This window comes from Rhodanobacter sp. MP7CTX1 (assembly GCF_014205795.1).
Classification (GTDB): domain Bacteria; phylum Pseudomonadota; class Gammaproteobacteria; order Xanthomonadales; family Rhodanobacteraceae; genus Rhodanobacter.
On record NZ_JACHCN010000020.1, the window covers coordinates 1 to 57026 of the forward strand.

Here is a 57026-nt window from a genome sequence, read left to right on the forward strand (position 1 = left end):
GCCCGTATCGCCTTCGCACTGCTCAAGACCGATTCGCAGTATCAACCCAAATTACCCCAAACCACTTGCATGCAAACATAGAATCTCCCACAGGTGGTTTCGCTGCGATAATCGCGCCATGTCCGAGACGCCCGAAGCTGTATCGAAGTCCGCGAACCCGCGCCTGCGGGCGTTGCTCGGCCATGAGTTTTTCGCGCCGCAGCAATGGAAGCGCCGCCTTGTGCTGTGGTCCGGAGCGGTCCTGGTAGCGTTGGCCGCGATTCTCTTTGCGAAGGCCAGCACATGGGCCTATGACCTGTTTCTGGGCATCCTCAGCCATGGCGTGTGGATCCCGCTGATCCTGACTCCCGTCGTGTTCGGACTGCTCGCCTGGGTCACCGAGGGACGCTTGCGCGCTACCCGCGGCAGCGGCATTCCGCAGGTGATCAGCACGCTGCATATCGAGGACGAGGATTTTCGCGCACGCATGCTGGCGCTGCCGATTGCCGCCGGCAAGATGGCGCTGACCCTGATCGCGCTGGCCGTGGGCGCCTCGATAGGTCGCGAGGGCCCCACCGTGCATGTCGGCGCCAGTCTGTTCTACTCGCTGGGTCGACGCTTCGGCTTCACGGATGCAAAGGCTGCTTCGCGCTTCATCCTTGCCGGTGGTGCCGCCGGCATCGCCGCAGCGTTCAACACGCCACTGGCCGGTGTGATATTTGCGATCGAGGAACTCGCCGGCACGTTCGAACATCGCTTTAGTGGCCTGCTGCTGACGGCGGTGTTCATCGGCGGCCTGGTGTCGCTCGGCATCATGGGCAACTACTCCTATTTCGGCAACGTGCAGGCCACGCTGCCACTGGGCCATGCATGGCTGGCGGTGCTGCTGACGGGGATCATCTGCGGCCTGCTGGGCGGCCTGTTCGCGCGTCTGATCCTACTCAACCGGCGCGGGCCCCTCGCTTACGTCGGCCGACTGCGAGCCCATGCGCCCGTGCTGTTTGCCACCGGCTGCGGACTCGCACTGGCAGTGATCGGACTGCTTTCGCACAACACGGTGTATGGCACTGGTTACGACCAGGCGCGCGCCTTTGTGCAGGATGCTGCCACCACGCCGGGCCAGGGTTTTGGCGTCGCCAAGTTGCTGGCGAACGTGGTGTCGTACTGGGCGGGAATTCCTGGCGGCATTTTCTCGCCGGCGCTTGCTGTTGGTGCCGGCCTCGGCCACAACATCGCCTCCTTTCTGCCGAATGTGCCTGCAGCTTCAGTGGTGCTGCTGGGCATGTGCGCTTACCTGTCCGGCGTCACCGGCGCACCGTTGACCTCGACCGTCATCGCGATGGAACTGACCGACGATCACGCGATGGCCATCCCGATTATGGCAGCCTGCCTGCTTGCTCGTGCGGCGGCGTCGCTATTCTGTCCCATACCGGTCTACAAGGATTTCGCCGAACGCATGGTGCAGGACTTCGAGCAACAACAGGCTGCCCGTGCGGAGAGCGTCGAGAGGGCCCGACTGGAAGCCGAGGCGTTGCAAAACGCGGGCCCCACCAGCGCCTTCGGTGAGCCTAATGCTCCCACCGCCGACATTGACGATGATTCACCCGGCAAGCCATGAATACCGTCACGCTCAACTTCATCATGGAGTTACCGCAAGCATGAGCGAATCACGCTGGGATCGACTGCTGCTGAATGCCACGCTGGCGACGTTCGTCGGCGAATCGCCCTGTGGGCTGGTCGAGCGTGGCGCCATCGCGATACACCACGGGCGCATCGTCTGGATCGGCCAGATGGATGCACTGCCGGCGGCACCGCACACACTGGCGGTCGCGGTCGAATCACTCGACGGCGCTCTGGTCACGCCGGGGCTGATCGATTGCCACACCCACCTGGTGTTCGGCGGCGATCGCGCACATGAATTCGACCTGCGCCTGAACGGCGCCAGTTACGAGGAGATCGCCCGTGCCGGCGGCGGCATCGTGTCCACGGTGAGCGCCACCCGGGCCGCCAGCGAAGAGCTGCTATTCACGCAATCGCTGGTGCGTGCGCAGGCGCTGCTCGCCGATGGCGTGACGACGCTGGAGATCAAATCGGGCTATGGCCTGGAGCTGGAAAGCGAACGCCGCATGTTGCGCGTCGCAAGACGTCTCGGCCGGGAGCTTGGCATCACCGTGCGCACGAGTTTTCTGGGTCTGCATGCGCTGCCGCCGGAATACCAGGATCGTCGTGCAGAGTACGTGGCGCTTGTCTGCGACGAGATGCTGCCCGCACTCACCGGCGAAGGCCTGGTCGACGCGGTGGATGCCTTTTGCGAAGGCATCGGCTTCACACCCGAGGAAACCCGCCGGCTGTTCGAGCGGGCAAAGCAGCTCGGCCTGCCGGTGAAACTGCACGCCGAACAGCTGTCCGATCTCGACGGTGCCGCACTGGTCGCGGAGTACGGCGGACTCTCAGCCGATCACCTGGAACACCTCAGCACATCGAGCATCGTGGCGATGGCTGCTGCTGGCACCGTCGCCGTCCTGCTACCCGGTGCGTTCTACGCGCTGCGCGAAACGAAACTGCCGCCGATCGCGCTGCTGCGCGAACACCGCGTGCCGATGGCGATCGCTACCGACTGCAACCCAGGCACCTCGCCCCTGCTGTCGCTGCGACTGGCCGCGGGGATGGCCTGCACCTTGTTCCGGCTAACGCCCGAGGAAGCGCTGCGCGGCGTCACCGTCAACGCAGCACGTGCACTGGGGCTAGATGATCGCGGCACGCTGGCGATTGCCCAGCGCGCCGACCTGGTTGTCTGGAACGCACGCCTGCCAGCCGAACTCTGCTACTGGATCGGTGGCAACATGGTGCGTGAGTTGTGGCTTGGCGGTGAGCAAGTATCGACGGCTGCCTGAACCTCGCGGCTCGGCCGAGATCGTACTTAGTCGGTTATGCCGGAGCTCGGGAAACCGCGGCGATGCGCGCAGCCAGCGCATCATGAAACGACGTCGGCAAGTCGGCCTGCACGGGCACCCGCCACCAATGCGGCCGGGCAAAGCGCTGGCATTTGACCGCGTCCTTGTCGGTCATCAGCACCGGCAAGTCATCGTTGAAATTCAGATCGGCGGGTGCAAAAGCGTGGTGGTCCGCAAACGCATGCTCGATCAGCTCGATACCCGCCGCACGCAGGCTGGCGAAGAAGCGTTGTGGATTGCCAATGGCAGCCACGGCATGCGCGCGCTGTCCCCTGAAACTGGCCAGCGATTGTTGCTGCCCGTCGCACAGCGCGACTACTTCACCGCCGCGCAATTGCATCGGATATTCACCATCGGCCGCGACACCACCATTGCAGACCCGCAAGTCCACCCGCTGCAGTCGACTCAACGGCTCGCGCAGTGGTCCCGCTGGCAATAGCCGTCCATTGCCAAAGCGGCGCACACCATCGATCACGCAGATTTCCACATCACGCGCCAGCGCGTAATGCTGCAGGCCGTCATCGGCGATCAATACATTGCAGCCGGCGTCGAGCAGCAGCTGTGCGGCAGCCGGGCGATTGCGCCCCACGGCCACTGGTACGCCACTACTGCGGATCAGACAGGGTTCGTCGCCGACGCATGCGGGGTCCGGCGTATCACCCAACAACAGCGGATCACGTTGGCTGCCTCCGTAACCGCGACTTACCACGCCCGGCGAGTAACCGCGGCTGCGCAAGGCTTCGACCACTGCGAGAGTCAGCGGCGTCTTGCCGGTGCCGCCCACGCTCAGGTTGCCGATCACGAGAACGGGAACGGGCAGACGCACACTGGTTAGCCAACCGGCACGGTAGAGTCCGCTACGCAGGCGTATCGCGGCGCCATAAAGCGTCGCCAGCGGCCATGCCCACCACGGCACCGGGCCGTTGCCGTACCAGGCTGATTCGAGCGTGTCGATCAGCGCCATGGATGATCCTCAGTTGCCGACTTGATCGTTGACTTGATCGTGGAACTGCATCCGGTGCAGCGCGGCGTATTGCCCATTGAGTGTGATCAGCTCGGCATGCGTTCCGCGTTCGATGATGCGCCCTTGATCCATCACTGCGATCTGGTCAGCCCCCTCGATGGTGGACAGTCGATGCGCGATCACCAGCGTGGTGCGGTCGCGCATCAATCGCTGCAGTGCCTGCTGGATCAGCCGCTCGGATTCCGTATCAAGCGCGCTGGTCGCCTCGTCCAGCACCAGGATGGGTGCGTTCTTCAGGATCGCGCGGGCGATCGCGATACGCTGGCGTTGGCCACCGGACAACATGTTGCCGCTCTGACCGATCTGGGTGTGCAGGCCTTGCGGCATGCGCGCGATGAACTCCATTGCATTCGCTGCCTCGGCAGCGGCGATGATGTCCGCTTCGCTGGAACCGGCCAGTTCACCGTAGGCGATATTGTTGGCGACCGTATCGTCGAACAACATTACGCTCTGCCCCACCCAAGCGATCTGCCGACGCAACGAGTCGAGCGTATAGCTTTCGTAATCCTGGCCATCCAGCACGATGTGGCCGGTGGTCGGCGCATAAAAGCGCGGCAGCAGGCTGACCAGACTGCTCTTGCCGCTGCCGGAGCGCCCGACCAGCGCGGTGACCGTTCCGGGCGCGCAATGCAGATCCACGCCGCGCAAGGCCTCAAAATCATTCCGCGGATACACCAGCCTGACGCTATCGAAGCGCAAATCACCCTGAGTACGTGTCAGATCGCGACTGCCCTGATCGATCTCGGGCGGCAGGTCGATGACTTCGAACAGGTCTTCAGCAGCAGACAGGCCTCGCTGGATATTTGCCTGGACGCCGGTGAGGCGTCTGAGCGACGGCATCATGGCGCCCATCGCCGTCAGCACGGCGAAGAAAACGCCCGGCGACATTTCATTCAGCACCTGCGGCCGCGTGCCCAAAAATACCAGTACCGCCAGCGCGGTTGCCGCCACCAGCTGGATCGTGGAACTGGACGCTGCATTGGTCGCCGCAATCTTCAGATTGAGCCGGCGGGTGTTTTGCGTGATCTGGTCGAAACGAGCGGCCTCATATCCCTGCCCGCCGTAGATACGCACCTCGCGGTGTGCGCCGACCGACTCTTCCACCGTGCCCGTGACCGAGCCCATGCCGCCCTGGATGCGTCGGCTGATCTGACGGTAACGCCTGCTGACCACGGTGGCGACCAGCGCAATCGCCGGCACCATCACTAGCAGCGACAGGGTGAGATATGCGCTGTTGTGCAACATCACGAACAGCATGGCGATAACCGTGAAACCATCGGTCACTGCGACTTTCAAGGCATCGGTGGACGCCGAAGCAACCTGCTCGCTGGTGTAGGTAATGCGGGAAACCTGCTGCCCCGATGGCTCGCTGCCAAAAAACGCGGCCGGAAGCTTCAGATAGGTCACAAAGACATCGTGCTGCATCGTCTGCACCACATGCCGACCGATGTAGGAGATGCCGTAATCACTGACAAAAGTGCCGCAGGAGCGCACAAAAAAGATGCCCATGATCCAGATCGGCATCCAGAAGATCAGATACGCATCTTTTTTTGCAAAAAGATCATCGATCATCGGCCGGAGTTCATTGGTAAAGAGCGCCAATCCGCCGCCATCCAGCAGCATGCCGACCAGCGCAACCAGGCCGATCGGCCAGTAGCGTGCGCTATACCCCAGCAGGCGCTTGTAGATGCGCCAGCTTTCGGCATCCCACACGCCGACTTTCTGGCTACTCACTGGCCCGAGCCCGGCTTACTCGGTGTGGTGGCGATCGACAAACGGGTGAACCCCAGCTGGCCCAGCGCGTCCATCGCGGTCACCACGTCCTGGTTCGGCGTCATCGCATCGGCGCGGATGATGACCTGACGGTCGCGGTCGGTCCCCGCGTTGCGGGCGATGGTTTGCTTGAGTGGTTCGACGCCTTCACCCTGTACTTCATCGCTGCCTACATAGAAGCGACCGTCACGGTCGATCATGATCGTCAGCGCCGGGCTGGTCATGTCGCGATCCTGCGCACTGGCCTTGGGCAGTGTGACCTGCAGGCGCGAGTGCTGCACGAACGTGCTGGTCAGCACGAAAAACATCAACAGGGTCAGCAGCACGTCGATCAACGGAATCACGTTGATCTCGAAATCGTCCTGGCGGCGGTCGTTACCGATACGCATCGGTGCGCTCTCAGACCGCGCCCGGCGCGGATGGTGTCGACACCCGTCGCGGCCGGACCGGTGTCGTTGCGGTAGCGGGCGTCAGCGTCAGATCGTCGAGCAAGGCCGTCGCCTGCTTTTCCATCTCCACGCAATAGCCGGCCACCCTTGAACGGAAATAGCGGTGCAGTACATAGGCCGGGATCGCCACGGTCAGACCCGACGCCGTGCAGATCAACGCCTCGCCGATGCCACCGGCCATCTTGGCCGGGTCGCCGATGCCGCCAGCCATCACTTCCATGAACATGCGGATCAGGCCGATCACGGTGCCAAACAGGCCCAGCAACGGGCCGATCAACGCGATCGTGCCCAGGCTGTTGAGGTAACGCTCCATCCGGTGGATCACGTGCCGACCGGTGTCCTCGATGCGCTCCTTGATGAGTTCACGCGAGCGGTTGCGCACGGCCAGCGCCGAGGCCAGCAATTCGCCCAGCGGCGAACCAGCCGCCAGCGATTCCAGATGGCGGGGGTCCAACTGGCCCGTACGCGCCCACTCGCGCACCTCGTCGCCCAGGCCCGGCGGCAATACCGACTTGCGGCGCAGGGTCCAGCAACGCTCAAGCACGATCGCCAGGGCGATCGCCGAACAGATCAGGATGGGCACCATCGCCCAGCCACCAGCCATCAGAATTTCCAGCACGTTTCGACCCCACCGCAAGACCCATCGACGAGCGCGCATGATAGCAGTGTCGCCCCCGCGTACTGCGGCACGCGTGGCATTCCCAGCTTCATCCAGGACGTGACTCATTCACGCCAGTAGCGGGGTTGCCGCTGCCGCCAGCCCCGCTCCCGCCGCGCGCCGGCATCCATCGGAAAATCCAGCGGAACCGCGCCCTGTTCCGCCGTATTGAACACCGGCACCTGCGCCTCGGCATAGCGCGCCAGCACTTCCGGCTTGGGGTGACCAAAGTGGTTGCGCCAGCCCGCCGAGACCACCGCAAACGGGGCCCGCACGGCAGCAATGAAGGCCCCACTGGACGAGGTTTTGCTGCCGTGATGCGGCACCAGCAAGACGGGCGGCATGCCGGGCCCGAGGGCTGCGGCGACCTGCGGCTCCATTTTCGAGCTGATATCGCCGGTCAGCAGCATCCGCCCAGCACGGCCCTCGACCAGCAACACGCAGGAGCGATCGTTACCCTTGCCGCTGAGTGCGTCGGCCGCAGGGCTCAGAACGCGAAAACGCACGCCGTCCCATTGCCAGGACTGTCCGGCGACACACTGTTGCATCGGGAACGTCATCCGCGCAGGTTCACCGGCATACTTCTGCGCTTGCGGAAACGCCGTGGCGACCGCCTTGGCGCCGCCGGCATGATCATTGTCGGCGTGGCTGATCATCAGCATGTCCAGCCGCGTGATGCCCAGCGCATGGATCGACGGCAGCACCACCGACTCACCCAGATCGAAACCCGACGGATAACGCGCACCGGCGTCGTACACCAACACATGGTCGCGCGTGCGCAGCAGCACCGACAAACCCTGCCCGACATCCAGCACCCACACCTGAAATGCGCCATCCAGCGGTAGCTGCCGTGGGGGCGACAGCAGCGGCAGAAACAGCAGCAGGCCGAGCCAGCGCAATGGCACGCCACGCGGCAGAAAGATCCACCATGCGCCCAGCGTTGCCAGCAGCAAGGCCCATGGCTGTACGGTCGGCAGATACCAGTGCGCACCGGGCCAGGTCGCCATTTGCTCCAGCAACCACCATTGCGCGTGCGCCAGTTGCGCCGCCAGCCACAGCACGGGTGTCGCCAACGGTGGGCACAGCGCCAGCAGCAACATGCCAACCAGCGCGAACGGCACGATCACGAAACTGACGAATGGCACCGCGATCAGATTGGACAACGCGCCTACCAGCGATGCCTCGCCAAAAAACCATTGGGTCAGCGGCAGCAGCGACACCGTCATCACCAGTTGTCCCGCCGACAGTTCATGGACGAACGCACGCAGGCCCCGACCGCGCGCTTGCAGGCACAACATCAGGAACGAAACGCCGACGAACGACAGCCAGAAGCCTGCCGCCAGGATGGCCAGTGGATCGACCAGCAGGATCGCGATCATCGCCAGCGCCAGGGATTGCGGGCCACTACTGCCACGCCGGCTGCAACGCGCGAGTGCCACGACAGCGATCATCAACAGCGTGCGCACGGTGGGCAGGCCGAATCCGGCCAGCGCGCTATAGACGCCGGCCGTTAACAATGCAGCCGCGGCCTGTGCCTGTGGCCGCGGCAACCAAAGTCCAAGCTGCGGCCACAGCCAGTAAGCGAATATCGCCAGCCAAACGCCGAACACAGCCGACACGCCCACATGGAAGCCAGAGATCGCGATCAGATGCGGAACGCCATTTGCGCGCGCCACTTCCCAGTCGTGCTGATCAAGCCCGCGCGTGTCGCCTACCGAAAACGCTCGCAGCAATGCGGCATCGTGTGGATCATGCACACGCGCGACGATGCCGCGTGCAATCGCATCGCGCACCCCATCCACGCACCAGGGCACGCCGCCCAGTTGCACGTTGGCGGGATCTTCGCGCACATAGCCGGTGGCGCTGATGCCTCGCTCCAGTGCGGAACGCTCGCTATCCGCGCCACCGGGATTGCGCAGGCCGCGTGGCCGCTTCAGGCGCAGCAATAACCGCCAGCGGGCGCATGGCTGCACCGGAGGCGCATCGTTGTACCAGGACACACTGATGCGGCCGCGCAAGGCGACGGGCTTTCCATCCAGGGTCGCCTGCTCCACCCGCAAGGTGAAGCTGCTCGCATCCGTGCGTACCTGCGGCAGATCACTGATTGCGCCGAGCACCACGAAGTCGCTGCCCTCCAGCGCGCGCGGCAACCGTGCATCCATCGACAACCCACCGCGCCATGCCGCCCAGACAATGCCCAGCAACACATATGCTAGCCAGCGCCAACGCGGAAAACGCCAGGCGAGCAGCACGGCGCAAAGCAGCAACAAACCGAGACACCAGTGCGGCGGCAACTTCGGCAGCCATTGCACCAACAGCACTCCGGCCAGTAGCGCCATGGCTGCCAAGATTGCTGCCGGCATTGCCGTCACTCGTGCCCATCCCATGCACCGCGCTCCATCCTGGATCCCATCGAGCCTAACTCGACGACCGCCGCATCAAGGATGAAAAACATGTAGGCGCGAGGCCTGACTGCAGACGCGAGCCCGTCTCTATAGATACGAGGCTGGACGAAAGCCCCAGATCGGTCCCCTCCCCTGCTTGCAGGGGAGGGTCAGGGTGGGATCGCTCTTGATCCTTAGCAGGTCCGGAGCACCCCCTCCGAGCAGGAGGAGGAGCAACGCAGCGCGGCGTAGGTTGGGATGAGCGTCAGCGAATCCTAACGCCGTGGTGCGGGGGTGTTGGGCATCGCTGGCGCTCACCCCAACCTACGTGGGCTCGCCCCCTGCTCGCAGGGGACCGAGCCATCAGACCCTTGCGGGTTCTTGCAGCACGCCATTGTGCAGTACCAGCGTGCGATCCATTCGCGCGGCCAGTCGGGTGTCGTGGGTGACCAGGATGAAGCTGGTGCCAATCTCCCGGTTGAGCTCCAGCATCAGTGCATAAACCTGTTCGGCGTTGGCTTCATCGAGGTTGCCGGTGGGCTCGTCACCCAGCACGCAGGCTGGCCGGGTCACCAGGGCGCGCGCTACCGCACAACGCTGACGCTCACCACCGGACAGCTCCGACGGCTTGTGATGAGTGCGTGCACCCAGACCCACGCGCTCAAGCAGCGCCGCAGCCTGCCGCTGCGCTTCGGCGATCGCCGTGCCGCGAATCAGCAGCGGCATGCACACGTTCTCCAGCGCAGTGAACTCGGGCAGCAGATGATGAAACTGGTAGATGAAACCCAGCGAACGATTGCGCACGCGACCGCGCTCGGCATCGGAAAGTCTGGACAGCACACGGCCGTCCACTTCCACTTCGCCGGAGGTCAGCGTGTCGAGTCCGCCAATGAGATGCAGCAGCGTGCTCTTGCCCGAACCGGAGGCCCCGACAATCGCCATCGTCTCGCCACGCCGCAGCGTAAAGCTGACGTCGCTCAGCACCTCGGTGCGCAAGTCGCCTTCGGCGTAGGTCTTGGCAACATGGCTGGCGCGCAGCACGTTTTCGCCGGCTGGATGGTTGGAGCCGGTGTGGTTCTTGGAGGCTGAATTCATGGCGGTCTTATTCATAGCGCAGTGCCTGCGCCGGCTGCGTGCGCGAGGCACGCCATGCGGGGTACAACGTGGCCAGCAGCGAGAACGTAAACGTGAGCAACGAAACCCACAGCACATCGTGCCAAAGCAGCAAGCTCGGCACCTCGCTGATGTAGTAGACGTCCGGCGACAGGAAGGTGACGTGGAACGTGTGCTCGATCCACTTGATGATGCCGGGCAGTTTCCACGACAGCAGCGAGCCCAGCCCCACACCGAAACCAATACCGACAAACCCGACCAGCACGCCCTGCACCATGAACATGCCCATGATGCTGCGCGGCGTGGCGCCGAGCGTGCGCAGGATCGCAATATCCGCCTGCTTGTCGGTGACCAGCATCATCAGCATCGAGATCAGGTTGATCACAGCGACCAGGATGATCAGCGACAGGATCACGAACATCACCATCTTCTCCATCGACAGCGCGGAGAACAGATTCGAGTTCGTGTCCATCCAGGTCTGAACCCGGTATACCTGCCCCAGTTTGTCGGCCAGTTCGCTGGCCACCGGACGGGCGCTGAACAGGTCATCAAGACGCAGACGAATGCCAGTAGGGCCAGTCAGACTGTTGAGCTTTTGGGCATCGCCCATATTGACCAGGGCGAGACCGGAATCGAATTGCTCCATGCCCAGTTCGAACACCCCCACCACGTGGAAACTGCGCATCCGCGGTACGCCACCCATCGGGGTGGCGCGCAGCTGCTGCACTGCCATCGTCACGCGGTCACCAACGCCGACGCCCAGCGACATTGCCAGCTCCTTGCCGAGCACGATATTCCAGCTGTCCGGTGTCAGGTCGCTGAGCTTGCCTTGGACCATGTGCTGATTGATGTCGTCGACCTTCGGCTCCAACGCCGGTTCGATACCACGCACCAACGCGCCACTGGAGTGTTGCGCGCTCAAATACGCCTCGGTTTCTACATACGGCGCGGCGCCCTGCACATGCGGGTTCGCCTCGGCGATCTGCAGCGCGCGCGGCCAATCCTGCATGCTCTCGCCAATGCCCGAGATGGTCGCGTGCGATACCGCACCAAGGATGCGTGAACGCATCTGGAAGTCGAAGCCGTTCATCACCGACATGACCGTAATCAGCGCAATCACGCTGATCGCGATGCAGACGATCGACACGGTGGAAATGAACGAGATGAACTGGTTGCGTCGCTTGGCGCGCGTGTAGCGCAGGCCGATGAAGAGTTCGAGCGGTCGGAACATGGGGGTTCGCTTGTGAGGATCGCAGGGCGGACGCCCGGACGCCTATTATCAGGCATTCGGTGAGACCGCGCTGCGGTGACGAAGTTGCCGACAGATCCCGTCATCGAGATCAGGTCACGGGATCAGAGCCGCGGCACGGCCTCACCCGGCTGGATGGTCGCCAGCCGCATGCGCAGGCGTCGGCGGATGTCTGCATCGCTATTGTCCGGTGCCAGCAGCAAGACCTGCACGCCATGTTCCGTCGTCAGCAGGCGCAACAACACCAACGGACCGAGCACGCGAAATGATGCCAGTGTGGCCGCAACGTCCTCATGCGAGGCCAGGTGCAGCGTCCAGCTATTGTCGGCACTCCATCCGGCAGCCATTACCGGTGAGTTCATCGTCTTGCGGGCAGACCGCCCTATCGCCAGCAGCACGCCCGCCAGCAGCGGCCACTTCAGCCAGGGTGCAAGCGCGCTTAGTGCCAATGAAAGTACGACGAGAACTCCAAGGAAAATCAACAGTCGCCGGAACATCCGCGACGGCTGATATTCAAAGCCGATGGCGGGTGCGGATGTCATCGATGATCGCTTGCCAGTCCTGCCGCTGCGGACGCGCGTGGCCCATGACCCAGTCCCATAGCTCCGGATCCTGCGCGTCGAGCAGTTCGTCGAACGCCTGTCGCTGCGCTTCGTCGGCGCTGGCAAAACGTTCGTCCAGCCAGCCGCCGAACAAGGCATCGAGCTCACGGGTACCGCGACGGGTGCGCCAGCGCAGGCGCTTGAGACGGGCAGCGTCCATAAGATCAAATCGCGCGAAGCGCCTCCGTGGCCTCCTCTCCCCCTCGGGGAGAGGATTGAGGTGAGGGGACAATCTTGCGGGACGCCATCAACGAAGGGAAGCGTCTTTCGATCAACTCCCTCCGCGAGCACCTGCCCCACACCCTGCCCTCTCCCCAAGGGGGAGAGGAGACGAAGCAGCGACTGAATTGCCTCCTCTCCCCTTCGGGGAGAGGATTGAGGTGAGGGGGCAGTCTTGCGGGACGCCGCACCGAGGGGAAGCATCCTTCGGTCAATATCCCCGCGAGCACCCGCCCCTCAACCGCCCTTCGGGCACCTTCTCCCCGCAGGGGAGAAGGGAGAGGGTTAGCCGCGGCGCTCCACCATCAGCTTCTTGATCTCGGCAATCGCCTTGGCCGGATTCAGGCCCTTCGGGCAGGTGCGCGTGCAGTTCATGATGGTGTGGCAGCGATACAGCTTGAACGGATCTTCCAGATCGTCGAGCCGCTCGCCCGTCGCCTCGTCGCGACTGTCGACGATCCAGCGATAGGCCTGCAACAGGATCGCCGGGCCAAGATATTTTTCACCGTTCCACCAATAGCTGGGGCAGCTGGTCGAGCAGCAAGCGCACAGGATGCATTCGTACAGCCCGTCGAGCTTCTTGCGCTCTTCCGGTGACTGCAGGCGCTCGCGATCCGGCGCCGGACTCTGCGTGCGCAACCACGGCTTGATCGAAGCGAACTGGGCATAGAAATGGGTCAGATCGGGCACAAGATCCTTCACCACCTGCATGTGAGGCAGCGGATAGATCTTGACGTCACCGGAAGCGCACTCCTCGATCGCACGGGTGCAGGCCAGCGTGTTGGTGCCGTCGATATTCATCGCGCAGGAACCGCAGATGCCCTCGCGGCAGGATCGACGCAGCGTCAGCGTGGGGTCGATCTCGTTCTTGATCTTCAGCAGCGCGTCCAGAACCATCGGACCGCACGCCGCCAGATCGACCTCGTAGGTATCGATGCGGGGGTTCTGGCCGTCATCCGGCGACCAGCGATAGACGCGGAAGGTGCGCGGCTTCTTGGCATCCTTGGCGGGGAAATGCTTGCCAGGCTGGATCTTTGAATTTTTCGGTAGCGAAAACTCTGCCATGTCCTGAACCCTTCAATCTTCTATAGGAGGGGCTTGCACCCCGACCGCACAACAATAGATTTGACGCCGATGGCGACCGCAGCCGCCGCCGGAATCAGTACACGCGCTTCGCCGGCGGCACCACCTTGACCTCATCGGTCAGGGTGTACATGTGCACCGGACGGAAGTCGAAGCTGGTCTTGCCGGCCTCGTCCACCTTCACCAGTGTGTGCTTCTGCCAGTGGACGTCATCGCGATCGGGGAAGTCCTCGCGAGCATGGCCGCCGCGGCTTTCCGGACGCTGTTCGGCCGAGTGCATCGTGGCCACCGCCTGATCCAGCAGGTTGGCCAATTCGAGCGTTTCGATCAGGTCCGAGTTCCATACCATCGAGCGGTCGCTGACGTGGACGTCCTTGAACGATTCGCGCACGGCGGAGATCTTCTCGGAACCTTCCTTCAACGTAGTGCCGGTGCGGAACACCGCCGCATCGCTCTGCATGATCCGCTGCATCTCCAGCCGGAGCTGCGCGGTCGGCTTGCTGCCGTTCGCGTTGCGCAGGCCGTCGAAGCGGGCCAGTGCCTTGTCCAGGACATTGGCTGGCAGATCCTGATGCGCCGTCTCCGGCTTGATCAGTTCGGCGCAGCGATGCGCCACCGCGCGACCGAACACCACCAGATCGAGCAGCGAGTTGGAGCCGAGACGATTCGCGCCATGCACCGACACACAAGCCGCTTCGCCGATCGCGAACAGGCCCGGCACGATCGCATCGACGTCGTCGCCGCGCTTCTGCACCACTTCGCCGTGGTAGTTGGTCGGAATGCCGCCCATGTTGTAGTGAACGGTCGGGATAACCGGAATGGGTTCTTTCGTCACATCCACGCCGGCAAAGATGCGCGCCGACTCGGCGATGCCCGGCAGGCGCTCGTGAATCACATCGGCGCCCAGGTGCATCAGGTTGATGTAGATGTGGTCCTTGTGCTCGCCGACACCACGCCCCTCACGAATTTCCATCGTCATCGCGCGGCTGACCACGTCGCGTGAAGCGAGGTCCTTCGCGTTCGGCGCGTAGCGCTCCATGAAGCGCTCGCCGTTCGAGTTGGTCAGGTAACCACCCTCACCGCGCACGCCTTCGGTGATCAGGCAGCCTGCCCCGTAGATGCCGGTCGGATGGAACTGCACGAACTCCATGTCCTGCAGCGCGAGACCCGCGCGCAGCACCATGCCGCCGCCGTCACCGGTGCAGGTATGCGCCGAGGTGGCGCTGAAGTACGCGCGGCCGTAACCGCCGGTCGCCATCACCACTGCGTGACCGCGGAAGAAATGCAGGGTGCCCTCATTCATGTCGAGCGCGAGCACGCCGCGGCAAACGCCTTCGGCATCGAAGATCAAATCGATCGCGAAGTATTCAATGAAGAATGTGGCGTCATGCGCCAGTGCCTGCTGATACAGCGTGTGCAGGATCGCGTGACCGGTGCGGTCCGCCGCGGCGCAGGTGCGCTGCGCGGTGCCCTTGCCGTAATGCGTGGTCATGCCGCCGAACGGGCGCTGGTAGATCTTGCCTTCATCGGTGCGCGAGAACGGAACACCGTAATGTTCCAACTCGATGATCGAGGGAATCGCCTCGCGGCACATGTACTCGATCGCGTCCTGGTCGCCCAGCCAGTCAGAGCCCTTGACGGTGTCGTAGAAATGAAAGCGCCAGTCATCCTCGCCCATGTTGCCGAGCGCTGCAGAAATGCCGCCCTGCGCCGCGACGGTATGCGAACGGGTCGGGAACACCTTGGTGATGCAGGCTGCCTTGAGGCCCTTCTCGGCCAGGCCGAATGTCGCGCGCAAACCAGCACCGCCGGCGCCAACCACGATCACGTCATATTTGTGTTGCTGGATCTTGTAGCTTTCCATGAAACCTTATCCTCGCGTCTTATGGAGTCAGCGCAATGCGCAGCACGGCCAGCACGCTCGCCAGCGCGCCCAGCACCGCAAGGAACTTGATCGCCACCAGCAGGAGCACTTCCTTCCAGCGGGTGTGCACGTAATCTTCAACCACCACCTGCAAACCGAGCACGGCATGCCAGAACATACTCAGCACGAAGGCGATCAGCAAAAGCGCGTTCCATGGCTTGGCCACGGCAGCGCGCGCCGTGGCGTAGTCGGCGTGCAGCAGGCACAGCACGGTGACCACAAACCAGACGCCCAGCAGAACCAGCGCGGCGGCAGTCATCCGCTGTGCCCACCAGTGGCCCACACCGGACTGGGACGAGCCCAGACCACGGGCAACCTTGAGCGGATCGCGCCGGTCTTTCAGGGGGAGCTCCTTCGCGCTCATGCCGCACCTCCGGCCGTCAGCACATAGGCCCAGACCAGCAGCGTCAGCACGACGCTGGCAATCACGGACAACCAGCTGGAACGCACGAACTGAGTAATGGCGTAACCCGCGCCGGCGTCCTGGATCAAGTGCCGGATGCCATTGCACAGATGGTAGAACAGCGCCCAGGTCCAACCGATCAGCAACACCATGCCGAGCGGGCTGCCGATCATGCTTTTGAAATGATTGAAGCTGTCTTCACCTGCGGCCAGATCCAGCAGGCCGCAAATCACCAGCAGGCTGCCGACGGCCAGGGCGATGCCGGTAGCTCGATGCAGGATGGAGGTCACCATCTGCACTTGCCATCTATACACCTGCATATGCGGAGAGAGCGGTCGTCGCGTATCTGCCATGGCGGCTATCCTGAGTGGAATCGCTAATGTCCGCGCTGTTCCTGACCCTGTCCTTGCGCGCGATCGGCGACTGGTCGCCACCGCTGCGGTCGTTCAGAAGTCGATGCAGCGTCCGTTCTTTTCCCAATCGCCGTAACGGGTGGGATCAGGAGCCGGTCGCTCCACCGGCACCTTGTCCAGCACCGGCTTTGCAGGCACGGCGGTTACCTCCGTCGGAACGGATGGAGGTTTGGATTCGGTTGATGAGGAGATGTCGGACATGGTTTTGGTAACCGCCAAAGGTTAATACTTGCGGCAAAGCAGCACAACCTTGACGACGTCCGCGTCAAGAGCGCCACGGAGCGGGACACTTGCACTTGGCACCCATCGCCCCAACTCTGGTTGCCCTATGCCGACACCCTACTCCGCACAAACCCTGCTGATCGAAGGCCCCGACGCCATAGCGTTTGCCCACGCCCAGTTCAGCAGCAAAGTCAACTCACTCGCGATCGGCGAATGGCAATTCAGCGCATGGCTCAATCCGCAAGGCCGGGTGCGTGCGCTGTTTCACCTGGCCAGGCTCAGCGACGATCGACTGCTACTACTGTTACGCGGCGGTAACGCCGAGGCGATGGCAGAAGCACTCCGACGTTTTGTGTTTCGCTCGAAACTGACGTTGACAGTTGTGCCACCTCGCGCACTCGTTACCGGCCCTGCACTACCCATGCATATAGTTCGCGTCGAAGGCGAAACACTCGCGCTCGGTTGCGGCACGCACAGCATGCAGATCGAGACCGCAGGAGAAACTGACGATCGCTGGCACTTGCCGCAGATGCTTGAAGGATGGCCATGGCTGCCCGAGCAATCACTCGGCGAACTGTTGCCACCAGCGTTGTCGCTGCAGCGCCTGCAAGCGGTCGTTATCGACAAGGGATGCTATCCAGGCCAGGAAATTGTCGCGCGTCTGCATTATCGCGGCGGCCACAAGCAGCACATGCATAGCGTCGAATTGTCGCAGCCTGCGATCGCTGGCGAAGCGCTACTTCGCGACGGACGCGAAGTCGGCGTGTTGCTCGATGTGATCACGACGAATGAAGACATCAAAGCGTTGGCCGTGCTGCATGACGACGTTGTTTCAACAAAAACAAATGGACGTCTAAATGCTTTAGACGACAAACTCGTGATTCATATCGACGCATCATGGCCGGCGTAAAAACATTCGCATCGATCACAAATTTGCGTATAGCTTCTGTAAACTAATTGTGAGCGTAAGGTGAATCCAAACCCCTCGGCACTTGCCATTAGAGAAATGCGCCACTAGTCTCCGTCGATCGAATATCGCGGCGTCCGGAACACGGGGCGCCGATGTACGCGACGAACCGGAAGAGTCCGGATCGGCGCGACCCGGCAAACAGCCGGATGGAATATCCGCATCGCATCACGAATGCGGAGCAGTTGCAGGCAACACGACCGAAGCGGTCGCGCAACGCCAGCAGCACACAATCCTGATCGGCACTGACAAGCCGTTCGAACCGCCACAATCCCGTGGCAAAGCGCCCCAACCACAAGTTTCGGTTGTGGCGATTGATCCAGGTGGAACGGCCTGCCCGCCCGTCCACCGCAATGGCGCGCAAAGCAAACAATCTGCATTGCGCGTACAGCACGTTGGAGGCAGAACCATGAAACTTTCCATGCTGTTGTGGCTGACGTCATTGATGCCCCAGCCCGTCGCGGATCAGGCCTGTCTAGCCACGACCGTGTACCTGGAAGCCCGTAGCGAACCGACCATCGGCCAGCTCGCCGTCGCAGAAGTAGCACTGCGTCGTCGCGATCAAGGTCGTTATGGCAAGACTGTATGCGCCGTCGTAACCGCACCGCATCAGTTCGCAACCACCACCACACCAGGCTCATTCGACGTCGACAATCTCGACTCCTTCCACAAGGCGTGGCTGGTTGCGAGCAAATCGATTCTCAACTGGCAGTTGCCCGTTGCGCAGCGCCACATGCTGGTGCCGCGCGCCGATCATTTCGCGACAGTCGATGTCGCGCCAGTGTGGTCACGCAACCACCGCAGCGTCACCATTGGCGAACATGCATTCTATGCGGTGAATTGATACGCCGCTCACGGCCACTCATTCGCCATTCCAAATAAAAAGGCCGTCGATTGACGGCCTTTTTATTTGGACGTCCAAACATATGGACGTCTATATGAAAGCAACGTCAGCGCGCATACACCCGTCCATCGCGTAGCTCGACGTAATCGCCGTTACGGATGCCAGGACCCTTACGCTGGATCACACTGACGTACTGACCGTTATCCAGACGCACAACGACATGCCACGCAGTGCTACCGCCATCCTGCTGACCTTCAACCTGCCCACCCGGCACACCAGCAGCCTCGGCGGGACCGATTACGACACCCGACGAACCGCTACCGGGATCGACCTGCCGGACGTACTGCACCACGCCGCAACTCTGGCAATGACTGTCCCGCTGGCCATACCCTTCGTCAACAGGACGGTTTGGCCCATTGGCGCAGCCGGCCAGGGCGATACCTGCGGTTAACGCGACGGCCAACGCCGTCCTGCTTGTTGGTGCATTCATGATCACCCCCGAGTCAGTGGTCCAGCTTAACCAGCGTCGAAGTAAGGCGCCGCGCATTACTGCAACTGCACCCGATCGCCCGGATCATGATCCATCCGTACCGTTCGGGTGACGCCGTTGTACACATAGTGCACGTCGTAAGCCACGATATTGCCATTGGCGTTGCTGACCGTATCGCAGCGACGCTGCACCGAACTGACTACCTGACCCTGCTGGTGGCTGGCTTCAATGCGATTGCCCGCGTAACCACCACCGACCGCACCGGCCACTGTGGCCACCGTGTTGCCCTTGCCACCACCCACCATGTGACCGAGCAGGCCACCGGCGACCGCGCCAATGGCGGTGCCAGCAATATGGTGCTGATCCTTCGGTGGCTCGGTATGAGTGACCGTTACATCGTGACAGACCTGCCCGGGAGTGCTCTCCCGCACTGGCTCGACACTGACGACCTGGGCATATCTGACGCCGCCATTCGCGCCAGCATTGGCATCTGCGGCCACCGCAGCATTGGGCGCTTCGGGCGCGGTAGCCGCGCCCGCAGGTGCGCCTGGATCACTGGCAGCAACAGATCCCGCACTGCGGTTGCATGCCGACAGGCTTGTCGCCAGGGCCGCCGCGAGGCCCACATTAAGCACCTTGACCATCAAACTGTTCTTTACAATCTCCCCTTCTGCTGTTTGTTTCGGCCATGCCGGAATCGTCGGCTTGATCGAGCTCCCGGATCCACCGCGCCTCCGCGCAAGGATCTACGACCACCATTGAACGGCTATCCAGCTGAATCGAACCTAGCTCGCGTTCGTTACACTAACTTCACGTCGAGGCCGCAGTGGTCCCAGCGCCGCCATGGGAACAAACGGATCATGTTCACGCTTGCCGACAGTCATGTTCACCTCGACGACACTGCCTTTGCGGATGATCGCGACGCGGTGATCGAACGCGCAGGCCACGCCGGCGTCGAAACCATGATCATCCCAGCGGTCGACGCCGATAGCTGGCCGCGGATCAAGACCCTCTGCGCCAGCCATCGCCAGCTCTTTGCTGCCTACGGCCTGCACCCGATGTACCTGGAGCAGCATGCGCCCGAACATGTCGACGCATTATCGTCCTGGCTAGATGACGCCAGCGTCGTCGCCGTTGGCGAGATTGGGCTGGATTTTCACGTGGCCGGACTCGACCACGATCTGCAGCGACACTATTTCACCAGCCAGCTGGAGCTTGCGCGGGAACGGGAATTGCCGGTGATCGTGCATGCCCGCGGCGCACTGGAAGAAGTGATCCTCACACTGCGTCGGATACCCGGCCTGCGCGGCGTGGTGCACAGCTTCTCCGGCAGCGAGCAGCAGGCGCGGCAGCTATGGCGCATGGGCTTTCATATCGGCCTCGGCGGCCCGGTGACTTACGAACGCGCGCAACGCCTGCACCGCATCGTCACGCAGATGCCGATTGAATACCTGTTGTTGGAAAGCGATGCGCCGGACCAGCCCGATGCCTCCCACCGCGGACAGCGCAACGAGCCCGCCCGCATTGTCGAAGTACTGCGATCCATCGCGGAACTTCGCGGCGAGTCGGAAGCTTCGGTTGCTGCTGCCACCACCGCGAACGTGCGCCGTCTGTTCGACCTCGATCGACGCGCCAGCTAGAGCGCTTCACCCCGCCTGACAATTGTCACTTGCGTCACGATGCCGCGCCTTGGTATCGTTTATTTCATCAGTGAAATATAAATTGATGAAATGATGAAGCTGACAAATTGCATAGCGATGATGGACGAGGGTATCGAACGGGTGAGCCAGATCATCCCGCAGATGCCTCTCGTCGAAGCGCGGCTGTGTCGGTTGATGCTGATGGCTGGCAGCACTCTGGAAGGCGAACTCGAGCTCAAGCTCAAGCCGCACAAGCTCAACCACAGCGACTTCCTCACCCTGATGATCCTGTACAGCCGTCCAGAGGGCAGTTCCACGCCAGGCGAACTGTGTGAGTTCGCCACGCAGGGCGCCACCAATATGACGCGTATCACCAACGCACTGGTAAAGCGCGGGCTGATCACCCGCGGCGCCAGCGCGGAAGATCGCCGCCGCGTGCTGATACGCATCACGCCGGCGGGAAAGCGCTTCGTGCAAAAGATGTTGCCGCCGATGTTTCCCCGCCTCGGCGCGATGTTTGCCAACTTCACCGAAACGGACAAACACAACCTTAGCCGCTTGCTGCGCAAGCTCGCCATCAATCTCGATCAGATGGATCCGGATGCCGAATCGTGATGGCCGGCCATGGAAGACCAAGCGAATGAAGGCCAACAACAACAAGATGAAGCAAATCCTGATGAACCATTCATTTCAGCGCACAGCCACGGCAGCGGCGTTGATCCTGCTGCTGGCCAGCTGCTCGATCCCGACCAAGCTGAATCACCCGACTTTGCGCGACGACGTACCGCTCGCGGGCCTGCAGGCGCCTACCCGCGCGGGCTGGCCGGACAGCGAATGGTGGCGCGCCTACGGCGATCCTCAGCTGGATCAGCTGATCGCTATCGCCATGCAGCATTCGCCGGATCTTGAGCAGGCGCACAGCCGCGTAGTCAACGCGGAACAATCGGTGCGACTCGCCGCGGCCCAGGCCGGCCTCAACGTCAACGGCAACGCCCAGTGGGAGCGCCAGCGCCTCAGCGAAAACGGCATCATCAGCTTCCTGCCGAAAACCTTCGCGATCGACCCCTGGTACAACCAGACCGATCTCGGCCTGCAGGCGCAATACACGTTTGACTGGTGGGGCAAGAAGCGCTCGAGTATCGATGCAGCACTGGATCAGGCGCATGCCGCCGAAGCGCAGCGCAGTGCCGCCGCGCTGACCATCCAGAACGCCGTCGCCGATACTTATTTCGGTTGGCAGGGAGATCAGGCTCGACTGGCCCTGTCCGGTGAACTGGTCGATACGCAGGAAAAGTTTGCGCATATCGCCGAGCTGCGCGTGAAGCAGGGTGTTGACCTGGCCGACACCGCACAGCAGGCCAGGGCACAGCTTGCGGCGGCGCGCGAGATGCAGGTCACCCTGCAGGGCTCGGCTGAAATCCGCAAGGTCGCACTGGCTGCCCTGCTCGGCATTGCGCCGGCTGATCTTCCCGCTCTGCAGCCACGGCCGCTGCCCGAGGTGGACAGCCGCATCCCCGACAACGCGCGACTCGACCTGATCGCGCGTCGTCCCGACATCGCCGCGAGTCGCTGGCAGGTCGAGGCGGCGCTGAAACAGATCGACGTCGCACGCGCACAGTTCTTTCCGGACATCGGCATCAGTGCCATGGCTGGCCTGTCCAGCCTCGACATCGGCAAGCTGATGGAAGCTGGGAGCAGCACCTTTGCGTTGACCCCCGCCCTGCATCTTCCGATCTTCGAGGGTGGTCAGCTGAAGGCCAACTACGGCGTCAGCAAAGCCCAGCTCGGCGCTGCCGTGGCGCAATACAACGGCACTGTGGTCAGCGCCGCACACGACGTGGCGACCCAGGCACTCACCGCGCAACAGATCGCCGCGCGACGCCAGGAGCAATCCGCGCAGATCATCGCCAACGAACGACTGGTCGCCACCGCACAGGCACGCGCCCGTCAAGGCGTGCGTGACGCCCGCGAAGGCCTCGCGGCAGCCGCGCAGCTGCTGCAGCAACGCGACGATGCAGCCAGCCTGCAGGCGCAAGCCGTTTCCACCGACCTGGCCTTGATCAAGGCGCTCGGCGGTGGCTACCACAGCACCGGCGTGCCGACCCCGGGCGACGTCAGCAGCGCCAGCCCGACACCCTCTTCCCCTATGAATTCGTCCGGAGACGACGCCCATGAGCGCCACTGAGTCCGACAAGCCCCAGAGCAAACCTGCTGACGACAACGACAGCGGTCTGGCGGCGAAAAATCCGGCCAAACGCCGCAAGACCCTGTTGATCATGTTGGTCGTGTTCGTGCTCATCGGCGTGATCTGGATCCTGCTGTGGACGCTGGTGTTCTCCCGGCGCGAAACCACCGACAACGCCTATGTAAATGGCAACCAGGTGGCGATCTCCGCGCAGGTGCCGGGCACCGTGGTGGCAATCCTTGCCGACGACACGCAACACGTCGAAGCTGGCCAGATCCTGGTCAAGCTGGACAGCACTGATGCCGATGTACGCCTGAGCCAGACGCGCAGCGCACTGGCACAGGCCGTGCGGCAGGTACGCCAGCAAACCGATTCGGCCAGCAGCAGCGACGCGATGGTCGCCGCCCGCCAGGTCGACCTGACGAAGGCCGAGGCCGATCTCAAGCGCCGCCTACCGTTGATCGCCGAACAGGCCGAGGCACCGGAAAACATCCAGCATCTGCGCGACACCGTCGATCAGGCGCGCGCTGCGCTGACCTCGGCCCAAGCCCAGGCATCGGCCGAACATGCGTCGATCGAAGGCACCGACATCGCAAACAACCCGGCCGTGCTGCAGGCACGGGCGAATTTCCGCGCGGCCTGGGTCGCCGCTCAGCGCAATGCGATCTACGCACCGGTCTCCGGCTACGTGGCACAGCGCAGCGTGCAGTTGGGCAACAGCGTGCAAGCCGGCCAGCAGTTGATGACTGTGCTGCCGCTGCATGATCTGTGGATCGACGCCAACTTCAAGGAAAGCCAACTGCGTCACATCCGAATCGGTCAGCCGGTCAAGGTCGAGGCCGACATCTACGGCGGCAGCGTCAAATACCAGGGCAAGGTGATCGGCCTGGGCGCCGGCACCGGCAGCGTGTTCTCCCTGCTGCCCGCGCAGAACGCCACCGGCAACTGGATCAAGGTGGTGCAGCGCGTCCCGGTGCGCGTTGCGCTGGATAACCAGGAACTGGATAAGCATCCGCTGCGCGTCGGTTTGTCGAGCGATGTCACGGTCGACATCACCGACGACCGGGGTGCCGTGCTGGCGCCGCAGACTGAGCATCCGCCGGTGGCCGAGACGACGGTGTATGACCAGATGGCCAGCAAGGCGGATGCCGAAGCCGACCAGGTGATCCGCGCGAACCTGAGTTCTTCCGGCAACACCCGCAGCACTCGACCAAACTAAAGGCTGAGTCAGACCATGGCCGCCATCTCCTCCGACGCCGCGCCCGCCGATGCCGCTCCCCTGAAACCGCTACAGGGCGGCATGCTGGCCCTGATGACGATCGCCGTCGCGTTCAGCACCTTCATGGAAGTGCTGGACATGACCATCGTCAACGTGGCCGTGCCGCATATTGCCGGCAGCCTGGCGGTGAGCCCGAGCGAGGGCACCTGGGCGATCAGTTCCTACTCGATGGCCAGCGCCATCATGCAGCCTCTCACCGGCTGGATCGCCAAGCGCTTCGGCGAAGTGCGCACGTTCGTTTTTTCAGTGTTCCTGTTCGTGGTGTTTTCGATGTTGTGCGGACTGGCCACCAGCATGCCGATGCTGGTGGTGGGCCGTCTGCTGCAAGGTGCAGGTTCCGGCCCGATGGTGGCGCTGGCGCTATCGCTGCTGCTCGCCAATTATCCGAAGAGCAAACAAGGCATCGCATTGGCGCTGTGGGCAATGACCGTGGTCATTGCGCCGGTGTTGGGGCCGATCCTTGGCGGCTGGATTACCGACAATTTCACCTGGCCTTGGATCTTCTATATCAACTTGCCGGTCGGCATCATGGCCGCTGTGACGACCTGGTTCCTGCTGCACAAGCGCGAGTCGAAAATCGTGCGCGCACCGATCGACGCCGTCGGTCTGGTGCTGCTGGTGGCAGGCATCGGCTGTATGCAGTTCATGCTGGACAACGGCAACGACCACGACTGGTTTGCCTCGCCGCTGATTCTAACGCTGGGTCTGATCGCCGTGGTGAGCCTGAGTTTCCTGATCGCGTGGGAGCTCAACGCTAAACATCCGGTGATCGACCTCTCGCTGTTCAAGCAACGCAACTTCACGATCGGCGTTTCGGCAATGTCGTTCGGCATGCTGGCGTTTTTCGCGGTCAATGTGGTTTCGCCGCTGTGGCTGCAGACCACGTTGGGCTTCACCGCCACCTGGTCCGGCCTCACCGCCGCCTGGGTCGGCGTGCTGGCGTTCCTGTTTTCCCCGATCGTGGGCAGCATGCTGGGCAAGTTCGACCTGCGCGCAATGATCACCACAGCTTTCGTGATACTCGCCGGCTGCTCGTACTGGCTGTCCACCTTCGACAGCAGTGCGTCCTACGTCAGCATGATATGGCCGCGGCTGGTAATGGGCCTGGGTATCCCGCTGTTTTTCATTCCGCTGAACCAGATCTACCTTTCCGGACTTCCCACGGAACAGATTGCCAACGCCTCGGGCCTGGCCAATTTTTTCCGTACGCTCGGCTCCAGCGTCTCCACCGCCTTGACCGTGACCCTATGGCAGCACCGTACCGAGTTCCACCACGCATCGCTGACTGAAAACATCACCCCTGCGGCACCTGCGGCGACCGGGTTTCTGCAGCAATTGCAGGTTGCTGGCCTGAGTGGCCAGCGCGGGCTGACCGTGGTCGATCAGCTGCTTAGTCGGGAAGCGGCCACGCTTGCGGTAAACGATGTGTTCTGGACGTGCTCGATCATCTTCATCTTGATGATTCCGCTGCTGTGGCTGGCCCGCCCGCCATTCGGCAGCGCCGGCGGCGCGGTGGGCCACTGACCGAAATTGCTGCGCCTGGCTGGTGCAGGATGAACGCCGCACGATGACTGGTGCGGCGCAATATCTTCTGCTAGTTTGTTCCGCATGGCACAAACCAAGCGCACCATCAAGAAGTACCCGAACCGTCGTCTATATGACACGGAGATCTCCAGCTACATCACGCTGGAGGAAGTCCGTCAGCTGGTGCTGGACAACGAAGATTTCGAAGTCCGTGACGCCAAGAGCGGCGATGACCTGACCCGTTCGGTCTTGCTGCAGATCATCTCCGAGCACGAAGACAAGGGACAGCCGATGCTGTCGCCGCAGCTGCTCAGCCAGATCATCCGGTTCTACGGGGATTCTCTGCAGGGCTTCATGGGGCCTTACTTGGAGCGCAGTCTGCAGGTGTTCCTGGATCAGCAGACGCAGTTTCGCAGCCAGCTCAACAGTCTGATGGGGCAGACCCCATGGACCACGCTGAATGACCTGACCGCGCGCAACATGGATGCGTGGAAGGCCGTGCAGCGCGGGCTCATCGACACCGCCGCCCAAGTGATTCCGCAACCGGGTACGACCGGGCGCGGCGGCAAAAAGCCCGGCTGATTCCAGCCCCGCGGGCGACGCGCTTTGCCGCTTCCCCAGTCATATCCCGATTCGGTCGTTGCAGCACAGCATGTGCTGCCCTGCCGCATGAACAAGCCAGTTGGAACGCCGATGAGCGAAACTGTCGTCCATAACCGCAAGCGCGTGGCGGTGGTCACCGGTGGCATCGGTGGCCTCGGCACTGAAATCTGTCGCCAACTGGCGCACACCGGCCGTCAGGTGATCGCCGTGGATCTGGCCGCGCGCGACGAGCGCATCAGCGCCTTTCGGCAGGAACTCGCCGCCTTCGATGGCGCAATCACCTTCGAGGCAGCGGATGTCAGCGATTTCGAAAGCTGCCAGCAGCTGACCGCACGCATCGAACAGCAACACGGCAGCCTGGATATTCTGATCAACGCCGCCGGCATTACCCGCGACGCCAGCCTGCGCAAGATGTCTCCGCAGCAATGGCACGAGCTGATGCGGGTGAACCTGGATGGCGTGTTCAACATGTGCCGCAACGTGGTCGAGGGCATGACGGCACGTGGCTACGGCCGCATCGTCAACATCAGCTCGGTGAATGGCCAGACGGGTCAGTTCGGTCAGACAAACTACTGCGCCGCCAAGGCCGGTGTGCACGGTTTCAGCATGGCGCTGGCGCGCGAGACGGCGAGCAAGGGCGTTACTGTCAACACCGTTTCACCGGGGTACTGCGACACCCCGATGGTTGCCGCCGTGTCCGCCGAGATTCGCGAGCAGATCATCTCCGACATTCCCGTCGGTCGTCTGGGCACACCGGCGGATATCGCCCGCGCCGTGAGCTTTCTCGGCGCGGACGACGCCGGCTATATCACCGGCGCCAACCTGCCCGTCAACGGCGGCTACTTCATGAGTTTCTGAGAGCGTGCTCATGATCTCCCCGGGGAGATCATGAGCACGCTCTACTGCCGGGATTGCAGTAATCCGCCGCTTGCGGAACAGTGGGCGGATTCCCCTCTCGGATCGCAGCATGGCGAAGCAACCCATCACCCTCATCGGCGGCGGCCTGGTCGGCGCCCTGCTCGCCCAACAGCTGGCGCAGTGCGGCTTTGCCGTCGAGGTCTACGAAAAACGCGCCGATCCGCGGCTGGCCGGTTTCCAGGGTGGTCGCTCGATCAACCTGGCTTTGGCTGAACGCGGCTTGCAGGCACTGCGCAGCGCCGGGTTGGCTGACGGCGTACTGCAGCGCGCCGTCATGATGCGCGGCCGGATGGTGCACGACCGCGATGGCAACAGCGGCCTGCAACGCTACGGCGTGGACGATAGTGAAGTCATCTGGTCGGTCTCGCGCGGCGCATTGAACATGCTGCTGCTGGATGCGGCCGAAGCGGCGGGCGTGCAGTTTCATTTCGGCCAGTCGCTGGTCAGCGCTGACTTCGACCAGCAACGCATCCGGATGGTCGATGAGGCGGGTGTGGAACGTAGCCAGCAGGTCGGCATGCTGATTGGCGCCGATGGCGCCGGTTCTGCCGTGCGCGCGGCCATGAATGCCTATAGCCCCCTGGGCGAACGGATCGAATCGCTCGGCCACGGTTATAAGGAACTGGAGATTCCGCCGAGCAGCGAATTGCCCGCCGCCGTACTGCAACTCAGCGGCGGCCGCGACCAGTTCGCGCTGGAGCCAAACGCGCTGCACATCTGGCCGCGCGGCAGCTTTATGTGCATCGCGCTGCCAAATACCGAGGGCAGTTTCACGGTCACCTTGTTTTTGGCAAGCCAGTCGCCCGCTCACAGCACAGCACCGAGTTTCGCCAACCTGCCGAATGCGACTGCCGCGGCGGCCTTCTTCAGCGAGCAGTTCCCGGGGCTACTGTCCTTGCTCCCACGCTTCAAGGAAGACTACGACAGCCACCCGGTCGGCACCCTGTCCACGCTGTATCTGGATCGCTGGCATCTGGATGGCCGCGCCTTGCTGATTGGCGACGCCGCCCACGCGATCGTGCCGTTCCACGGCCAGGGCATGAACTGTGGTTTCGAGGACACCGTGGTGCTGGCGAATTTGCTGGCCGCCGCGCCGAACGACAGCGCCGAGGTGTTCGCCGAGTTCCAGCGCGTGCGCCAGCCCAATGCGAACGCGATCGCCACGATGGCGCTGGAAAACTACCTCGAGATGCGTGATTCAGTCGCCGACCCGCATTACCTGGCCAAGCGCGAACTGGGCGCGTTGCTGGCCACCCGTGCGCCTGAGCACTACATGGCGCGCTACCGGATGGTCACGTTCTCCCATTTGCCTTACGCCTACGCGCTCGAACGGGGACAGGCACAGGACGTGCTGCTCGAACAATTGCTGCGCGGCACGACTCGCGTAGCAGACGTCGATCTCGACGCGGCGGTGAGCCTGCTGCGCACCAGCCTGCCACCGTTACCACCGCTGCGACATGGATAAGGCGCTGGTCGATGCGTTTCGCGCCACCGACTACCTCGTCTGTCTCGACGAGGTGGAATGGGCAAGCATCCGTATCGACCAGCCGCTGCCGACATCGCTGCAGGCACTCGTCGGCACCCGCTCGTGGGGATTCATCACGGCGTGGAATCCTCGCTCGGTGCCGCGTTCGCCGGCGGACAACCTTACCGCCCAGCGCGAACTGTTGGCCGCGTTGCGCGCATCGCCGGAAGCGATGATCTATCCGGCGATCGGGGTGGGCGCCAGCGGCTGGAGTGAGCCCAGCCTGTTCGTGATCGGCCCGGACCTCCCCACGCTGGACGCATTGGGCTTGCACTATGAGCAAAACGCCTATGTGCACGGCCAAGGTATCGAAATTGCCCGCCTACGTTTGATGCGTCCTTGAGGCCATGTCCAGAGTCCCTGAACCAGCGGCAGCGCGCCGCATGGACAAGCGCGGTCGGCATTGCGGACAATCAAGGCAATGACCGCCGCAAACACCGCCGTGCCCCTGCTTGAAGCGCGGGCCTTGAGCTTCCAGCGACAGGACGAACCGGTGTTCGCGCCGCTGGATTTTCGCCTGCACGCAGGCGAGCTGGCCTTGATCGAAGGCGACAACGGCAGCGGCAAGACCACCCTGATGCGCATCCTCGCCGGATTGCTGCACGTCAGCGACGGCGAACTGCGCTGGCGCGGTGAACCGCTGCAGCGCGACCGTTGCGCCGGCGAAATCCTGTTTCTTGGCCATCAGCTCGGCCTCAAGGCCGATCTCAGCCCGCGTGAAAACCTGCACATGGCGGCCGGCCTGAACGGCAGTCGCGAGGGCATGAGCGCAGCGGCGGTGCTAACCGAGATTGGCCTGGGCGGCTACGAAGATGAACCTGTGCGCCGGCTTTCCGCCGGCCAGAAAAAGCGTGCCGCGCTGGCGCGATTGCTGCTGCTGCCAGCGACGCTATGGCTGCTCGACGAGCCCTTTGCGAACCTCGACCGCATCGGCATCGCACTGGTCAATCAATTACTCGAGATGCACACCGCGCGTGGTGGCGCGGCGATGGTCACCAGTCATGGCGCGGTGAGCTTCCATGGCGGCGAGCCCCAGCGGATTCGCATGCATGACTAACGCGCCCATGACTAATGCCCCTCAGATGGCGCTTCTGCCCCTCCCCCTGCTCGCAGGGGGAGGCTGGGAGGGGGTTCGCTCTTGCCTCCGCGGAGCCTTGCGTCTCCCCACCCCTCCCTGCGATCAAAGGGAGTCCCCTCTTCGGAGCGCGCAGAGGAGTGAGCACAGCAATGAACCATCGGGCCTGATAACTGCACTCATGACTTATGCGCAGCTGCTGGCACATTGGTTTCTCCCCCTGCTCGCCCCGAAGAAGGGCGCAGGGAGAGGCTGCGCGGAGGTTCGCCCTTGCTCAAACGCCTCACCCCTCCCTAACCCTCCACTGCTCGCAGCGGAGGGAGCACAGCGATGAACCGTCCCGGCCTGCTCACCGCCTGCGCCGCCATGCTGCGGCGCGATCTCACGCTGGCGTGGCGTCGACGCGGCGACATCGCGATGCCGGTGCTGTACGCGCTGATCGTGACGATGCTGTTTCCGTTTGCGCTGGGGCCGGAGGACACCCTGCTGCAGCGGATCGCCGGCGGCGTAGTGCTGGTTACCGTGTTGCTGGCGATGTTGCTGGCGCTGGATGCGATGTTCTCCAGCGATATCGAAGACGGTTCGCTGGAACAATTGGTACTGGCGCCGCAACCGCTGGCGCTGATGCTGGGCATGAAAATCCTCGCCCACTGGCTCACCACCGCACTGCCGCTGATCGTGATCGCACCGCTGCTGGCCGGCATGCTGCACCTGCCTGGAGCGGTCATTCCGGTGCTGCTGCTGGCGCTCTTGCTGGCCACCCCGCTGCTCAGTCTGCTCGGTGCGGTACTGGTCGCGCTGACGGCCGGCACCCGGCGCTCTGGTATGCTGCTCGCCTTGATGTTGCTGCCGCTGTGTGTGCCGGCGGTGATCTTTGCAGCCGGTGCCGTGGCGGCCGCCCAACAGGGACTGCCGTGGCTCGCGCCGATCGCCTGGCTCGGTGCCGCCTTGGTGCTTGCCGTGGTACTGGCGCCACTGGCCTGCGCGGCCGCCCTTCGTATTGCCTTGGACGCTTGACCACCCATCATGTCTAACTGGATCCCCCTCTGGTTGCACAAGCTCGGCTCGCCGCCGACGTTCTACCGCTTCGCCGGTACCTTGCGCCCGTGGGCGATGGCGCTGGCGCTGCTGCTTGGCGCGGTCGCGCTGTATGGCGGCCTGGTGCTGGCGCCGGCCGACTATCAGCAGGGCGAGGCTTACCGGATCATCTTCATCCACGTGCCCAGCGCGTGGATGAGCATGTTCATTTATGGGGTGATGGGCGTGGCGGCGTTCATCGCGCTGGTGTGGCGGATCAAGCTGGCTGAAGTGGTGGCGATGGAATCCGCGCCGATCGGCGCGGCGTTCACCTTCATCACGCTGGTCACCGGCTCCCTGTGGGGCAAGCCGATGTGGGGCACCTGGTGGACGTGGGATGCGCGACTCACCTCCGAGCTGGTGCTGCTGTTCCTCTATCTCGGCGTGATCGGCCTGTACCACGCGTTCGAGGATCGCCGTCAGGGTGCGCGCGCTGCCGCGTTCCTGGCGATCATCGGCATCATCAACGTGCCGATCGTGCATTTCTCGGTGAACTGGTGGAATACCCTGCATCAGGGCAGCACGATCAATCTGTTCGGCCAGTCGAAGATTTCCGGGGACATGCTGTGGCCGCTGCTTTGCATGATGCTGGCGACCAAGTTCTATTACGTCGCCAGCCTGTTCCGCCGCGTGCGCACCGACCTGCTCGCGCTGGAAGGCGGCAAGGATTGGGTGCGCCAAATCGCTGAAAGCGAGGCCGGCCAATGAGCAACGTGCAGACCTTTTTTGCGATGGGCGGTTATGCCGCCTATGTATGGCCGGCCTACGCGGTGTTCTTCATCGTGCTGATCGTCGACACCGTAGCCCCCAGGTTGCGTCGCCGCCGCGTGCTGCGCGAACTGCGTGCGCGCCTGGCGCGTCAGGATGCTCGACAGAGTCGCGTACGCCCCGATCGCGCAAGCAGTACCCCCATCACCACCCCACCGTCTCTCTAACAACGGGACGGCTCACGACATGCCCATGAATCCCACCCGTAAACGCAGGCTCATCATCGTCGCACTGGTCGTGGCCGCTGCCGCCGTGGCGGTCGGTCTTGGCGTGTACGCGCTGCAGCAGAACATGAACTACCTGTTGACCCCGAGCCAGGTGCAGTCGGGTCAGGCGAGCAGTTACAAAACCTTCCGTCTCGGCGGCATGGTCAAGGCCGGTTCGATCCAGCGCAGCAAGGACTCGCTCCAGGTCACCTTCACCGTGGTCGACGCCAGCGGCACGATGCCAGTGGAATACACCGGAATCCTGCCCGACCTGTTTCGCGACGACCAGTCGGTGATCGCGACCGGGCACATGGACAACGCACGCTTCATCGCCACCGAAGTATTGGCCAAGCATGACGAGACCTACATGCCGAAAGAGTTGAAGGACGCGATGGCCAAGGCGCACGCCAACAAGAAGGTCGAAGCAGGCGCTGCGCAGGGTGACATGCCATGACCCCCGAACTCGGCCAACTTGCGCTGATCCTGGCGCTGCTGCTGGCGCTGGCGCAGGGCATCCTGCCGTTGATCGGTGCCTGGCGCGGCAATCGCGCGCTGATGGCGGTTGCGCGGCCTGCCGCAGCCGGTCAGGCGGTGTTCGTGGCACTGGCGTTCGGGATCCTGGTGTGGGCGTTCGTGCACTTCGATTTCTCGGTGCGCTACGTCGCCGAGAATTCAAACCTGGCGCTGCCGTGGTACTACCGCATCGCGGCGGTGTGGGGCGCGCACGAAGGTTCGCTGCTGCTGTGGATCTTCATCCTCAACGTGTGGACGGTCGCGCTGGCCACGTTCAGCCAGAAACTGCCCGAAGTATTTGCCGCCCGCGTACTCGCGGTGATGGGCTTGATCGCGGTGGGCTTTCTGGCCTTCATCATCTTCACCTCCGATCCGTTTGGACGGCTATTGCCGATGCCCGGCGACGGCGGCGATCTGAATCCGGTGCTGCAGGATCCGGGCATGACGTTCCATCCGCCCGTGTTGTATACGGGCTATGTCGGCTTCTCGGTGGCGTTCGCCTTTTCGATCGCTGCGTTGCTCGGCGGCGAACTGGAACAGGCGTGGGTGCGCTGGGCGCGGCCGTGGACGAATGTCGCGTGGGCGTTCCTCACCTGCGGCATTGTCGCCGGTAGCTGGTGGGCTTATGCGGAACTGGGCTGGGGCGGCTGGTGGTTCTGGGATCCCGTAGAAAACGCCAGCTTCATGCCGTGGCTGGTCGGTCTGGCGCTCATCCACGCGCAAGCTGTCACCGAAAAGCGCGGAAGTCTGCGCGCATGGACCATCCTGCTGTCGATCTTCGCGTTCTCGCTGAGCCTGCTCGGTACGTTCCTGGTGCGCTCGGGCGTACTCACGTCAGTGCATGCGTTTGCCTCCGATCCGCGCCGCGGCGTGTTCATCCTGGCGTTCCTGACGATCGTGGTCGGCGGTTCGCTGCTGCTGTATGCACTACGTGCGCCCAAGGTGGCCGGCGGCAAAGCGTTCAAGCTGCTGTCGCGCGAAACTGTCTTACTGATCGGCAACCTGATGTTCGCAGTGGCCGCGGCGATGGTGCTGCTGGGCACGTTGTTCCCGCTGGTCGGCGATGCATTGAACATGGGCCGGATCTCGGTCGGGCCGCCCTATTTCGGTTTCCTGTTTCCGCTGCTGATGCTGCCGGTGGTGCTGCTTCTGCCGTTCGGGCCGTTTCTGCGCTGGGGCAAGGGCGACACGACGGTACTCAAGCAGGTACTGATGCGCGCCGGCATCGCCGCAGCTGCCTGTGCAATCGTGGCGGCATTCTTCGTGGACGGTCAGCCCAAGGCGATCGCCGGCGTGGCGTCGCTGGTATGGCTGGGTGTTGGCGTCGGGCTGTATGCGCTCAAGCGCTGGCGTGAAATGCCAGCCGGGCGACGTTATCCAGCCGAGATGGCCGGCATGTTGCTGGCACATCTTGGCGTGGGCGTGTTTGTGGCCGGCGTGTTGATCACCGAATCGCTCAGCGTGACCAGCGACGTACGCATGGCACCGGGCCAGACCCAACACATCGCGGGCTATGAATTCCGCTTCGATGGCGTACACCAGACCACCGGACCCAACTGGCGCGCTGACCAGGGCGTGGTCACCGTCACCCGTGGGAGCAACCTGGTCGCTGTGATGCATCCGCAGAAGCGCACTTACCTGCGCGGCCAGGTACAGACGGAATCGGCCGTGGATGCCGGACTCTTTCGCGACCTGTATGTGGCGCTGGGTGAGCCGATGGACACCGCGAACATCGAAGGTGCCTGGTCGCTGCGGCTTTACTACAAGCCCTTTGTCCGCTGGATCTGGGGCGGCGGCCTGCTGATGATGCTGGGCGGTTTCATCTGCGCCGCGGACAAGCGTTTCCGCATCAAGCGCATCGTCGAAAGCGAAGCCGTTGAAGGCCTGCTGGTGCAGGAAACGCGCGCATGAGCCGGCTGCTTCCGTTCTTCGCTTTCGTGTTGTTGGTGGAGCTGTTCGGCTTTGGCATCTGGTGGAACACCCAACACGATCCGCAGGCCATTCCGTCACCGTTGCTCAACAAACCGGCACCGGCCTTTGTACTGCCCAAGCTGTACGAGCCTACGGTAACCGTCAGCAAGTCGGATCTGCTGGGCAAGCCGTATCTGCTGAATGTCTTCGCCAGCTGGTGCGTGGAATGCGGCGTGGAGCATCCGGTGTTGCAGGCCGAAGCCCCGACCCTCGGCGTGCTGCTGGTGGGCTACGACTACAAGGACGCGCCGGAGGACGCCAAGCACTGGCTGGCCGAACACGGCAATCCGTATGGCGTGCTGATCGCCGACCAACCGGGCCAGACCGCGATCGACTTCGGCGTGTACGGTGCGCCGGAAAGTTTTCTGATCGATGGCAAAGGTGTGATCCGCTACAAGCACATCGGGCCGATGACCGAGGACGTGGTCACCTCGGAATTGAAGCCGGCGATTGCAGCGCTGCAAAAGGAAACGCCGTGATGCGCAGCTTTTGTAGGAGCGCACCCTGTGCGCGAAAAAGCTTCCGGCTCGGCATCGTTCGCGCACAGGGTGCGCTCCTACACGTCTTGTTGCTGGCATGTCTGGTGTTTGCCAGCGCGACCCACGCGCAGGCGATCGAGCCGATGCCGTTCGCCAACCACGCGCAGGAAGTGCGCTTCCAGCAGCTGACAGCACAGCTGCGTTGTCCGATGTGCCAGAACGAAACGCTGGCCGATTCCAATGCACCGATCGCGCGCGATCTGCGCAACCAGATCTTCCAGCTGATGCAGCACGGCCAGAGCGACGAGCAGATCAAGCAGTATCTGGTCGCCCGGTATTCCGACTACGTGCTGTACGACCCGCCGCTGAAGCTCGGCACCATGCTGCTCTGGTTCGGCCCGCTGTTGATCCTGCTCGGTGGCGCCGGCGTGGTCCTGATGGCCATCCGCAAACGCAGTCGTGCCGGCACCACCGCCGGCATGCCCTCTGACAGTACGCCGACCGACAACGGGGACGACTGGTGAAGATCGTTTTTTACATAGCCGCCGCAGTGATGATCGCTGTGGCGCTGGCCGCCTTGTTGCTGCCGCTGGTACGCCAGGGCCGGCAATCGGGTCGCCCGCGCAGCGTGTTTGCGCTGGCACTGGCGGTTGCCTTCGTGCTGCCGCTGACGGCTGCCGGCCTGTACCTGCTGGTCGGCACGCCGGTCGCGCTGAACGGGGTTGCCGCGCAACCCGATCAAACGCTGACCGTGCAGCAGGCGATCGACGAATTGCGCAACCACCTGGCCCAACAGCCGGGCGACCGGCAGGGCTGGATGCTGCTGGCGCAGACCAGCATGATGCAGCGCGACCCGGTCGCTGCACGTGATGCGTATGATCATGTATTGAAGCTCGACGCGAACAACGCCGAAGCGATGGTTGGCTGGGCAGAAGCCGATTCGATGCTGAGCAACGACCACAAGATCGAAGGTCGCGCGCTGGATCTGCTCAAACGTGCCGTACTGCTGCAGCCAGACAGTCAACGCGGTTTGTGGTTGCTCGGTATCAGCGACTTCCAGCACGGTCAGTACCACGACGCGGCAGCTACCTGGCGCCTGCTGCAACCGCAGCTTGAGCCGGGGTCGCAGGTTGCCCAGGCGGTGGCTCAGCAGATCGCAGCCGCCGATGCTCGCGCTGGTGGCGCGCCCGCTGACACATCAGGCAATGCACTCGCTGCGGTCGCGCAGGGAGCTGCTCTGCAAGTGAACATATCGCTGGCGCCTGCACTCAAAGCCAAATTGGCCCCGGGCGATACGCTGTTCGTCTATGCCCGCGCCGAGAACGGTCCGCCAATGCCACTCGCCGTAGCCAAACTGGATGTCAGCCAGCTCCCGACCAGCGTCACGCTGACCGATGCGATGGCGATGACACCGGCCATGAAACTCTCATCGGTCCCGCGCGTCTTCGTCGGCGCACGGATCACCCACAGCGGTCAGCCGATCGCCCAGCCCGGCGATCTGGAAGGCAATGCCGGTATTGTTGCGGTGGACAGCAAGACACCGATCACGATCACGATCGACAAGGTGCACTGATGAGCCACGACGCGCGCCGCTATTTCACCCTGCCCTCGCCGTTCGCGATGAAGCGTGGGGGCAAGCTGCACGGTGCGCATGTCGCCTACGAAACCTGGGGCAGTTTGAACGCCGCGCGCGACAACGCCGTGATGGTTCTCACCGGCCTTTCGCCCAGCGCGCACATGACCTCCTGCGCAGAAGATCCCACGCCAGGCTGGTGGGAAGACATGGCCGGCCCGGGCAAGGCCATCGACACCTCGCGCTGGTTCGTGATCTGCGTCAATTCATTGGGCAGCGACAAGGGCTCGACCTGCCCCGCCTCAATCGATCCGGCCACCGGCGAAGCGTACCGATTGACGTTTCCCGAGCTGGCGCTGGAAGACGTGGCGAACGCCGCACACGCTGCCGTCAGCAGCCTCGGCATCACGCAACTGGCCTGCCTGATCGGTTGCTCGATGGGTGGCATGAGCGCGCTGGCCTACATGCTGCTGCACCCCGGCAGCGTGCGTGCGCATATCAGCGTCGATACGGCGCCGCAGGCCCAACCCTTTGCGATCGCGATCCGCTCGTTGCAGCGCGAGGCGATTCGCCTCGATCCGCACTGGAACGATGGCAACTACGATATCCACGCTGCTGAAGGCGGCAACTATCCCGACATCGGCATGAGCATCGCGCGCAAGCTCGGCGTGATCACATACCGATCGGCGATGGAATGGAACGGCCGCTTCGCACGCATCCGGCTCGACCCGGAGCAGCGCGAGGACGAACCGTTCGGCCGCGAGTTCCAGGTCGAGTCGTATCTTGAAGGCCACGCCCAGCGCTTCGTGCGCAACTTCGACCCGAACAGTTACCTGTACCTGTCGCGCGCCAGCGACTGGTTCGACATCGCCGAATACGGCCAAGGCAACGTGCATGAAGGTCTTCAGCGCATTCGCATCGAACAGGCGATGGTGATCGGCGTGAGCACCGACATCCTGTTTCCGCTGCAGCAGCAGGAGCAGATCGCCCAGGGCCTGGAAGCTGCCGGCGCCAAGGTCGAATTCGTGGCACTGGATTCACCGCAGGGCCACGACGCGTTCCTGGTCGATATCGAGAACTACAGCCGTGCGATCGGCGGTTTCCTGAACCGGCTAGCGACCCGCTAACTACCTCACTGGTAACATACGCAGCTTCAAGCACCACCCGAGAACATCATGCTTACCCTGGATTTCCCCGGCAGCCGCACCCTGATCGACGCGATCGACGCCGCCGTGGCCAAACCGAACACCCACGACCTCACCGACAGCCTGCGCAACAGCCTGTGCAAGCTGATCCGTGAGAACGCGGTGAAGCTGCCCGATTGCGTGTTCGAGCCCTGTGCCGAACACTATGCCCGCCGCGAGCTGTATCGCAGCGAAGAACATGGCTACTGCGTGGTGGCGATGACCTGGGGGCCAGGCCAGGGAACCCCGATCCACGATCACGACGGCATGTGGTGCGTCGAGGGCGTGTGGAACGGCGCACTGGAAATCGTGCAATACGAACTGCTGGAGCACGACGCGCAGAACTACCGTTTCCAGCCCGTCGGCTCGATCCAGGCCGGCACCGGCTCCGCCGGCAGCCTGATCCCGCCCCACGAATACCACAGCATCCGCAACCCCAGCGACAGCGCGGTCACCGTCAGCCTGCACATCTACTCCGGCCCGATGACCCAGTGCGCAGTATTCCAGCCGCTGCCCGAAGATCGCTGGTACGCGCGCAACGTCCGCGTATTGGGGCTCGACCGCGTCCACTGAAACCGGCATAATCAGCAGCTTCTGTGCCGGTGTGGCGGAATGGTAGACGCGGCGGACTCAAAATCCGCTGGCAGCGATGTCGTGTAGGTTCGAGTCCTATCACCGGTACCAGTTATTGAAAACCCCGCCTTGTGCGGGGTTTTTCATGTCTGGCTAAAGCTCGCGAACGTCCGCCGATTAAGATCTCCATGGGTGTGCGAACTGACCCGGCTAGCTCTGCAGCTCATCTCCTCGCGATAGTTGCTCGCGTCTGATTCCGGTCAGAAGAGACTTGAGAACGCTTACGGGCTGACCAAGAGTATAAGTAGAAGTACCGACCTGCCCCCCGTTGTTCTGCCGATGCGTGCCTGATGATGCCCAGAGTAAGTTGCCTGCGTTCCCGCACCGGAAGCAGCTCATGGCATCGCGAACTCTCCTTCCTGCAGCGTTAGCGATACTGCTTTTGACCACCAGCATGGCGAACGCCGGTCCACCGACCAGGCACGGTTCGGCCTCGCCAAATGACCCCGAGGCTCTGCAACAGCGCAACGTGGAGCGCCGAGCAGTGGAGGCGCTGATCTGGGGCATGCCAGCCGTCAATTTTCAGCTGATGCTCGACGCTTTCAAAACCATAGGCGGTGGGCCGAATGAAATTGTCTACTGGTCCAAGCCGGTCAACTGGAAAGATCAGACCCTGACACCGAATCCCGATACCATCTACTTCACACCGTTCTATGACACCCGAAGCCGCCCTGTCGTCCTGGAGATTCCCGCGGCCGGAGACGGATCCATCACCGGCAGCGTGGATGATGGCTGGCAGATCGCGCTCGAAGATGTTGGCCCCGCCGGCGTGGACAAGGGCAAAGGGGGCAAGTACCTAATCCTCCCGCCGGGCTACAAGGATAAGGTGCCCGACGGCTACATACCGATGCCGTCCAGTACGTATCAAGGGTTCGCCTTGCTGCGATCAAATCTAAAGAGCGGGAGTGACGCTGACGTTGCCGATGCAGTCGCCTACGGGAAGCGCATCAAGTTCTACCCGCTTCCGCGAGGGAATGAACCCCAGGCCGAAACGCACTTCGTCGATGCCTATGACAAGCCGTACGACGCCACCATTCCCTATGACTCACGCTTTTTCGCGGCGCTGGACCGCTTTGTGCAGGTTGAGCCGTGGCTAACTCGCGATAAGGCCATGATCGACACACTGGCTTCCATCGGCATCGTGAAAGGGAATGCGAGCGCCGCCTCGGCTGGCAACAAAGCTGCATTTGACCATGCTGCGCCGGAAGGTAAAGCGCTCATCGAGCTTTGGACTGAGAGTGTTTTCATTCCTCCCTTCAACGAGGGAACGCATTGGGCGCTACCTGCGTCACCAAAGGTGGTGCAAGGGATGACCAACAACTTCTCTGACCCGAACAGCTACCCGGTTGATGGCCGGGCGATCAGCTATTCGTTGGCCTATTTCTCCGCCAAACATCTCGGTGCGGGGCAGTACTATCTGATGACCATCAAGGACAAGGATGGCCATCGCATGGGAGACGGCAAGACTTACGGGTTGCATGTCCCTGCAAACCCGCCGGTCAAGCTCTACTGGTCAGCCACAGCGTATGACGGTGACACACACGCGCTGATTCGCGACACGCGTTGGTCCAGTCGGGGCTCAAACACACCCGGACTCCAAAAGAATGAGGATGGGTCTGTGGACCTCTATTTTGGTGCGGTCGCACCTGCCGGCAAAGAGAGCAACTGGATACCGACGAATGCTCACGGGCGGTTCGAGGTTCTCTTTCGCCTCTATGGTCCAGAGAAGTCCTTCTTCGACAAGACATGGAAACTGCCGGACGTCGAGGTTTTGAAGTAGCCGCGATAAGTGCTCGCAAGAATGAGTCGTCAATGTCTGCTGTGGGTGAGTTTGGACGTGCGACGAATCAGCGTGTGACTCACAGCTTAGGTGTTTCTACTCGCTCCCGTTCGGTACTACCGCGAAGGCGCCTTCCAACGCCCCAGGCTGGGATATATGCATCCTGCATGCCGCTGAACAGCGCGCGCAGATCATTCGGAATCGGAGACATAGTCATGTCCAAGGCACTACCGCTCTTCTCCGTGGCGCTCGTATTGCTGTTCGGTGTGGATGGACTGGTGCACGCATGTTCATCGATCGACGCGCAGACCCCGTCGGGCTCAACTCAAGTGCCGGCCGCCGGCAATGCAAGCGAACTTCAAAGTACGCCGGCTGGCACAGTTATGACCAAGGAGTACGTCCAGGCGGTCGGTCGCATGGCGTACATCTGGGGCTGGCCACTCGTGAACAATTACAACAGAGCCCTCGCCATAGCCAAGCTTCCAGGCCCCGGGCGTAATGGCGGCGTTGTTCCGGTGTCGCCCCCCGGTGCTATCAGCATGCTGACCGATTACATCAAGCCGGATCAGAAGTTCATTACGTGCCCCAATCAGGACACCGTCTATGGCGCCGGCTACCAGCACGTCGACACGCAGCCGGTCGTCGTTCAAGTGCCCGATTTTGGCGATCGCTTCTATGTCTATCAAATCGCCGATGCACGAACGGACTCCATCTGTTCCATCGGCAAGCAATACGGAACAAAGCCGGGCTTCTATCTGCTGGCCGGTCCAAACTGGAAAGGACAGGTACCGAAGGGCATCACGGACGTGTGCCGTTCGTCCACCGACCTCGTTGTCGTATTGCCTCGCGCCTTCATGGACGATACGCCGGCGGACAAGGCGGCTATACAAAAGACGTTGAGCCAGATCATGGTGTATCCGTTGGACAAGTTCGACGGGAAGATGAAGACCATGGATTGGCACAAGACGCCAAATTTCCCTACGCCTCCAGGCATGGGATCAGGCGAAATCCAGTGGGTGGTTCCTGAAAAGTTCTTCGACGAACTGCCTGTGGTCATGAAGCAGATCCCGCCACAACCCGGCGAGGAGTCGCTCTACGCCACGATTCAGTCAGTACTGGATGCAGCTGCGAAAGATCCGCAGATCAAGCAGGCCTTGGTGCAGGCAGCCGTCGCCTCGGAGAAGGAGATCATTGCCCCGCTGTTTGAGTTCCGCAACAACGGTCGTCCCGTGGGCAACGGTTGGACGTCGCCGCCCAATGGCGCCCACTGGGGCCTGGACTATCTATCACGCACGGCGACGGCCAAGTCGAACATGTACGACAACGCCCCGCAGGAAACACGATACATCTACACCGACTTCGACTCCACGGGTGTAAGGCTCAATAGCTCGGGCAGCAACGCTTACATGATTACTTTTCCCAAGGGCCAGACGCCGCCAGTGAAAGGGTTCTGGTCATTGACCATGTACAACAAGCACCACTTGTTCGAGCCAAACGCTCTTAACCGCTTCTCCTTGGGCACCAAGAGCAGAAACCTCAAGAGCAACGCCGATGGATCGCTCACCATCTATGTCCAACACACTTCCCCAGGCAAAGACAAAGAAAGCAATTGGCTTCCTGCGCCAGCGGATGATTTCTCGCTCTACATCCGGGCCTATTGGCCCGATACCGCCATCACGGATGGCTCCTGGACCCCGCCCCCGATAGTAAAGGCGCCGTAACGGCAAGCTCTGGGTTTTTCGGTGATGCGCTTCTGGTCGAAGGCAGGTGCCAGGTAACTGAATAGCCCTGCAGGGTGATACTTAGATTGATGCGTAGGGAAAAACACTCCGCCAGTCGTTCTTCATGCTGACTAGACGAATGCCATATGCATCGGCATGCTCCAATCCGTCGCTCAACGGGCTGATATTGAAGTCCCGATCATAAGCAAACTCCCGCGCCGCATCGTCGTGGTGCAACAGCAGACCAAGCCTGACGCCAGCGCTCTGCAGCGTGTACCGAAGCATCGATAGATCGCCGTCGGAATTGCCGAAGGCAAAGATGGGTCGGCGGCCCAGGTGGAGACCGATATTGACGACCTTTTCATCGCGATCATCGAAGCTTCCCAAATCAGGCAGCTTTCTGAGCACTAGATTTCCGTCGACGGTTTCAGGAGCCGGGGTCCGCAGGAGCCGGGGGCAGCTTCATTTTCTGACGAAAGCAACGCGCGCTGGGAACGACGCATATCCAGGAGGCGATCGAAGCGGAGTTCGGCTGAGATGCCGCCATCAGGGAGCTTGAGAGGCCGCGGAAAATTGCGCGGTCGTAGGCTCAAGTCTGGCAAAAATGAACCTAACCCCGGGCTTCACCGGGCTTCAGCCCTCGCGAGCACGGAAGTCATCTTCGATCTGGTGAAAATTGGGTAACTCATTTTTACGCAAACGGACGTCTAGATATTTTGACAGGTCTTCGACTTGCGATTTTGAAATCGCGAAATGGCATGCGAACGGTTGATGTAACAGAAAACCCACGATGACGAGCGGCTTCATGATCGGGGGTTATTGGCGCGGAGGATTGATGCCGTCTGGCGCGGGAGGAAGTCCGGCGTAACGGCCGCAAGATGGATAGGTGATGGTGCGGCCTTTCGGGCCAACGTTCATAATGTAGGGCAGATAGGCAAGGTGGCCATCCGGAGCACGCTGGACACAGAACATACCGACATACAGCTTGCTAACCCAGTCGTTGAGCCGATCGCCGCGCCGTAGTCCAAAACTATAAGTTTTACCCTCTTCAAGCGGATGGAACTCGCCAACCTGTCTGTAGCCATCAATAGGCATATCGAAGGCTATACATTCACCCGGTAGCACAATCCTCGGCTTGGAACCGGGTATAAGCTCGATGGCCCATTGCTGTGGCGCTCCATCTTCCTGAAGAGATTCCCCGATAACATCCGCTGATTTCAATTCGATACTTGCACCCTCGTTCTCTGGCAAGCAACCGACAGGGAAGTTATGGATTTGCCGAACATTGAGAGGTTTCGCTCCCAACGATGTGGCAGCAGCATTGCTAGCAAGGGTGAAGACAAACAGAAAACCCATAACGACGTTACATAGCTTCATGACGATATACTCAGGCTATCTGGGTAGATGACTCTTATCGAACGAATTGGCGACAAAAGGAGTCATCACTTGGTGTAATAGATCAGCATTCATGCCCGGATTGAACGCGCGCGATGGCTTTCGAAGGATGCAAATCATGTAATAGTCAGACATGACATTGCCCTGCTGCTCCATATTGAAGTCGCGCAGACGGCTATTCGACGTGAGGGAATATTCATAGGCCGAGGGGCCGCGGCTGGTGACGGTGAGACCGTGCCGCCTGACGCCATAGCCCATCTGGTATTGCCAGGCATGTACCATCTCGTGCATGAACAAGGCTCTGCCTCCGTCCTGTCTGAGGGCGAAGTCATCCCGGTAAATAGCCTCTGGGTAGTACATCTGACCATTGGGCGTGACGGCGGTGTCCTTGTCCTGCTTGCCCATGAAGAGCCAATACCCGACTCTCGTCTTCGTCTTCGGGCAGGCGGGCAACGGGATAGTCCTGGACTTGTCGAATATTCGGCGGTGGTGGCCATATAGGCCTAGCCTCCATACCGATAGCAGGGCTGACGGCAAGAAGAAAACTCACGATGACGAGTGGCTTTACGGCTGATTGTTTATCGGTAGGGAGCTGGGTGGGCGCGGAGGATTGATGCCGTCTGACGCGGGAGGGCTGCCGATGTAACGGCCACAAGGCGGATAGGTGGTCGTGCCATCCGGATGATCCACATAGGGCAGATAGGCTAGGCGGCCGTCAGATAGACGCATGACGCAAAACACTCCAACATAAAGCTTGCTGACCCAGTCATTGATCCGATCGCCTCGCCGAAGACCGAAACTGTAAGTTTTACCTTCTTCGAGAGGTCGGATTTCGCCGAGTTGTCGATAACCATCAATCAGCTTGCCAAAGGCAACACACTCGCCGGGGTGAACAGTCAATGGCTTGGCACCGGGTACCAATTCGATAGCCCAGCGTCCTTTGGGGCCCTCGACGGAATCGTCTGAGGCAACATCAGCCGCTTTCAATGCGATGTTTTCACCCTCATTTTCCGGCAGGCAGGCGACCGGCAGATCCTGGATCTGACGGACATTCAGTGGCTTCGATCCTAATGATGTAGCCCAAGTACCGTCGATCAAGTTGATGGCAAGCAGAAAAACCACAATGGTGACGCATGGTTTCATGGCAGATATCTCAACTTATTCCGGGAGGTGGTTCTTGTCGCGCGGATTGGTGACAAAGGGGGCCATCACTTTGCGCAGCAGTTCCGGATCCGTGCCTGGGTTGAATGCGCGGCTATTGTTTTGCCATACACAAATCACATAGTAATCGGACATGATGTTGCCCTGCTGCTCCATATTAAAGTCGTGCAGGCGGCTATTCGGAGTGAGTGCATAGACATAGGCCGAGGGGCCGCGACTGGTGACGGTGAGACCGTGCAGCTTAACGCCATAGCCCATCTGGTATTGCCAGACATGTACCATCTCGTGCATGAACAAGGCTCTGCCTCCGTCCTCTCTGAGGGCGAAGTCATCCCGGTAAATAGCCTCTGGGTAGTACATCTGACCATTGGGCGTGACGGCGGTGTCCTTGTCCTGCCCTCCCATGAACAGCCAATACCCGCCGTGGTGCACCTTGACCTTGGCGTAGTCCACGCTATCGCCGAACACGGTGCGTGCCATGGCGATTTCACCACGGGTGAGGTTGCGCTTCTTTACGTTGGGCAATTCCACCTTGGCGACGGAGGAACCGACGTTATTGTCGTTGGTGGTGGCAATCGTGCTGGTCAAGGACTGGACGTAGACCCGCTCGTAGGACATATCGTCACCATTCGCAGCGCAGCACGCCACCGCGCTGGCAGCCACCGGTGGCGTCAGCGTGATCGCCATGATGATTGTTGGGCGCTGCGTCATGATGCGATCGGTGTAGCCGTCGCCGTCGGTCACCCCGGATAGCATGCCGCCACCACCGAGCCGGATGGTGTAGGGCACGTTGCAGGCGGGCTCGTTGTCCGAGCTCAACAGCCACAACTGTTCGTCATAGACCGGGGTGGGCGGAATTTCGGGAGGCTTCGGCTCTATGGGTTTGGGGTAGCAAACCGGACAGCCTGAATTCGCACACTTCGCCACGAGCAGTTCCCTCTCCATCGCGCCAGATCACTCGCAAACTTGCCAAGTGAGCTACCAGCATCTCATCCATGTGCCGATGCTATCAGAGTGCTACGTTACACAATGCGGGCTTTGCATGCTCTTTGCTCGTCAGGCTTTGATGCCACGCGCTGCACGCCGCCTTATGCGCCTTCCACGTGGCTGGACTATCAACCAGCCGCCTGTGCCGTTCGGCTCGTTCTTGGCGCTTTTCAGCTTTCATCGCCTCGTATCGCGGTGGATCAGTAGGAGCCAGGTTCAGGTTATTTTCTGACACTCCGAGGGGCATTGGCTGTGGCGCATATGCCCTGAGCAACTTTGCTGCGGATTAGGCTGAAGCGAATGAAAACACACTCCGCCAGTCGCTCTTCATGCTGACTACTCGAATGCCATATGCATCGGCATGCTCCAATCCGTCGCTCAACGGGCTGATTTTGAAATCCCGATCATAAGCAAACTCTCGCGCCGCATCGTCATGGTGCAGCAGCAGGCCAAGCCTGGCGCCATCGCCCTGCAGCGTGTACCGAAGCATCGATAGATCGCCGTCGGAATTGCCGAAGGCAAAGATGGGTCGGCGGCCCAGGTGGAGACCGATATTGACGACCTTTTCATCGCGATCATCGAAGCTTCCCAAATCAGGCAGCTTTCTGAGCACTAGATTTCCGTCGATGGTGTTGAGGTGGCATTTCGTGCTCGATCCGATGACTTGCTCGGCCGGGATGGCGTATAGGCGTTGCGAAATGACTCGCACGAATTCGACACCGCCGCCGGTAACGATGAAGGTCTTGAATTCGTTTGCCCGAAGATAGGCCAGCAAGTCTTGCTGAGGTTGATACGCGTTGTTGAGTACCAGACGACCCAGCGTCGGATGTCTGGCGGAGGAAAACCACTCAGCCACAGTTACCTCAAAATCGTCGACGCTCATCCCGGCATGGACTGCAAAAATGGTCTCAAAAACGTCTTGCCTCGGTAGCGATGCAAGGGTCTTGAGGTCGCCGGCGAGAAAGGCTTTGTACGCTGGTTTGTTGAGTAGCTCGGGACGTTGCGAAGTCAGTCGCTTCACTTCGGCCAGGGTGAAGAGAACCTGCACAAGGTTCGGGAATTCGCACCAGAGGGTGCCGTCGTTGTCGAATGTGGCGATGCGCTCCGCAGCCGGCCGAAAGTGCGGATCGTCTTCGTTCGTCACCCGTGCAACAAAATCAAGAATCGCCGATTTGTTGGGCCCATCGACCCAGGATGGCAAAGGGTTGGGATCTGACATCGTGAAGCCCTCCAGCATGACCAAAGGGATGTCGTACGTTTAAACAACAGCTTGGGTCCAAGACGATTTGGAGCTGTGTATGCCGCAGCCAATGGGGTCAGAGTCTTTGTTCTTCCCGTCAGGAAGCCCGAGCGGCCACGCGCCACATCACACAATATCTCTGGCGTCATCGATTGCTTTTCAGGCTGCCGAAGATGAGTGCGGTAGCACGCGACCAGTTTCGAGCAGCGTCTTGAGATTCGACAGAACCTGTGGCCAGCCACCGGATATCCCGGCGAACATCTCGGGGTCGTTCTCGAGGCCTGCATGAGTCACTGTCAAACGAACAAGCCCGTCGCCGTGCGGTTCGATCTCGTATGCAACGCGCGAATGTTTTGATTCGTCCTCGACGTCCTTTGGCCTGCCCCAGGTGACCACGAGGCGACGTGGCGGGTCGATCTCGACGACCTTGCCGACAATTTTTACGGCGCCTGCATCGTCCGCGCTCCGGTGCTCCCAGCTTGAACCGGGCTTCCAGTCCGACACGTTGACATTCGCGGCGCAGCCCGTGTTCAAGCCACCCCAGTACTGGCGCGTCACCTCGGTGTCTACCAGCGCCTGCCATACCTTTTCCGGCGTCGTCGCAATGTAGGTCACGTATACGAAGTCAGGCTTTGTCATGGTCATCACCTTCCAGTTTTTTCTTGAAGTCGTGCAAGGCACGCAGGCGGTTGCGCTCGAACTTTCCGATCCAGCGCTCGTAAATTTCATGCAGCGGTACAGGATTCAAATAGTGGAGCTTTTCCCGGCCCTGCCAGATGACGGCGACGAGGTTGGCTCCCTCGAGTTGTTGCAGATGCTGTGTCACGGCCTGGCGCGTCATGTCCATGTGCTCGCAGAGTGCCGTCACCGTCTGGCCGTTCTCATGATGCAGCATGTCGAGCAGACGTCGGCGGCCCGGGTCAGCTAGCGCCTTGAAGACTTTGTCGATGTCCAAAAGCCTTTCAGTTCCAGTTGTCGATCTTGATGTCGTGCGGGTTGGGTGCACCCTTCCCGGTTTCCAGTAGCGACTTCAGGCTCATCAGGAAGATCGCCCACTTGGTGCTGCAATGGTGCATGAATTCCACCGGCTCCTCCCAGTCCTGGTGTTTGAACAGGACGATGCAATAGTCGCCGTCTTGTTTGAGTTGCCAACTGATCTTGGTGCCGATCCATTCCACCGGGCCGTCGACCACTTGCCACAGCACACGCTTGCCGGGATCAAGCTCAAGAACCTTCATGTCGAAGCCGCCGATTTCGGCGCCGTCGGCACTGAAGCGGAACTGGAACACGCCGCCTACGTTGCTTTCCCCTTGCGTGTCGTTCGTCCACCAGGCGGCAAGACCATCACGTGTGGCCAATGCGTTGTAGACCTCAGCCGAGGATGATTTGATTCCAACTCTATGCAGGATATCCATCGCGACTCTCCTTACAGGTTGATCGAAATGACGATGCGGGTTGTCGGGGCAACGCAGCTGCTGGCGTCTATCGAAGACGCGTGCCGCGGCCTTATGGCGTGGCGGATTATATGCAAGTATTTACTTGCATGTCAAACGACACGACTCGGCAGTGCGACACATCAGGGCCGCGCGCTTAGCGCTGGAAGATCAAGAGCTCACCCCCTCCCAACTTCCCCTTGCGAGCAGGGGGAGGAGCAAAGCGGGAGTTCACGTGAGTCAAGGTTCGCGCAGCTTAAAGTTCGCGGAGCACGCGGAAGCCAACGCGACCGCTACGCATGCTGCCGTCGGCGCCTTCGCGATAGGCCGAGTTCACCTGGTCCGGTGAACTGCCCCAGGAGCCGCCACGGACGACGTGGGTGCCGCAGCCAGGGTTGAGCCATCCCGAGCCGTCGTTCGGGGCACTGACGTAACTCTCGTGCCAGCAATCCTGCACCCACTCCGAAACATTGCCGTTGATGTCGTAGAGACCAAACGGATTCGCCGCGAACGTCATCACGGGTGCAGGCCCCCAATAGCCATCGCTGTAACCGCGGAACGCATGACTCCAGCGCCGACCGATGTGTGACCGATCGCCGGAGCCGGTGAGGTTTTCCACCGGACGGGTGGGTGTGCCGTCGCCCCACCAGTAACGTGTGGTGGTTCCGCCGCGCAGCGCGTATTCGAACTCGGCTTCGCTGGGCAATCGGTAGACCTTGCCGGTGCGCTGGCTGAGCCAGTCGGCATAGGCTTTGGCGTCACCCCACGAGATGTTCACTACGGGCAGATTCTCGCCAGCACGATGGCCGGCGTAGTCGTCCTGCCAGGTGGCACGAGGATCATCGCGAAGTGCACCGCTTTGCTCGTCATACACGCTGGCGCCATCCAGCTTCACCGAGTCGGGCACATAGCCGCTGGCGCGGACAAACTCGCGAAACTGTCCGACGGTAATGGCGCTGCGCGCCATCGCAAAGCCCTTGCCGATGGTGACCTGGTGTTGCGGTGTTTCAGCGGCGTTGTGATCGTCCTCGTTATCCGGTGCGCCCATCTGGAAACTGCCGGTGGGAACCACCACCATCGCTGGCGTCTTGCCCGGCAGGTCCACATAGCGGTCGCTGAATATCTGGCCGGGTTTGTAACTGGCATACAACCGCGCATTGGTCAGTTGTTCCTCGAAGTCGGCCAGCCCGGCCAGGTTCGGACTGATGTCCTGTGCCTGCGTCGCCAGCTTTTTCGCCATCGCGATATTGCCGCCATCCAGCGCCGAGCGTGCCTGCGCCAGTACGCCAGTAGCACGTTGTTCGCGCATGTCGTCCACACGCTTGTGCGTATCCTGCATCTGCTGCGAGTCGGGACGAATGGCTTGCGCTTCCGTCAGCGCCTTGTCCGCGCTGGCAAAGTCGTTTTGCGCCACAGCGGCTAAGGCCCGATCAAGCACGGCGTGCTGCACTTGCAGGACGCCCTGCTCGGCCACGGCATTTTGCGGATCGAGCTTCTGCACCTCGTGGTACAGATCCAGTGCGCTGCCACCGACAGGTTGATCGGCATTCCCCTGTTGCAGCAACGCAGCCGCCTTCGCCAGCATCGGCCGCACCTTGGCCAGGGTTTTCAAGCTCGCTTCCAGCTGCGCCACATCGTCGGTCGCATTCGGCAGCGTGCGCAGCGCATCGAGAAGATCCTGTGCCGAAGCGACGTCGCCCACCACAATATCCTGATCGATCTGCGCCACCAGTCGTGCGTGCACATCGAACAGTCCTTGCGCGGCGCGGCGGCTATCCGGCTTTGCCTTCAGCGCCTGCGCAAACAATGCAGCGGCACTGTTCTTGTCGCCAACCAGCTGACCGTCATGCAGCGCCTTGGTCGCCCGTGTCAGCAACGCCAGCACGTCCGGCGTGTCCGCGCTCATCTGCTCGGGTAGATTTGCTTTATGGCTGCTGCGCGCGACGATCACGACCGTCGGTGCGAGCGTCATGGGCGGCCCGGCATTGATCTCCGCCGCCGCCGACACCTGTTCCACTTGCGCCTCACTGCTCGGCACCGTCGTTCCCATCGACATCGAGCGGCGTGGTGCCTGGGTCGGTTCGACGTGGAATACCCGCGGAAAAAAGTGATACGTCAGCGCACAACCCAGCACGACAATGCCCAGCGCCCCACCTAGAGTGCGCTGACGGTGCAAGGTGGCATTGCTTGGCATGTATGGGCGTCCTTGAGGTGGCCTGTTATCGTGCGCTGCTCACCATAGGCACAAACTGCCGACAGGGCAATCCGCGCCCCGCATTTTTCAAGGAACACCGATGTCACTGCCTGAAACAGTCAATGCCGAATGGATCGACAACCGCGACGCATTGCAGGCGTGGCTGGCCGTGTTGCCGGCCGACGCGGCGATTGGCCTGGATACTGAATTCATGCGACGCAATACGTTCTATCCGCAGCTGGCGCTACTACAGCTTGGCTGGAACGGTCGCTATGCGCTGATCGACCCCCTCGCCTTCGAGATCGGCGATGCGCTGCAGCCACTGCTTGGCGATGGCCCGGCAGTCACCGTGATGCACAGCGCCAGCGAGGACCTGGAAACTCTCGCCCCGCTGCTGCCGAACGGCCCGGGACACCTTTTCGACACGCAGATCGCGGCTGCCTTCGCGGGCATGGGCCTTGGCATCAGCTATCGCGCGCTGGTCGCAGAGCTGGTCGGGGGGATAGAGCTGGACAAGGGCGAGACCCGCTCAGACTGGCTGCAGCGCCCACTCACGGCCTCTCAATGCACCTATGCCGCGCTGGATGTGGTCTATCTGAAAACCATCCACGAGCAGCTCAGCGAACGCCTGCAGCAGCGCGACCGCACCGCCTGGCATGCGGAAGACTGCGAACGGCTGAAGCGTCGTGCCAGCCATCGCGACGGCGACCCGCAACCCCAGGCGGCGATGCGTGGAGCTGCCGAATGGCCAGCCGCCCAACAGGCCTTGCTGCGCCGCCTGCTGCTGTGGCGTGACCGCAGTGCGCGCCGCCTCGACGTTCCGCGCCCGTGGCTGATGGACGACGCGCTGGCACTGAGCCTCGCCCAGCAACCACCCGCCGTTCTCGGCGACCTCGAGCAACGCAGCCGAGGTCAGCGCGCCCTGCGTTCGGCGCAGCGCAGTGAACTGTTCGATCTGCTCGCACCGGCGGTCAGCGCCGACGAAATCGCCGCCACGTCCGGCATCCCCGGACACCCTCAGGGCGAAGCAAAGAAAGCGCTAGCCGCCATGAAGCAGCTGATCGACACCCTCGCCATGGAGCTCGACCTGCCACCCGGCCTGCTCTGCCCGCGCAAGGCACTGGAGGAATATGTGGTCACCGCCGAGTGGCCCGAGTTTCTCGATGGCTGGCGCCGCGACGTGCTGCACGACCGTCTGCCGGGGCTGTTGCCGGGTTGATTCGCGAGCTCACGACGCCACCGACATATCCAAACGACTTCCGAGCTTCGGAGGTACGGAGGCCAGGACCGAACGCCTGATGAAGGCCAAGACCACCGCCGATCGCAAGACTGGCGGTGATCGACCAGGCCTCGCGGCTACTCGTTTGCTTTCAGAATTTTCTCGATCTCGTCCAGCGTCGAGTTGGTCAGCGTCTTGGCAAGCTCGCCCGTGATGCGCTTGGTCGTCTCGACGTGAAGCTGTGGCCTGATCTCGCCCAGTGTTTTCGGATCCGCAATCAAAAAGAGATGCTCGTATTCCTGCTTCAACGCGGCAGCATTCAGGCGATGGACGAGCTGCTTGGCGAAGGTCGCTTCGTCGTTCTGTTCCGGGCTTTCCTCGGGCGGCCGGTGACCTGATGGACCCTGCCCTTCCTCATCAACGACGTCGGGCTTGATGAGCTCTTCCTGCTTCAGGCGCAGCGCATCCTGCTTGCCGACGTTTTGGAATAGACGCGCCTGCGTGCCGTCAGCAACGACGACCCAGGTGCCAGTGGGAATTTTTTGCATCAGCTTCTCCTTGAGTTCGGCACACAAAGCGTTGTGCCACCCGCTCGAGCCTAGCCATCGGCGCGTGATGAGGTTGGGAACGACGAATAACGCGCCCTGACCTGGCCTCATTGCTCGCTCGCTTAGGCTGTTTGAGCTGCAGAACCCCAGGGGAAGCCGGGTCTTGGCGAACCCTGGGCGCACTGCTAACATTCCCGGCTCGTGTGGGGCGGTAGCTCAGCTGGGAGAGCGCTGCGTTCGCAATGCAGAGGTCGTGGGTTCGATCCCCATCCGCTCCACCAACGAATCAACAGAAAACCAAAGCATTCCGTCGCAAGGCGGGGTGCTTTTTTTTGCCTGCGTGCAAGCCATTGCCGGGGCTGGCCGAGTGACCGTTTGCCACGCCCAAGGCCTGCCGACGTAGGAACCCAGACCGAATGACGTAGGTTGGGGTGAGCGCAGCGATGCCCAACGTCGCCGCCTTGAGGAGTTCTGTTGGGCATCGCTGCGCTCACCCCAACCTACGCTAACGGTTGCGTGGCGAGTTTCGCTCAGCGGAGCATCATGGGATGTCGAAAAACCATCGCACCCATCGGCGCCCAACCAGCGCTTGACCGATGCAAGTGCGATTACGCACTTTTCCCGGCAGCTCGGATCGTGCGAGGCTCGCCCGTGGGAATCGTGCCTCCACTGTTCAACCTTGCTGATGTGCGATGACGGGAGTGGCCTGTCGTCGCGTCAGTCGCGTACCTGGAATGGGAAAAGCTGTGATGAAATCCATGGGATATTTCGCCTTCGCGTTCTGCGGTGTTCTTGCATTGCCGCTGCTGGCCAGCGCCGCCACGAGCGCGCCGGTATTCCAGTTGGGCGACGTGCAGAAAATCGTGAGCCTGCACGAGCCGCAGATATCGCCGGATGGCAAACGGATCGCGGTGATCGTCTCAACGCCGGACTGGAAGACCGACAAGAACCTGCAGGAAATCGACCTGGTGGACACGGCCAGCGGCGCGCGACGCGCCCTGACCTGGAAGCGCACAGAGCTTTCGTCGCCACGCTGGTCGGCGGACGGCACGCGACTGGCGTTCATCGCCAACGATGACGAGACCAAGCAGGGGCAGTTGTTCGTGATGTCGATGGACGGTGGCGACGCGATACGCCTTACCGAGGCCAAGCGTGGCGTGGATGCGTTTAGCTGGAGTCCGGACGGCAAGCAGATCGCGTTTATCACCGAGGACGAACCGGCCAACGAGAAAGCCATCAAGGAACACGATGATGCGTTCCAGGTGACTGACAACAACTTCCTGGTGCGGGCGGCGCTCACACCCTGGCACCTGTGGGTGGTAGCGAGCGCGGGCGGCTCGTCCAAACAGCTCACGCAAGGCACTTACAGCCTGCAGACCGACCAGCAGGACACACCGCCGGTGCCGGAGTGGAGTCGTGACAGCCAACACATTGCATTCACCCAATTTCCCAATCCGTACTGGGGACCGTCGTTCCAGTCAGTGATTACCGCAGTGGATGCGGGCGGCGGCGCAACGCGCACGCTGGTGTCAGACGGAGGCTCAACGAATTTCTCCTACGCACCGGACAGCGATACGTTTGCGTTCGTGCGACCACGCAACGGTGATCAGAACAACGGTAACGCGGTGTACGTTGGCACCAACGGCAACACGCGCGACGTTACGCAGGCACTGGCGCGCAATTTCGACACCTACGCCTGGCTGCCGCACGGCAAAGCGCTGCTGCTGGCGGGTGCAGAGGGCACGCGCCAGGTGCTGTGGGAGCAGCCGCTGGCGGGTGCCGCGAAGCCGCTCGATCTTGGTGACGTGGAAGCGAATGCGGAGCTGAGTGTTTCGAAAACCGGCGCGGTGGCTTTCGTCGGCAGCACCAAGACGCATCCCAACGAGTTGTACGTCATGGAGTCGGTCAGCGCCAAGCCGCGGCGGCTCACCGATGTGAATGCGTTCGTGGACGGTCTCACGCTCGGACGTACCGAGTCGGTCCAGTGGCAGGGACCCAATGGCTTCCAGGAAGACGGCGTCCTGACTTATCCGACAGGCTACCGCAGCGGCCAGAAATATCCGCTGGTGCTGGTTATCCACGGCGGCCCGGAAGCGGAATCCACTGTCCGGTTCTCGGCGTTGCCGCAGTTGCTGTCCGCCGCCGGCTACCTGGTGTTCCAGCCCAACTATCGCGGCAGCACCGGTCTCGGCGATGCCTACCAGCACGCGATCTTCCGTGACACCGGCGTAGGCCCGGGCAACGACGTGATGGCCGGCCTGGCAGCGGTGGAAAAACTCGGCATCGTGGACCCCGATCACATCGGCGTGACCGGTTGGTCGTACGGCGGCTACATGACGACCTGGCTTACCGGGCATTACCCGGTGTGGAAGGCGGCCGTATCAGGCGCCGCGCTCACCGACTGGGTGATGGATTACACCGTGTCCTATTACCAGCAGGGCGACACGTACTACTTTGGCGGCTCGCCGTGGTCTGCGAAATATCAGGACATCTGGCGGGAGCAGTCCCCGATTACTTACGCACACAACGTCACTGCGCCGACGCTGATCATGGGCGACGTGGGCGACCCCAACGTACCGCTGGTGAACAGCTACGAGTGGTACCACGCGCTGCGCGACAAAGGCGTCCCCGTGGAGTTCTACGCCTATCCGACCGATACACACTTCCCGAGCGACATCGTGCGCACCACCGACGTCTACCGGCGCTGGGTGGGCTGGATGACCGCGCACCTGTAGAGCGCTCTTCTCAGGGGCGCATATCTCTTGTGGGAGTGACTTCAGTCGCGATTGGGCTACCCGTCCCTTCAGGCCTATCGCGACTGAAGTCGCTCCCACAGGTTTTCGTGGATGACGATCAGCCCAGGTGGTCGTGCACCCAGCTCGCGTAGCGGTCGACGAAGTCCTGCAGGAATTTCTGCGTGCCCTCGCTGGCGATCCTGCCTTCGGCATCGATCAGCGATTCATCCTTGAAATGGACATACACCTCAGGTTGCGCCAGCAAGGGCACGTCCAGGTAAGCCAGCACATTGCGCAGGTGCTGCTGTGCCAACGCACTGCCGGTGGCGCCGACGGAGGCACCGATCACGGCACCCGGCTTGCCGGCAAACGAGTTCTTGCCCCAGGGGCGGGAGGCTATGTCTATCGCGTTTTTGAGCACGCCCGGAATGGAACGGTTGTACTCGGGAGTAACGAACAGCAGCGCATCGGCTGCCTCGATCTGCCGCTTCAACCGTTGCCCTTCAGCTGGGTAATGACTGTCGAGGTCCTGGTTGTACAGCGGCAGATTGTCGATCTGCACATGTTCGAAGCTGAGCCCCTCGGGCGCCAACCGCGCCACCGCAAGCGCCAGCCGCCGGTTGAATGACTCCCGCCGCAGGCTGCCCACCAATACCGCTACCTTGCTCATAAGCTGACACCCCGCGTCCAGGTTGAACTGCTTCGGCCAAACGGCCGCTGATCGGAGGAGCACGATGCCAGCCACTGCGCCAAGCCCGCGTGAGGGTGAAGGTACCCAATCACCATGCTCCAGCGCTGGCATGCCTCATGCTTAACTTAAGTTACGATGGCGGGGCCGGTTTATTCCGCCTCCATTCGTTTCATAATGGGGGCCGCAATGGGTGCGTCAGGAAGCCAGGCCAGGCCGCAAGGGGAGATCCTCACAGCGAACAGAGGAGCTTTGAAGGCACGCTGACCACCGCTTGGTGGGCAGGCGGTCAGTGAGCTCGTGACGATGATGTCGGGAGCACCATCAATCTGCCGGAGGCACGCGTTTTTTACGTGCAGTCCTGCAAGAGTCTGGCAAAACGGGGGGCGTCAGATGGAGAGGCTGATCACAGTACCGACACCAGGTCGCCTTTGGCGGCCATGGTTCGGTTTTGTGTTCGGCCTGCTGTGGGTGGCTGCTGCCTACGCAGCCCCTCTCCCGCTTAACGGCGCCTGGCGTGAGGTTCGCGCCGATGACACCCCGAAAATCGTGCTGGACAACTACCACGCCGGCCTGCTGAAAAGTTTCGATCCATCCTTGCTGCAACGGTTTCCCCGTCAGGCACTCGGGAGCTGGGTGGTGATAGCCCCGCAACCCCCCTGGGACGACGGCGAGCGCGTATTGACCATTTACCCTCCGCCGCTGGGCACGGTCACGGCATACGGCCCCGAGCGGACTCAGGCCCTGGCACTGGACGACTTCAACGTGCCGATTCACGGCCATGGCCGGCTGGCATGGCGGGTGCCTGCCACGCAGTGGGCATCGGCACCGATCCTGCTCAAGTTCGAGCCGTCACTGACGCTTAGCGCACCAGTACGGTTTCAACTGCAGTCCTGGGGCGACTATCTAAAGCAGGATGCGCAGTGGCTTGCGTTCGCCAGCGCCTGCTTTGCCGTGATGCTGGCGATGGTGCTGATGGCGCTGTGTTTCGCGGCGATGCTGCTCGACACTACCTATGCCTGGTACGCGGGCTACATCTTCTGCTACATGCTGGTTCAGGGGATTCAGACCGGCTTTCTGTTCCATCCGCTGGAGTGGCAGTGGCTATCCGAAATCGCCCTGCTTGGCGGCGCGGCAGCGGTTGCGCTGTCGGTGGTATTCGCCTCGCTGTTCATGATGCGGTTCTGCGAATTGCAACGGTACGCGCCTCTGCTGCGCGTGCCGATCATGGCGCTCGCGGTCGGCATGGTCCAACTGATGTTGATGCGCTGCAGCCATATCGCACTGTTGGTCGAAGTGGCGCAAATGCTGCTCAATCCGCTGCTGATGATCGGCGTAGCGCTGTTGTTGATTGCAGCGATCGTCACCGCCGCGCGCGGCTCGCGCCAGGCGTGCTTTTTCCTGGCCGGCTGGACGCCGTTACTGGTGCTTACTGCGATGACCAGCGCGCAGGCCAACGGTGCACTCCCCGAACTGGACTGGCTCAACGATGCCAGTCTGGCTGGCGGCGCGTTCCAGGCACTCATGCTGTCACTGGGCCTGGCCGACCGTGCACTCACGCTGCGCCACGATCGTGATGTCGTGCGTCTGCTGGCCGACCACGATGCGCTCACCAATGTACTCAATCGCCGCGCCTGGAGTGAGCGTGCCTGCGCGGTGTTGGCGGCCGCCCCCCCACGGCCCATCGCCATGCTGTTTCTTGATCTCGACCATTTCAAGCTGCTGAATGATCGCCAGGGTCACAACACCGGAGATCGCGCGCTGGTCGCTGTGGCCAAGGCACTGGCGAACGAATTGCGGCCGAGCGATCTGCTCTGCCGTTACGGCGGTGAGGAGTTCGTGGCCCTGCTCGACAGCACCGCAGCGGATCAGGCAATACAAGTGGCGACGCGCTTGTGCCGACGCGTGCATCGGCTGGAAATTTCGGTGAACGACGAGTCGCTGCTGCTCAGCATCAGTATCGGCGTCGCCATGCACAAGGACGGTGACAACGTGGAGTCACTGGTCGAACGTGCCGACCAG

At 62.0% G+C, this 57026-nt stretch carries 57 protein-coding genes and 2 tRNA genes (1 of these 59 running past the window's edge); 31 read left to right on the forward strand and 28 right to left on the reverse strand.

All coding sequences use genetic code 11. The features are described from left to right. Positions 1 to 118 precede the first annotated feature (118 nt). Together HDE77_RS18340 and hutI are read left to right on the forward strand one after the other, a co-directional pair. Complete coding sequence (locus tag HDE77_RS18340) at positions 119 to 1597, forward strand: chloride channel protein (protein ID WP_184419365.1); 1479 nt, start codon at positions 119 to 121, stop codon at positions 1595 to 1597. 40 nt (positions 1598 to 1637) lie between these two features. Further along, positions 1638 to 2873 (forward strand): imidazolonepropionase, encoded by a 1236-nt coding sequence (gene hutI / locus HDE77_RS18345; protein ID WP_184419366.1) that lies wholly within the window; start codon positions 1638 to 1640, stop codon positions 2871 to 2873. A 34-nt stretch (positions 2874 to 2907) separates the two neighbouring features. On the opposite strand, the gene lpxK is transcribed toward hutI, so the two are convergent. From lpxK to HDE77_RS20610, 14 genes are all read right to left on the reverse strand, one after another. Then, positions 2908 to 3897 (reverse strand): tetraacyldisaccharide 4'-kinase, encoded by a 990-nt coding sequence (lpxK, locus tag HDE77_RS18350; protein ID WP_184419367.1) that lies wholly within the window; start codon positions 3895 to 3897, stop codon positions 2908 to 2910. A 9-nt stretch (positions 3898 to 3906) separates the two neighbouring features. Further along, positions 3907 to 5691 (reverse strand): lipid A export permease/ATP-binding protein MsbA, encoded by a 1785-nt coding sequence (msbA, locus tag HDE77_RS18355; protein WP_184419368.1) that lies wholly within the window; start codon positions 5689 to 5691, stop codon positions 3907 to 3909. Then, positions 5688 to 6119 (reverse strand): biopolymer transporter ExbD, encoded by a 432-nt coding sequence (locus HDE77_RS18360; RefSeq protein WP_184419369.1) that lies wholly within the window; start codon positions 6117 to 6119, stop codon positions 5688 to 5690. The genes msbA and HDE77_RS18360 overlap by 4 nt, the downstream gene beginning before the upstream one ends. A 10-nt stretch (positions 6120 to 6129) precedes the next feature. Beyond that, a complete protein-coding gene (locus HDE77_RS18365; RefSeq protein ID WP_343206135.1) occupies positions 6130 to 6798 on the reverse strand; it encodes a MotA/TolQ/ExbB proton channel family protein in 669 nt (222 codons plus the stop codon). 104 nt (positions 6799 to 6902) lie between these two features. Continuing rightward, positions 6903 to 9224, reverse strand: a complete 2322-nt coding sequence (locus HDE77_RS18370; RefSeq protein ID WP_255482805.1) for a DNA internalization-related competence protein ComEC/Rec2 — start codon at positions 9222 to 9224, stop codon at positions 6903 to 6905. Positions 9225 to 9584: 360 nt separating this feature from the next. After that, positions 9585 to 10316, reverse strand: a complete 732-nt coding sequence (gene lolD, locus HDE77_RS18375) for a lipoprotein-releasing ABC transporter ATP-binding protein LolD (protein ID WP_184419370.1) — start codon at positions 10314 to 10316, stop codon at positions 9585 to 9587. Between the two features lie 7 nt (positions 10317 to 10323). Next, positions 10324 to 11565, reverse strand: coding sequence for a lipoprotein-releasing ABC transporter permease subunit (locus HDE77_RS18380; protein WP_184419371.1), 1242 nt, complete (start codon positions 11563 to 11565; stop codon positions 10324 to 10326). A 122-nt stretch (positions 11566 to 11687) separates the two neighbouring features. Then, entirely contained in the window at positions 11688 to 12125 is a 438-nt protein-coding gene (locus HDE77_RS18385) for a protein YgfX (protein WP_184419372.1), read from the reverse strand. Then, entirely contained in the window at positions 12097 to 12345 is a 249-nt protein-coding gene (locus HDE77_RS18390) for a succinate dehydrogenase assembly factor 2 (RefSeq protein WP_184419373.1), read from the reverse strand. The genes HDE77_RS18385 and HDE77_RS18390 overlap by 29 nt, the downstream gene beginning before the upstream one ends. Positions 12346 to 12689: 344 nt before the next feature. Then, the gene (locus tag HDE77_RS18395; protein WP_184419374.1) at positions 12690 to 13469 is read right to left on the reverse strand and encodes a succinate dehydrogenase iron-sulfur subunit; all 780 of its coding nucleotides are present in this window, start codon (positions 13467 to 13469) and stop codon (positions 12690 to 12692) included. Between the two features lie 94 nt (positions 13470 to 13563). Continuing rightward, a complete protein-coding gene (gene sdhA, locus HDE77_RS18400; protein WP_184419375.1) occupies positions 13564 to 15351 on the reverse strand; it encodes a succinate dehydrogenase flavoprotein subunit in 1788 nt (595 codons plus the stop codon). Positions 15352 to 15370: 19 nt separating this feature from the next. Next, positions 15371 to 15775, reverse strand: a complete 405-nt coding sequence (gene sdhD / locus HDE77_RS18405; RefSeq protein WP_184419376.1) for a succinate dehydrogenase, hydrophobic membrane anchor protein — start codon at positions 15773 to 15775, stop codon at positions 15371 to 15373. Further along, the gene (sdhC, locus tag HDE77_RS18410) at positions 15772 to 16167 is read right to left on the reverse strand and encodes a succinate dehydrogenase, cytochrome b556 subunit (RefSeq protein ID WP_184419377.1); all 396 of its coding nucleotides are present in this window, start codon (positions 16165 to 16167) and stop codon (positions 15772 to 15774) included. Before sdhC ends, sdhD begins: the two co-directional genes overlap by 4 nt. A gap of 93 nt (positions 16168 to 16260) precedes the next feature. After that, a complete protein-coding gene (locus HDE77_RS20610; protein ID WP_255482806.1) occupies positions 16261 to 16365 on the reverse strand; it encodes a DUF1674 domain-containing protein in 105 nt (34 codons plus the stop codon). Positions 16366 to 16555: 190 nt separating this feature from the next. Between HDE77_RS20610 and HDE77_RS18420 the strand changes: the two genes are divergently transcribed. Together HDE77_RS18420 and HDE77_RS18425 are read left to right on the forward strand one after the other, a co-directional pair. Next, positions 16556 to 17359, forward strand: coding sequence for a folate-binding protein (locus tag HDE77_RS18420; protein WP_184419379.1), 804 nt, complete (start codon positions 16556 to 16558; stop codon positions 17357 to 17359). A gap of 466 nt (positions 17360 to 17825) precedes the next feature. Further along, positions 17826 to 18260: a cell wall hydrolase gene (locus HDE77_RS18425; protein ID WP_255482807.1), complete on the forward strand. Its 435-nt coding sequence runs from the start codon at positions 17826 to 17828 to the stop codon at positions 18258 to 18260. Positions 18261 to 18366: 106 nt separating this feature from the next. Here the strand turns inward: HDE77_RS18425 and HDE77_RS18430 are convergent, their stop codons facing one another. After that, a complete protein-coding gene (locus tag HDE77_RS18430; RefSeq protein WP_184419380.1) occupies positions 18367 to 18750 on the reverse strand; it encodes a hypothetical protein in 384 nt (127 codons plus the stop codon). A 56-nt stretch (positions 18751 to 18806) separates the two neighbouring features. After that, positions 18807 to 19394, reverse strand: a complete 588-nt coding sequence (locus HDE77_RS18435; RefSeq protein ID WP_184419381.1) for a glycine zipper 2TM domain-containing protein — start codon at positions 19392 to 19394, stop codon at positions 18807 to 18809. Positions 19395 to 19610: 216 nt separating this feature from the next. Here HDE77_RS18435 and HDE77_RS18440 point away from each other — a divergent pair, with 216 nt between their 5' ends. From HDE77_RS18440 to HDE77_RS18550, 23 genes are all read left to right on the forward strand, one after another. Continuing rightward, entirely contained in the window at positions 19611 to 20390 is a 780-nt protein-coding gene (locus HDE77_RS18440; protein WP_184419382.1) for a TatD family hydrolase, read from the forward strand. Between the two features lie 90 nt (positions 20391 to 20480). Continuing rightward, a complete protein-coding gene (locus HDE77_RS18445) occupies positions 20481 to 21005 on the forward strand; it encodes a MarR family transcriptional regulator (RefSeq protein WP_184419383.1) in 525 nt (174 codons plus the stop codon). After that, positions 20992 to 22575, forward strand: a complete 1584-nt coding sequence (locus HDE77_RS18450) for an efflux transporter outer membrane subunit (protein ID WP_343206136.1) — start codon at positions 20992 to 20994, stop codon at positions 22573 to 22575. Before HDE77_RS18445 ends, HDE77_RS18450 begins: the two co-directional genes overlap by 14 nt. Continuing rightward, entirely contained in the window at positions 22562 to 23794 is a 1233-nt protein-coding gene (locus HDE77_RS18455; protein ID WP_184419384.1) for an HlyD family efflux transporter periplasmic adaptor subunit, read from the forward strand. The genes HDE77_RS18450 and HDE77_RS18455 overlap by 14 nt, the downstream gene beginning before the upstream one ends. Positions 23795 to 23809: 15 nt before the next feature. After that, complete coding sequence (locus HDE77_RS18460; RefSeq protein WP_184419385.1) at positions 23810 to 25378, forward strand: DHA2 family efflux MFS transporter permease subunit; 1569 nt, start codon at positions 23810 to 23812, stop codon at positions 25376 to 25378. 84 nt (positions 25379 to 25462) lie between these two features. Next, positions 25463 to 25960 carry a polyhydroxyalkanoate synthesis repressor PhaR gene (gene phaR / locus HDE77_RS18465; protein ID WP_184419386.1) on the forward strand — a complete coding sequence of 166 codons (498 nt, stop codon included), beginning with the start codon at positions 25463 to 25465 and terminating at the stop codon, positions 25958 to 25960. A gap of 111 nt (positions 25961 to 26071) precedes the next feature. Next, positions 26072 to 26839 carry an acetoacetyl-CoA reductase gene (gene phbB / locus HDE77_RS18470; RefSeq protein ID WP_184419387.1) on the forward strand — a complete coding sequence of 256 codons (768 nt, stop codon included), beginning with the start codon at positions 26072 to 26074 and terminating at the stop codon, positions 26837 to 26839. Between the two features lie 109 nt (positions 26840 to 26948). After that, on the forward strand, positions 26949 to 28364 hold the full coding sequence (locus HDE77_RS18475) for an NAD(P)/FAD-dependent oxidoreductase (protein ID WP_184419388.1): 1416 nt from the start codon (positions 26949 to 26951) through the stop codon (positions 28362 to 28364). Beyond that, entirely contained in the window at positions 28357 to 28767 is a 411-nt protein-coding gene (locus tag HDE77_RS18480) for a DUF3293 domain-containing protein (protein WP_184419389.1), read from the forward strand. Before HDE77_RS18475 ends, HDE77_RS18480 begins: the two co-directional genes overlap by 8 nt. Before the next feature lie 78 nt (positions 28768 to 28845). Next, positions 28846 to 29481 (forward strand): cytochrome c biogenesis heme-transporting ATPase CcmA, encoded by a 636-nt coding sequence (gene ccmA, locus HDE77_RS18485; RefSeq protein ID WP_184419390.1) that lies wholly within the window; start codon positions 28846 to 28848, stop codon positions 29479 to 29481. Positions 29482 to 29829: 348 nt separating this feature from the next. Then, positions 29830 to 30516: a heme exporter protein CcmB gene (gene ccmB / locus HDE77_RS18490; RefSeq protein WP_184419391.1), complete on the forward strand. Its 687-nt coding sequence runs from the start codon at positions 29830 to 29832 to the stop codon at positions 30514 to 30516. A gap of 9 nt (positions 30517 to 30525) precedes the next feature. After that, a complete protein-coding gene (locus HDE77_RS18495; RefSeq protein ID WP_184419392.1) occupies positions 30526 to 31284 on the forward strand; it encodes a heme ABC transporter permease in 759 nt (252 codons plus the stop codon). Positions 31285 to 31289: 5 nt separating this feature from the next. Continuing rightward, positions 31290 to 31511 (forward strand): heme exporter protein CcmD, encoded by a 222-nt coding sequence (gene ccmD, locus HDE77_RS18500; RefSeq protein WP_184419426.1) that lies wholly within the window; start codon positions 31290 to 31292, stop codon positions 31509 to 31511. A 25-nt stretch (positions 31512 to 31536) separates the two neighbouring features. Then, a complete protein-coding gene (ccmE, locus tag HDE77_RS18505; protein ID WP_184419393.1) occupies positions 31537 to 32004 on the forward strand; it encodes a cytochrome c maturation protein CcmE in 468 nt (155 codons plus the stop codon). Continuing rightward, positions 32001 to 33974 (forward strand): heme lyase CcmF/NrfE family subunit, encoded by a 1974-nt coding sequence (locus HDE77_RS18510; RefSeq protein ID WP_184419394.1) that lies wholly within the window; start codon positions 32001 to 32003, stop codon positions 33972 to 33974. Before ccmE ends, HDE77_RS18510 begins: the two co-directional genes overlap by 4 nt. Beyond that, entirely contained in the window at positions 33971 to 34513 is a 543-nt protein-coding gene (locus HDE77_RS18515) for a DsbE family thiol:disulfide interchange protein (protein WP_184419395.1), read from the forward strand. The genes HDE77_RS18510 and HDE77_RS18515 overlap by 4 nt, the downstream gene beginning before the upstream one ends. 143 nt (positions 34514 to 34656) lie before the next feature. Next, entirely contained in the window at positions 34657 to 35037 is a 381-nt protein-coding gene (locus HDE77_RS18520; RefSeq protein WP_255482810.1) for a cytochrome c-type biogenesis protein, read from the forward strand. Beyond that, a complete protein-coding gene (locus HDE77_RS18525) occupies positions 35034 to 36086 on the forward strand; it encodes a hypothetical protein (RefSeq protein WP_184419397.1) in 1053 nt (350 codons plus the stop codon). Before HDE77_RS18520 ends, HDE77_RS18525 begins: the two co-directional genes overlap by 4 nt. Continuing rightward, positions 36086 to 37213 (forward strand): homoserine O-acetyltransferase, encoded by a 1128-nt coding sequence (locus tag HDE77_RS18530; protein ID WP_184419398.1) that lies wholly within the window; start codon positions 36086 to 36088, stop codon positions 37211 to 37213. The genes HDE77_RS18525 and HDE77_RS18530 overlap by 1 nt, the downstream gene beginning before the upstream one ends. A 48-nt stretch (positions 37214 to 37261) precedes the next feature. Then, on the forward strand, positions 37262 to 37843 hold the full coding sequence (locus HDE77_RS18535; protein ID WP_184419399.1) for a cysteine dioxygenase family protein: 582 nt from the start codon (positions 37262 to 37264) through the stop codon (positions 37841 to 37843). A gap of 25 nt (positions 37844 to 37868) precedes the next feature. Continuing rightward, a tRNA-Leu gene (locus tag HDE77_RS18540) sits at positions 37869 to 37954 on the forward strand. 331 nt (positions 37955 to 38285) lie between these two features. After that, the gene (locus HDE77_RS18545; RefSeq protein ID WP_255482808.1) at positions 38286 to 39683 is read left to right on the forward strand and encodes a DUF1254 domain-containing protein; all 1398 of its coding nucleotides are present in this window, start codon (positions 38286 to 38288) and stop codon (positions 39681 to 39683) included. Between the two features lie 167 nt (positions 39684 to 39850). Then, complete coding sequence (locus HDE77_RS18550) at positions 39851 to 41404, forward strand: DUF1254 domain-containing protein (protein WP_221444359.1); 1554 nt, start codon at positions 39851 to 39853, stop codon at positions 41402 to 41404. A gap of 81 nt (positions 41405 to 41485) precedes the next feature. On the opposite strand, the gene HDE77_RS18555 is transcribed toward HDE77_RS18550, so the two are convergent. The 10 genes from HDE77_RS18555 to HDE77_RS18600 all read right to left on the reverse strand — a co-directional run bounded on the left by HDE77_RS18555 (position 41486) and on the right by HDE77_RS18600 (position 49814). Continuing rightward, positions 41486 to 41812 carry a hypothetical protein gene (locus tag HDE77_RS18555; protein ID WP_184419400.1) on the reverse strand — a complete coding sequence of 109 codons (327 nt, stop codon included), beginning with the start codon at positions 41810 to 41812 and terminating at the stop codon, positions 41486 to 41488. Between the two features lie 408 nt (positions 41813 to 42220). Then, positions 42221 to 42760 (reverse strand): hypothetical protein, encoded by a 540-nt coding sequence (locus tag HDE77_RS18560; RefSeq protein ID WP_184419401.1) that lies wholly within the window; start codon positions 42758 to 42760, stop codon positions 42221 to 42223. 36 nt (positions 42761 to 42796) lie between these two features. After that, positions 42797 to 43204, reverse strand: coding sequence for a hypothetical protein (locus HDE77_RS18565; protein ID WP_184419402.1), 408 nt, complete (start codon positions 43202 to 43204; stop codon positions 42797 to 42799). A gap of 159 nt (positions 43205 to 43363) precedes the next feature. Beyond that, complete coding sequence (locus HDE77_RS18570; protein ID WP_184419403.1) at positions 43364 to 43942, reverse strand: hypothetical protein; 579 nt, start codon at positions 43940 to 43942, stop codon at positions 43364 to 43366. Positions 43943 to 43957: 15 nt separating this feature from the next. Then, on the reverse strand, positions 43958 to 44905 hold the full coding sequence (locus tag HDE77_RS18575; RefSeq protein ID WP_184419404.1) for a hypothetical protein: 948 nt from the start codon (positions 44903 to 44905) through the stop codon (positions 43958 to 43960). 328 nt (positions 44906 to 45233) lie between these two features. After that, the gene (locus HDE77_RS18580) at positions 45234 to 46166 is read right to left on the reverse strand and encodes an HAD family hydrolase (protein ID WP_184419405.1); all 933 of its coding nucleotides are present in this window, start codon (positions 46164 to 46166) and stop codon (positions 45234 to 45236) included. Positions 46167 to 46346: 180 nt separating this feature from the next. Next, on the reverse strand, positions 46347 to 46802 hold the full coding sequence (locus HDE77_RS18585; RefSeq protein ID WP_343206137.1) for an SRPBCC family protein: 456 nt from the start codon (positions 46800 to 46802) through the stop codon (positions 46347 to 46349). A gap of 10 nt (positions 46803 to 46812) precedes the next feature. After that, positions 46813 to 47142 carry a metalloregulator ArsR/SmtB family transcription factor gene (locus HDE77_RS18590; RefSeq protein WP_184419407.1) on the reverse strand — a complete coding sequence of 110 codons (330 nt, stop codon included), beginning with the start codon at positions 47140 to 47142 and terminating at the stop codon, positions 46813 to 46815. A gap of 7 nt (positions 47143 to 47149) precedes the next feature. Next, on the reverse strand, positions 47150 to 47602 hold the full coding sequence (locus HDE77_RS18595) for an SRPBCC domain-containing protein (RefSeq protein WP_184419408.1): 453 nt from the start codon (positions 47600 to 47602) through the stop codon (positions 47150 to 47152). A gap of 274 nt (positions 47603 to 47876) precedes the next feature. Beyond that, entirely contained in the window at positions 47877 to 49814 is a 1938-nt protein-coding gene (locus tag HDE77_RS18600; protein WP_184419409.1) for an SUMF1/EgtB/PvdO family nonheme iron enzyme, read from the reverse strand. Positions 49815 to 49914: 100 nt separating this feature from the next. Between HDE77_RS18600 and HDE77_RS18605 the strand changes: the two genes are divergently transcribed. Beyond that, positions 49915 to 51033 carry an HRDC domain-containing protein gene (locus HDE77_RS18605; RefSeq protein ID WP_184419410.1) on the forward strand — a complete coding sequence of 373 codons (1119 nt, stop codon included), beginning with the start codon at positions 49915 to 49917 and terminating at the stop codon, positions 51031 to 51033. A gap of 137 nt (positions 51034 to 51170) precedes the next feature. Here the strand turns inward: HDE77_RS18605 and HDE77_RS18610 are convergent, their stop codons facing one another. Next, complete coding sequence (locus HDE77_RS18610; RefSeq protein ID WP_184419429.1) at positions 51171 to 51584, reverse strand: host attachment family protein; 414 nt, start codon at positions 51582 to 51584, stop codon at positions 51171 to 51173. A 202-nt stretch (positions 51585 to 51786) separates the two neighbouring features. On the opposite strand from HDE77_RS18610, the gene HDE77_RS18615 reads away from it, so the two are divergent. Together HDE77_RS18615 and HDE77_RS18620 are read left to right on the forward strand one after the other, a co-directional pair. Beyond that, positions 51787 to 51862, forward strand: a tRNA-Ala gene (locus HDE77_RS18615). A gap of 468 nt (positions 51863 to 52330) precedes the next feature. Further along, a complete protein-coding gene (locus HDE77_RS18620) occupies positions 52331 to 54316 on the forward strand; it encodes a S9 family peptidase (RefSeq protein WP_184419411.1) in 1986 nt (661 codons plus the stop codon). A gap of 118 nt (positions 54317 to 54434) precedes the next feature. Here the strand turns inward: HDE77_RS18620 and HDE77_RS18625 are convergent, their stop codons facing one another. Then, positions 54435 to 54986, reverse strand: coding sequence for an NAD(P)H-dependent oxidoreductase (locus HDE77_RS18625; RefSeq protein ID WP_184419412.1), 552 nt, complete (start codon positions 54984 to 54986; stop codon positions 54435 to 54437). 411 nt (positions 54987 to 55397) lie between these two features. On the opposite strand from HDE77_RS18625, the gene HDE77_RS18630 reads away from it, so the two are divergent. Next, a protein-coding gene (locus HDE77_RS18630) for a diguanylate cyclase (RefSeq protein WP_184419413.1) crosses the window boundary here: on the forward strand, positions 55398 to 57026 show its 5' portion. 123 nt of this gene lie beyond the right edge of the window; the window shows 1629 of its 1752 coding nt (coding positions 1-1629); the start codon lies at positions 55398 to 55400; its stop codon lies off the right edge, out of view.

Bases quoted from the DNA above. Each gene is read 5' to 3' on its own strand.
- HDE77_RS18340 (WP_184419365.1), top strand. From the start codon at position 119: ATGTCCGAGACGCCCGAAGCTGTATCGAAGTCCGCGAACCCGCGCCTG.
- hutI (WP_184419366.1), top strand. From the start codon at position 1,638: ATGAGCGAATCACGCTGGGATCGACTGCTGCTGAATGCCACGCTGGCG.
- lpxK (WP_184419367.1), bottom strand. From the start codon at position 3,897: ATGGCGCTGATCGACACGCTCGAATCAGCCTGGTACGGCAACGGCCCG.
- HDE77_RS18360 (WP_184419369.1), bottom strand. From the start codon at position 6,119: ATGCGTATCGGTAACGACCGCCGCCAGGACGATTTCGAGATCAACGTG.
- HDE77_RS18370 (WP_255482805.1), bottom strand. From the start codon at position 9,224: ATGGGATGGGCACGAGTGACGGCAATGCCGGCAGCAATCTTGGCAGCC.
- lolD (WP_184419370.1), bottom strand. From the start codon at position 10,316: ATGAATTCAGCCTCCAAGAACCACACCGGCTCCAACCATCCAGCCGGC.
- HDE77_RS18380 (WP_184419371.1), bottom strand. From the start codon at position 11,565: ATGTTCCGACCGCTCGAACTCTTCATCGGCCTGCGCTACACGCGCGCC.
- HDE77_RS18385 (WP_184419372.1), bottom strand. From the start codon at position 12,125: ATGACATCCGCACCCGCCATCGGCTTTGAATATCAGCCGTCGCGGATG.
- HDE77_RS18390 (WP_184419373.1), bottom strand. From the start codon at position 12,345: ATGGACGCTGCCCGTCTCAAGCGCCTGCGCTGGCGCACCCGTCGCGGT.
- HDE77_RS18395 (WP_184419374.1), bottom strand. From the start codon at position 13,469: ATGGCAGAGTTTTCGCTACCGAAAAATTCAAAGATCCAGCCTGGCAAG.
- sdhA (WP_184419375.1), bottom strand. From the start codon at position 15,351: ATGGAAAGCTACAAGATCCAGCAACACAAATATGACGTGATCGTGGTT.
- sdhD (WP_184419376.1), bottom strand. From the start codon at position 15,775: ATGAGCGCGAAGGAGCTCCCCCTGAAAGACCGGCGCGATCCGCTCAAG.
- sdhC (WP_184419377.1), bottom strand. From the start codon at position 16,167: ATGGCAGATACGCGACGACCGCTCTCTCCGCATATGCAGGTGTATAGA.
- HDE77_RS18420 (WP_184419379.1), top strand. From the start codon at position 16,556: ATGCCGACACCCTACTCCGCACAAACCCTGCTGATCGAAGGCCCCGAC.
- HDE77_RS18425 (WP_255482807.1), top strand. From the start codon at position 17,826: ATGAAACTTTCCATGCTGTTGTGGCTGACGTCATTGATGCCCCAGCCC.
- HDE77_RS18430 (WP_184419380.1), bottom strand. From the start codon at position 18,750: ATGAATGCACCAACAAGCAGGACGGCGTTGGCCGTCGCGTTAACCGCA.
- HDE77_RS18435 (WP_184419381.1), bottom strand. From the start codon at position 19,394: ATGGTCAAGGTGCTTAATGTGGGCCTCGCGGCGGCCCTGGCGACAAGC.
- HDE77_RS18440 (WP_184419382.1), top strand. From the start codon at position 19,611: ATGTTCACGCTTGCCGACAGTCATGTTCACCTCGACGACACTGCCTTT.
- HDE77_RS18445 (WP_184419383.1), top strand. From the start codon at position 20,481: ATGATGAAGCTGACAAATTGCATAGCGATGATGGACGAGGGTATCGAA.
- HDE77_RS18450 (WP_343206136.1), top strand. From the start codon at position 20,992: ATGCCGAATCGTGATGGCCGGCCATGGAAGACCAAGCGAATGAAGGCC.
- HDE77_RS18455 (WP_184419384.1), top strand. From the start codon at position 22,562: ATGAGCGCCACTGAGTCCGACAAGCCCCAGAGCAAACCTGCTGACGAC.
- HDE77_RS18460 (WP_184419385.1), top strand. From the start codon at position 23,810: ATGGCCGCCATCTCCTCCGACGCCGCGCCCGCCGATGCCGCTCCCCTG.
- phaR (WP_184419386.1), top strand. From the start codon at position 25,463: ATGGCACAAACCAAGCGCACCATCAAGAAGTACCCGAACCGTCGTCTA.
- phbB (WP_184419387.1), top strand. From the start codon at position 26,072: ATGAGCGAAACTGTCGTCCATAACCGCAAGCGCGTGGCGGTGGTCACC.
- HDE77_RS18475 (WP_184419388.1), top strand. From the start codon at position 26,949: ATGGCGAAGCAACCCATCACCCTCATCGGCGGCGGCCTGGTCGGCGCC.
- HDE77_RS18480 (WP_184419389.1), top strand. From the start codon at position 28,357: ATGGATAAGGCGCTGGTCGATGCGTTTCGCGCCACCGACTACCTCGTC.
- ccmA (WP_184419390.1), top strand. From the start codon at position 28,846: ATGACCGCCGCAAACACCGCCGTGCCCCTGCTTGAAGCGCGGGCCTTG.
- ccmB (WP_184419391.1), top strand. From the start codon at position 29,830: ATGAACCGTCCCGGCCTGCTCACCGCCTGCGCCGCCATGCTGCGGCGC.
- HDE77_RS18495 (WP_184419392.1), top strand. From the start codon at position 30,526: ATGTCTAACTGGATCCCCCTCTGGTTGCACAAGCTCGGCTCGCCGCCG.
- ccmE (WP_184419393.1), top strand. From the start codon at position 31,537: ATGAATCCCACCCGTAAACGCAGGCTCATCATCGTCGCACTGGTCGTG.
- HDE77_RS18510 (WP_184419394.1), top strand. From the start codon at position 32,001: ATGACCCCCGAACTCGGCCAACTTGCGCTGATCCTGGCGCTGCTGCTG.
- HDE77_RS18515 (WP_184419395.1), top strand. From the start codon at position 33,971: ATGAGCCGGCTGCTTCCGTTCTTCGCTTTCGTGTTGTTGGTGGAGCTG.
- HDE77_RS18520 (WP_255482810.1), top strand. From the start codon at position 34,657: ATGCCGTTCGCCAACCACGCGCAGGAAGTGCGCTTCCAGCAGCTGACA.
- HDE77_RS18530 (WP_184419398.1), top strand. From the start codon at position 36,086: ATGAGCCACGACGCGCGCCGCTATTTCACCCTGCCCTCGCCGTTCGCG.
- HDE77_RS18535 (WP_184419399.1), top strand. From the start codon at position 37,262: ATGCTTACCCTGGATTTCCCCGGCAGCCGCACCCTGATCGACGCGATC.
- HDE77_RS18550 (WP_221444359.1), top strand. From the start codon at position 39,851: ATGCCGCTGAACAGCGCGCGCAGATCATTCGGAATCGGAGACATAGTC.
- HDE77_RS18560 (WP_184419401.1), bottom strand. From the start codon at position 42,760: ATGGGTTTTCTGTTTGTCTTCACCCTTGCTAGCAATGCTGCTGCCACA.
- HDE77_RS18565 (WP_184419402.1), bottom strand. From the start codon at position 43,204: ATGGGCAAGCAGGACAAGGACACCGCCGTCACGCCCAATGGTCAGATG.
- HDE77_RS18570 (WP_184419403.1), bottom strand. From the start codon at position 43,942: ATGAAACCATGCGTCACCATTGTGGTTTTTCTGCTTGCCATCAACTTG.
- HDE77_RS18575 (WP_184419404.1), bottom strand. From the start codon at position 44,905: ATGGAGAGGGAACTGCTCGTGGCGAAGTGTGCGAATTCAGGCTGTCCG.
- HDE77_RS18580 (WP_184419405.1), bottom strand. From the start codon at position 46,166: ATGTCAGATCCCAACCCTTTGCCATCCTGGGTCGATGGGCCCAACAAA.
- HDE77_RS18595 (WP_184419408.1), bottom strand. From the start codon at position 47,602: ATGGATATCCTGCATAGAGTTGGAATCAAATCATCCTCGGCTGAGGTC.
- HDE77_RS18600 (WP_184419409.1), bottom strand. From the start codon at position 49,814: ATGCCAAGCAATGCCACCTTGCACCGTCAGCGCACTCTAGGTGGGGCG.
- HDE77_RS18605 (WP_184419410.1), top strand. From the start codon at position 49,915: ATGTCACTGCCTGAAACAGTCAATGCCGAATGGATCGACAACCGCGAC.
- HDE77_RS18620 (WP_184419411.1), top strand. From the start codon at position 52,331: ATGAAATCCATGGGATATTTCGCCTTCGCGTTCTGCGGTGTTCTTGCA.
- HDE77_RS18625 (WP_184419412.1), bottom strand. From the start codon at position 54,986: ATGAGCAAGGTAGCGGTATTGGTGGGCAGCCTGCGGCGGGAGTCATTC.